A 56929-nucleotide genomic window follows, 5' to 3' on the forward strand; every position below is an offset into this window, starting at 1 on the left:
TGCCGATGTAGCCGGGGCTGACGGTGTTGACCGTCACGCCCTTGCCGGCCAGCTCCTGCGCCAGCGCCATGGTGAAGCCGTGCATGCCGGCCTTGGCGGCCGAGTAGTTGGTCTGGCCGGCCTGGCCTTTCTCGCCGTTGACGGAGCTGATCTGGACCACGCGGCCCCAGCCCTTTTCCACCATGTCGGGGATGACCTGCTTGGTGACGTTGAACATGCTGGTGAGGTTGGTGCTGATGACGGCGTCCCAGTCCTCGCGGGTCATTTTCAGGAACATGCGGTCGCGCGTGATGCCGGCGTTGTTGACCAGCACGTCGATGGGGCCGTGCTCGGCCTTGGCCTTGGCAAAGGCGTCCACGGTGGACTGCCAATCGGCCACGTTGCCCACGCTGGCGTAGAACGTGAAGCCCTGGGCCTTTTGCTCGTCCAGCCATTTCTGGTAGTCGCGCGTGGGGCCGCAGCCGGCAATCACCTTGAAGCCATCTTGATGCAGGCGGCGGCAGATGGCCGTGCCGATGCCGCCCATGCCGCCGGTGACGTAGGCTACTTTTTGCGTCATGCAATGCTCTCCTTGTGTTGTTGCGATGGTCGTTAATCTAGCCAAACAGGGGGCAGCTGCGCTATGCGCATAAACCCTTCATTGGCCGCGCGGGCTGCGGTTTTCAGGGTTTTTCCTGGGCAGGCGCGGGCAGCGCAAAGCGCTGCTGCAGCCATTGCTGCAGGCCCAGTTGCTCGGCCATGGCCTGCAGGCGCTCGCGCGCGCTGCGCTGGCGCTGGCCGCTCCAGCGGGCAATGATGAGTTCGTTTTTCATGCTGTGCTCCCAGCCGGTCAGCTCGGTGACGGTGACCTGATAGCCGCAGGCCTGCAGGTACAGGCAGCGCATGACGTTGGTGACGTGGCTGCCCAGCTCGCGCGTGTGCAGCGGGTGGCGCCAGAGCTCGGCCAGCGGGGTGCGCGCCAGCTGCAGGGCCTTGTTGCGGCGCAGGTGCGCGGCGACCTCGGCCTGGCAGCAGGGCACCAGCACCATGGCCTGGGCGCGCTTGGCCAGGCCGAAGGCGATGGCGTCGTCGGTGGCGGTGTCGCAGGCGTGCAGCGCGGTGACGATGTCCACGCGCGCGGGCAGGGCTGGGTGCTGCTGGGCATCGGCCACGGCCATGGGCAAAAAGTCCATGCGCGCAAAGCCCTGGCGCTGGGCCAGCGCCTGCGATTGCGCCACCAGGGCCGGGCGCCATTCCACGCCGATGACGCGCCCGCGCCCCAGCGGGCGCAGCACCAGGTCGTAGAGGATGAAGCCCAGGTAGGACTTGCCCGCGCCGTGGTCGACCAGCACGGGGCCGGCATCGGCCGTGGCATCGGCGCTTTTGGCGCTCTGGGCGCTCTGGGCGCTTTCGGCGCTGCGCTGGCGGTCGATGTCGTGGATCAGCGGCTCGATGAACTGCACCAGATGCAGCACCTGCTTGAGTTTGCGGCGCGAGTCCTGGTTCAGCCGGCCTTCGCGCGTGAGGATGTGCAGCGCCTGCAGCAGCTCGATGCTGGCGCCGGCGGGCAGGCCCAGCTCGGCCAGTGCGGCTTGCCCCTGGGCGTCGGCGTCTTGCCGCGCGCGTCGATCCTGCTGCGCTGGCTGGGCCGGGCGGCGGCGCGCGCCGGGCTGCCTGGGCGCGGGGCTGGGGGCGGGCTTGCTTGTCATGGCTGCTGTGGCCCGGCGGGGGGCGCGGGCTTGTCGGCACCATCGGCGCTGGGCGCTGCGGCATCGGCCGGGCCCAGGCTCAGCGCCTGCCAGCCGGCCAGGCCCAGGGCCTCAAGGGTGGCGATGTTGCGCTCGAAGATGGCGCTGGCATCGGGCACGGCCTGCACCGCCTGGGCGATGCTGTCCTCGCGCAGCAGGTGCAGCGTGGGGTAGGGCGCGCGGTTGGTGTAGTTGGCGATGTCCTCGGGCTCGGTGCCGGCGAACTGGTACTGCGGGTGAAAGTCGGCAATCTGCAGCACGCCCTCCAGCCCCAGGCGTTCGAGCAGGGCGTCGGCCTCGTCCAGAAAATCGTTGAAGTCCAGGAAGTCGCGCAGCATGTCCGGCACGATCAGCAAGCTGGTGTCGCGCTGCTCGGCGGGCAGGTCGGCCAGCGCCAGCAGCTCGCGCGCCAGATCCTTGAGCAGTTGCTGGGACGTCTGCGCGCGGCTGACGGCGTAGTGCACCAGGCCCTTGTGCTGCACGGCCTTGGCAAAGGGGCAGAGGTTCAGGCCGATGACGGCCACATCGACCCAGCGCCGCGTGGCATCGATCAAGGCCTGGTCGGGAGCGGGCTCGGGCGTGGGGTGTATTGCAGTCGGGTTGCTCATTCATTGCGCGGCCTTGGCGGCCGAGTCGGTCGTCGTGGGGGCTGCGGCGCGCGGCATGAGCCAGCGCAGGCTGAGGCGATACAGCGGCCGCTCGATCAGGCGGTAGTGGATCCAGGCGTAGACCAGGCAGGCCAGCAGCGCCAGCAGGTAGCTGGGCACATGGCGCCACAGGCCCAGCAGGCCGGGCACCAGCGGCATCAGGGTGTACATGCCGCGCAGCGCCAGCAGGTGGGTCAGGTACAGCGAGTACGAGGCATCGCCCAGCCGCGCCGCCAGCAGCGCCGGGCGGCTGCGCGGCTCGGGCAGGCACAGGGCCACGGCCAGAAAGCCGCAGGCCGGGATGCCAAACAGCATCACGCGCTCGGGATAGTGGAAGTAGCCGGCCATGCCCGAGCCGCGCATCAGGCTGCTGCCCTGGTACAGATAGGCCGCGACGCAGAACAGCAAGCTGGCGGCCAGCCACAGCTGCCAGGGCTGCTGCGGGTGGCGGCGCAGCCAGTCGCAGACCAGAAAGCCGGCGATGAACTCCAGCAAAAAGGGCGAGCAGGCAAACTCCACCAGCTGCGGCAGCCGGCCCAGGCCATCGGGGCTGTAGACGCCTTGCTGCGCAAAGGCCACGGTCAGCGTGGCGATGGCCAGCCCCAGCAGGAACAGGATGCGCAGCTGCGTGGCCCGCTGGCACAGCAGCAGCACGGCCACCAGCAGGTAGAAGTACAGCTCGTAGACCAGCGTCCAGACGATGGGCAGCAGCTGCGCATCCAGCGGCTGGGGCAACAGCAGGAAGGACTTGAGCAGGCTGATGTTCTTGCCTTCGTAGGCATTGGTGCCCAGGTACAGTGCCAGAAAGATCAGGAACACCGGCCACCAGCCGCTGTAGACGCGCGCAAAGCGCTTGACGGCAAAGCCCGCGGCGCTGTGCAGCCCGGGCTGCAGCTGGCGCGTGGTCTCGGCCATGATGGCGCCGCTGATGACGAAGAAGATGTCCACCCCGGCAAAGCCGATCTTGGCGATCTGGTGCAGCACCGGAATTTCCGGATAGACGATCTGCCAGACGATGGGCGGCGTGGCGTGGTGCAGCGTGACCAGCAAGGCGGCGACGAAGCGCAGGATCTGGATGTTCTGGATCATGGGTGGAGGGCCGGGGATGTGGATGATGTGGCGCGTGCTATGGGTACACCATCTGCACGCCGGCGCCGCCGTTGTGCACGCGCAGCGCGTGCAGGGCCTGCTCGCTGGGGAAGACGGCTTGCGCCTCGGGCAGCAGCAGCTCGGCGGCGGCGTGCTGGCCTTGCGCGCCGTGGCAGCGCAGGCGGATGCGCAGGCGCACGCCGCGCGGGCGCGGCGGCTCGTCGTCCTCGGCATGGCCTGTTTGGGGCTGCTCGGCGGGGCTGTTCTGCGGCGCGGGCTGGTGCGCCTGCAGCCAGGCCTGCAATTGCTGCAGCGGCTGCTGCGCGTTGCCCGCCTGCTGGGGCGCCTGCCAGTCCAGCTTCAGCCAGCGGCCAAAGGCGCAGCGGGCGCCGGCCAGGTCCAGCGCGTCCTGCACGCTCAGGCGCGGCTCGAAGCCGTTGCGCCCGGGCTGGTAGCGGGCGTTGAGCACCAGCAGCTCATCTTCGCGGATGTGCTGGCCGCAGCGGGCCATCAGCGCCTCGTCGGCCACGGCCTCGATGGCGCCGCTCTTGTCGTCCAGCGTGAAGATGGTGACCTTGCCGCGCGGGCCATTGGCGCTGCGCAGGCCGCTGACGATGCCGGCCACGCGCTGGGTCTCGCGGCTGTCCTCCAGCGCGGCCACGGGCGTGCGCACGAACTGGCGCACCTCGGCCTCGTATTCGTCGAACAGGTGGCCGGAGAGGAAAAAGCCCAGCGCGGTTTTCTCGTGCAGCAGCTGCTCGCGCACGCCCCAGGGCAGGGTGGCCTGCAGCGGCGGCTCCTGGCCGCTGGCGCCCACGGCGTCCTCGCCCAGCATGTCGAACAGCCCGCCCTGGTTGGCGTTGGCCAACTGCGTGGCGGCCCATTCGAAGGCCACGTCCAGCGAGGCCAGCAGCGCGGCGCGGTCGGCGTGGATGGTGTCGAAGGCGCCGGCCTTGATCAGCGCCTCGACCGTGCGCTTGTTGATCTTTTGCTTGTCCACGCGCAGGCAGAAGTCGAACAGGCTCTTGAAGGGCCCGCGCTCGCGGCCGCGCTCGCCCTCGCCGCGGCCTTCGCGCGCGGCGATGATGGCCTCGATGGCGGCCTGGCCCGTGCCCTTGACGGCGCCCAGGCCGTAGCGGATGCGCCGGTTGGAGACCGGCTCGAAACGGTAGGCGCCGTGGTTGACGTCCGGCGGCTCGAAGCGGATGCCGAATTTCTGCGCGTCCTCCAGCAAGACCTTGAGCTTGTCCGTGTCGTCCATCTCGATGGTCATGTTGGCGCAGAAGAACTCGGCCGTGTAATGCACCTTCAGCCAGGCTGTGTGGTAGGCCAGCAGCGAGTAGGCGGCAGCGTGCGATTTGTTGAAGCCGTAGCCGGCGAATTTCTCCATCAAGTCGAAGACTTCGTCGGCCTTGGCCTCGCTGATGCCGTTCTTGGCCGCGCCCTCGCGGAAGATCAGGCGGTGCTTGGCCATCTCCTCGGGCTTTTTCTTGCCCATGGCGCGGCGCAGCAAGTCGGCGCCGCCCAGGCTGTAGCCGCCCAGGATCTGCGCGGTCTGCATCACCTGCTCCTGATAGACCATGATGCCGTAGGTCTCGCTCAGCACCTTCTCCACCAGCGGGTGCGGGTACTCGACCTCCTCCTTGCCGTGCTTGCGCGCCACGAAGCTGGGGATCAGGTCCATCGGGCCGGGGCGGTACAGGGCGTTGAGGGCGATCAGATCTTCCAGGCGGCTGGGGCGCGCTTCCTTGAGCATGCCTTGCATGCCGCGGCTTTCGAACTGGAACACGGCCTCGGTTTTGCCTTCCTGAAACAGCTTGTAGGTGGCCTTGTCGTCCAGCGGCAGCTTTTCAAAGGCGAAGTCCTGCTGGCCGGGGTGGCGGGCGATGATGAACTGGCGCGCCAGTTCCAGGATGGTGAGCGTGGCCAGGCCCAGGAAGTCGAACTTGACCAGGCCGATGGCCTCCACGTCGTCCTTGTCGTACTGGCTCACGGCCGCATCGCTGCCGGGCTGCTGGTACAGCGGGCAGAAATCGGTGAGCTTGCCCGGCGCGATCAGCACGCCGCCGGCGTGCATGCCGATGTTGCGCGTCAGCCCTTCGAGCTTTTGCGCCATCTCGATCAGGGATTTGACCTCCTCCTCGTTCTCGATGCGCGCGGCCAGCAGCGGCTCGGCGGCGATGGCGTATTTCTCCTTGTCGGCCTCGCTGAGGTTTTCCGGCGGGTATTGCAGCGTGACGGGCTTGCCCGGCTTGTTGGGGATGAGCTTGCTGATGCCGTCGCAGAAGGTGTAGCTCATGTCCATCACCCGGCCCACGTCGCGGATGGCCGCGCGCGCGGCCATGGTGCCGAAGGTGGCGATCTGGCTGACGGCCTCGCGCCCGTACTTTTGCTTGACGTACTCGATCACGCGGTCGCGGTTGGTCTGGCAAAAGTCGATGTCGAAGTCGGGCATGGACACCCGCTCCGGGTTCAGAAAGCGCTCGAACAGCAGGTTGTATTGCAGCGGGTCCAGATCGGTGATGGACAACGCATAGGCCACCAGCGAGCCCGCGCCCGAGCCGCGCCCCGGCCCCACCGGGCAGCCGTTGGCCTTGGCCCACTGGATGAAGTCCGACACGATCAGGAAGTAGCCGGGAAAGCCCATTTTCAGGATCGTCTCCAGCTCGAACTCCAGCCGCTGCACGTAGCGAGGGCGCTCGGCCTCGCGCCGGGCGGCATCGGGGTACAGCAGCGCCAGGCGCTGCTCCAGCCCGGCATGCGATTGCTGGCGGAAGTAGCTCTCGATCGTCTGCCCCTCGGGGATGGGGAAGTCCGGCAGGCGCGGCTTGCCCAGCACCAGCGTCAGATTGCAGCGCTTGGCGATCTCCACCGTGTTGGCGATGGCGCTGGGGATGTCGGCAAACAGCGCCTGCATTTGCGCGGCGCTCTTGAAATACTGCTCGCGCGTGAAGCGCCGCGGGCGCTTGGCGTTGCCCAGCGTCTCGCCCTCGGCAATGCACACGCGCGCCTCGTGCGCCTCGAAATCCTCGGGCAGCAGGAACTGCACCGGGTGCGTGGCCACCACCGGCAGCCCCGCCTTGGCCGCCAGCTGCACGGCCTGGGCGATGTAGCGCTCGTCGTCCTTGCGCCCGGCGCGCTGCAGCTCCAGGTACAGGCGGCGCGGGAAAATCTCCGCCAGCGCCATGGCGCGCTCGAAGGCCTGCGCAAAGTCGCCGCGCAGCAGGCACTGGCCAATGGCGCCTTGCTGCGCGCCCGACAGCGCAATCAGCCCCTGGGCGTGCTGGCGCAGCTGCTGCAGGCTCACCTGCGCCAGGCCCCAGGCGCGGCTGTTGTCCGTCCAGGCCAGCGCCAGCAGCGCGTTCAGGCTCAGGTAACCCTGCCAGTCCTGCGCCAGCAGCAGCAGGCGGCTGCTCTGCTCGGCAGGGGTGCCCGGCGCCTCGACCAGCGCCACCTCGGCCCCGAGGATGGGCTTGAGCCCCTTGCCGCGCGCCTTGGTATAGAACTTGACGGCGCCAAACAGATTGTTCAGATCGCTGATGGCCAGCGCCGGCTGGCCATCGCTGGCCGCGCGCGCGACCACGTCGCCAATGCGGGTCGTGCCATCGACGACGGAAAACTCGGTGTGCAAACGCAGGTGGACAAACATGGGCGCGATTGTAGGAGTGGCCGCACGCCAGGCGCAGATTGCGCAGGCCACGGAAAACGGCTGCGCCCCTTGCATACAATGCGCGCCGTCACGCGCAACCGCCCCGGCAGGCCACGGCAACCAGGCCTGCCAGACGGAGCATCAGAAGATCGCCAGAAGAGCCGATTCGCGCGCGGCCCACGATGTGCATGAAACGCCCTGCAGGCCTGCCGGCCAGCCGCCGCCCTGGCGCTGGCCGCCGCGCCTTTGCAGCAGCTGCTTGCCAACCATTTTTGCCGCCAGCCCTGGGGCACGAAAGGAGACCATGGGCGCCGCCAACACCGCGCTGGAGCCCCAGCACATCCAAGCCCTGTACGCCCACCACCACGGCTGGCTGCAAGACTGGCTGCGCCGCCGCCTGGGCGACGCCTGCGACGCGGCCGACCTGGCGCAAGACACCTTCGTGCGCCTGCTCCTGCGCCCGCGCGCCGTGCCCGCCGCCCCCGGCGCCCCCGGCATATTGGGCAGCGCCCCGCAGGCGCGCGCCTACCTGCGCACCATCGCCCACGGCCTGTGCATCGACCTGTGGCGCCGCCGCGAGATCGAGCAGGCCTGGCTGCACACCCTGGCCGCCCAGCCCGAGGCGCTGGCCCCTTCCGCCGAAGAGCAGGCCGCCGTGCTGCAAGCCTTGTATGAAGTGGACCGCATGCTGCGCCAGCTGCCGCCCAAGGCCGCGCGCGCCTTCGTGCTGGCCACCGCCTGCGGCATGACGCACCAGGAAGTGGCGCGCGAGCTGGGCGTGTGCCCGCGCACGGTTGGCCACTACATTGCCCAGGCCATGCTGCACTGCATGCAGCTCGAAGCGCGCGCGCTGGCCCAGCCGGCCGATTGAGAGCCCGTCACGTGAGAGCCCGTCACGTGAGAACCTGTCACGTGAGAACCTGTCACGTGAGAACCTGTCACGCCGCCGCCCACAGCGCGGGCTTGTTCACCATCAGCCAGTACACCAGCACCATGGCGATGAAGGCCGGGTAGCCCAGCGCCTCCCACCAGCGGGCCAGGCGCGCGTAGCTGGCGGGCAGGGCGCTGCCGCTGGCGTGGGCGGCCTGGGCCATGCGCGCCATGCGCAGTTGCAGCCACAGCACGGGCAGCCAGCAGGCGCCGGCCAGCGCGTACAGCGCCAGCGAGGCGGCCAGCCACGGCGTGCTCAGCGGCCAGCCGGCCCAGTAGGCCAGCAGCACGCCGGTGACGGGCTGCACGATGACGGCGGGCGTGGTGAACCAGGTGTCGGCGCGCACCACCAGGCGGCTGACCACGGCCTGCGCGGCCACGTTGCCCGAGCGGTTGGCAAAGAACATGTAGAAGGCCGAGCCAAAGCCCGTGCCGACCATGAGCACGCTGCTGACGATGTGCAGCCATTTGACGATGAGGTAGCTGTTCATGGGGCGCTGCGGTAGAGGACGAAAAGAATGGCCAGGATGGGCAGGTTCTTGCTCAGCGGGCCGATGGGGTGCAGCCACAGCGCGGGCAGCAGCGCGGTGGCGGCCAGCGTCAGGCCCAGCACGGCCAGGGCCGTGAGGGCGTAGGTGGCGCGGGTGGGCCGCCAGGTCAGCGCCAGCGCCAGGGCGATGTCCAGCGCCACGCCGCCGCCGATGAGCGCGTGCGCCAGCGGCCCCGGCGGCACGCCACCGGCGCGCAGCAGCGCCAGGCTTTGGCCGTTCCACTCGATCAGGCTGGCGGCCACGGTGAGCCAGCACACGGCGATCAGGCTGGCGCGCAGCAGGCGCAGTGCGCCAGGGGCGTGGAGGCCATGCGGGGCGTGGCTGGTTGCGGGTGTGGCGGGTGTGTTTGGCATGTCAGCCTCCGGCGGATGCGGCCAGGCCCGCGACGAAGCGCGCCGGGGGCGTGGCCGGGCGGCCCAGCAGCGCGGGCAGGGTGTGGGCGTCGGCCACGTTGTCGCTGGCCAGCAGGGCCAGCGATTGGCTGCACCAGGGGGAAAAGGGCAGGGCATCGCCCAGGCGCGCGCTGGCTTGGGTCAGCCAATGGGGCAGGGGCCAGATGCGGGCGGGGCGGGCAGGCGCTTTGCCATCCAGCGCGCCCAGTTGCGTGCGCAGCAGGGCGATGTACTCGGCCAGCGTCATGGCCTGCGGGCCAGCCAGATCGGCCAGGCCGGTGAATGCGGCGGTGTTGTTGACGATGTTGTTGACGGTGTTGTTGGCGGTGAAGTCAGTGGTGGCGCTTGTGGCCGTGGCCGCGCCAGCGGGCGGCGGCAGCAGGCGCGCCACGGCATCGGCTAGGTCCCACACGGCCAGGGGCTGCACGCGCGCTTGCAGCACCGGGCGCGGCAGGGCCAGCCAGGGCAGGCGCGCCAGCACCATGAACAGGCGCGTGCTCTCGCCGCCCGCGCCAAACACCAGGCTGGGGCGCAGCACCGCGCCGTCGAGCTGGCCGGCCTCGGTCAGCGCCAGCAGGCGGGCGTCGGCGGCGCGCTTGGTGCGGGCGTAGGCGGTGGCGCCGTGGGCGATGCCCAGCGCGGAAATCTGCACCACGCGGCGCAGACCGTGGGCGGCGCAGGCGTCGAACAGGGCGCGCGGGGCGGCATCGTGCACCAGCGCCATGGGCCGCGCGCGGCTGTCGCGCAGCAGGCCCACGGCGTTGACCACGGCCTGCACACCATGCAGCAGCGGCGCCCAGTGCGCGGGCGTGCTGGCCTGGGTGAAATCCACGGCCGGGCTGCTGTGGCGGCTGGCGGCGCGCACCTGCCAGCCCGCGCGGCGCAGGGCCTGGGCGATGTGGCGGCCAATGAAGCCGCTGGCGCCGCACAGCAGCGCGGTGGGGGCGGCGGCGGTGGTGGGCATGGGGGATGCGGGGGCTGTCATGGCAAGGCTCCTTTCAAGGGCGTGGAAGGCGAACAGCCCTTACTTGGGGGATGGTTGACGGGGCGCGCCGCTTTCATCCAGGCGGCAAGCGCCCGCCGGGCCGCAGCGCTGGCTGGCATGGCGGGCGGCGTGGGCTTGCGCCTCCTGCAAGGGCTGGGCCGGCGTGCGCGCGAACAGCCAGCGCGCCAGCCAGCGGGGCAGGCGCTGGCGGTGGCGCGCCAGGTGCGGGTAGAGCGCGCGCGCCAGCCGGCCCAGCAGCGGATGGCGCAGGGCGCGCGCCACGCGCTGGCGGCCCACGGCGGCGTAGGCGGCCTCGAACGCGGGCACGCCCACCAGCACGCGGCCGTCGGCGGTCTGGGCGTGCATCAGGCGCATCAGCTCGGACTGGGTGCAGCCGGCGGGCGCGCCGTCAAAGCCGGGGGGCGAGCAGTCCACCAGCCGCAGGCGGCCGTGCGCGTCGCGCTGCAAGAGCGCGTGCATCTCCGCCGCGCACAGCGGGCAGGAGGCGTCGTAGTACAGCGTCAGGGGGTAGGTGGCGGGCATGGCGTCATCCTTGGTTTGAAAAGATGGATATTTCAGAAAAAAGTGAAATCAAGGCGCAAAAAAAGGGGTGCGGCGGCTTGCGTTGCTTTCGCGGCCTGTGCGTGGCTCCAGGTTTTCGGCCAGGTTTTCGGCCAGGTGCTTGAGGGCGCGCAGGCGTTGGCGCGATTGGCGTTGCACGTAGCGGCCCACCAGCGGCGTGAGCAGCCAGGCCACGGCCCGGTGCAGGCGCAAGTGGTAAGTGAAGTGCACGCGGCAGCGCTCTGGCCCCTCGGGCACGAAGCGCCAGCTGCCCGCCAGCGCGGCGAACAGCCAGGGCCCGCGCAGCAGGCGGAAGGCGGCCACGCGCGGGCGTTGAAAGTTCACGTAGGCCACGTCAAACGCCATGCCCAGCGGGGCCGGGCAGTGCGCCACGCGCGTGCCGTCGGCGGCGGTGGCGGGCTGGGCGTGCGGGGTCAGGCTGTCCCACAGCGGGCGCAGGGCGTAGTCCTGGCTCAGGTCAAAGCAGGTGGCGGCGCTGGCCGCGATGTCGATGTGGGTCTGAATGCGCATGGGGCTTTCCTGGTCGGTTGAAGGTTCAGCGCACCAGCTTTTGCACGCTGGCGCCGAGCTTGAGCACTTTTTCCAGCGTGCTGGGCGACAGGCGCAGCATCTCCTCGCTCCAGGCGCCCAGCGCCTGCATGAAGCGCAGGGTTTCGCGCAGGCGGTCTTGCGCGTCGGGCGGCTCGGCGGCGAAGTCCTCGCGCGCCACCAGCTCGGCCAGCAGGCGCGTGGTGGGGTCGAACTCGCGCTCCTTGCGCTCGCGCACGATGGTGCGAAACAGCGCCCAGACGTCGCTGGAGGTTTCAAAGTAATCGCGCCGGTCGCCCAGCACGTGGGTGACGCGGATCAGGTTCCAGTTTTGCAGCTCCTTGAGGCTGTTGCTCACGTTCGAGCGCGCCACGCCCAGGGTCTCGGCCAGCGCCTCGGCATGCAGCGGGCGGCCGTGGATGAACAGCAGCGCATGGATTTGCGCCACCGTGCGGTTGACGCCCCAGGCAGAGCCCATTTCGCCCCAGTGGACGACGAAGCGGCGTGCGATATCGGTCAGTTCCATGCGGTGGGACTGTATAGCAACTGAAATTTCTGTCAAGACAGAAATTGCTGTTTGGGTTTGAACCGGCGCTGAAAGCCCTGCGAGAATCCAGCGCGCCATGAAGCCCTACATCCCGCCCGGCCCCGATGTTGGCCCCCATCCCGACCTTGCCCCCGGCCCTGACGCCGGCACTGACGCCGGCACTGACCCCGGCCCGGCCATGCCGCCCAGCCCGCCCCCGCAGCAGGCCATGCAGCAGGCGGCCCAGTGGTTCGCGCTGCTGCAATCGGGCCAGGCCAGCGCGGCCGAGCGCGCGCGCTGGCAGGCCTGGCTGGATGGCGCGCCCGAGCACCGCGCCGCCTGGGGCTTTGTCGAGCGCGTCAGCCAGCGCTTTCAGCCCTTGCGGCACGAAGCGGCCTCGCGCCTGGCGGCCGACGCCCTGCAAACTGCCAGCGCCCGGCTGGCGCGGCGGCGCACCCTGCTGGGCGTGGCCGCCGTGGCTGGCACGGGCGGCCTGCTGGGCTGGGCCGTGTGGCGCCAGCAGCCCGGCGCGCTGGACGCCGTGCTGGCCTGGGCTGCCGACCACCGCAGCGCCACCGGCCAGCGGCGCGACATCCGCCTGGCCGATGGCAGCCAGATCTGGCTGGCCAGCGCCACCGCGCTGGACGAGGACGTGCGCGCCGACCTGCGCCGCCTGCGCCTGCGCAGCGGCGAAATCCTGGTGCAAACCGCCGCCGACGCGGCTGGCCGCCCCTTCGTCGTCGATACCGCCCATGGCCGCATGCGCGCGCTGGGCACCCGCTTCAACGTGCGCCTGGAAGATGGTGAAGGCGATGAAGGCAGCGAGGGCGGCAGTCGCACGCAGCTGGCCGTCTATGAAGGCGCAGTGCAGATCACCCTGGCCGAAAGCGGCCAGCAGGCCACGCTGCACGCCGGCCAGCAGGTGCGCTTCAGCGCCCGCCGCCTGCACGCCGCCGCCGCCGCCGACCCGGCGCGCCAGGCCTGGGCGCAAGGCGTGCTGCTGGCGCAGGGCATCCCCCTGGGCCAGGTCATCGCCGAGCTGGCCCGCTACCGGCGCGGCCACATCGCCATCGCCCCGGCCGCCGCCCGCCTGCAGGTGCTGGGCAGCTACCCGCTGGACGACGTGGACACCGCCCTGGCCATGCTCGAGCGCGCCCTGCCCATCCGCATCACGCAACCGCTGCCGTGGTGGACCAGCGTCGAGATGCGCTGAACATCGCCCCCAGCCAGCCCGATTGCCACTTTTTCCCGCCTCATCCGGTTTACGGGGTGAGCGCCTGCCCGGGCGCTTGCCACGGCGCCAGCCGCTGGCCCCCGCAACCCGAACACCCAAGGAAAAAGAGGACCACCATGCCTTGCCACCCCCGCTCCCGCCGCCGTCCCGCCACACATGCGCGGGCCTGTTTACAGACCATGCAGACCGCGCCCGGCCTGGCCCTGCGCCCGCTGGTGCTGGCCGCCCACATCGGCCTGGCCGGCGGCCTGGCCGCCGCCGCGCTGTGGGCCAGCCCGGCGCAGGCCCAGCCCCAATCCCAGCCGGGCAGCGCGGCTGCGGCCCCGCGCCATTACGCCATTGAGGCCGGGCCGCTGCATGTGGTGCTGATGCGCTTTCTGGCCGAATCGGGCGCGCTGCTCTCGGGCAGTGCCGAGCTGGCCCAGGGCCGCCAAAGCCCGGGCGTGCAAGGCCGCCACAGCCCGCAAAGCGGCCTGGTCGCGCTGCTGGCCGGCAGCGGCCTGCAAGCCGTGCAGCAGGCCGACGGCAGCTACGTGCTGCGCCCGGCCCCAGCCCAGCCAGCGGCGCAGGCGCGCAGGGCCACCCAAGCCCAGACCCTGCCCGCCGTCACCGTGCAGGCCGCGCCCGAGAGCGCCACCGGCCCCGTGCTGGGCTACGCCGCGCGCCGCAACGCCACGGCCACCAAGACGGATACGCCGCTCTTGGAGACGCCGCAGTCCGTCACCGTGATCGGTGCGCAGGAACTGGAGATGCGGCAGGCCGAAGATATGAACCAAGCCCTGAGCTACGCCGCCGGGGTGCACCGCAGCGAGGGCAGCGACCGCACTACGGACAGTTTCTTCATTCGCGGCTTCAGCGCCGGTGCGGACGCTGGCAGTCTGTTCATGGACGGCCTCAAGTACAAAGTGAATCCCTACAGCGGCCGCATGGAGCCGTATGGCATGGAGCGGCTGGAGCTGCTCAAGGGCGCATCCTCGGTGCTCTACGGCATGAGCGGCCCTGGCGGCGTGATCAATGCGGTAAGCAAACGCCCCAGCGCCGAGCCGCTGCGCGAGTTGCGCGCCGAGCTGGGCAACTTCCGCCGCAAGCAGGTCGCGGGCGACTTTGGCGGCAAGCTCACCGAGGACGGCGTGTGGACCTGGCGCTTGACCGGCCTGCTGCGCGACAGCGACACCTTTGTCGAGCACGTGCCGGACAAGCGCCGTTTCATTGCCCCGGCACTGAAATGGCAGCCCAGCGCGAACACCGCGCTGACCCTTCTGGCGCACTACCAGCACGACCGAACCGCTTATCTCTACGGTCTGCCCGCCGAAGGCACATTGCTGCCCAACCCCAATGGCCGCATCCCGCGCCAACGCTTGATTGGCGAGCCGGGCTTTGACCGCTACGCGCATGACCTGTACGCGCTGGGCTACCAGTTCGAGCACGCCTTCAGCCCCGCGCTGAAGCTGCGCCACAACCTGCGCTACTTCAAGGGCGACGGCCAATACGTGAATGTGGGCGACGACGGCTGGGCCGATGCCGCGCTGCGCCAGATTAACCGCTACGGCGTCGAGCGTTACGACCGCAACCAGTCGCTGACCAGCGACACCTCGCTGCAATACCAGTGGCGCAGCGGCGGCATGAAGCACACCAGCCTGATCGGGCTGGACAGCCTGCGCCAGCACGATGACTCGGAGCAGTACAACCTGCAAACCCAGCCGCTGGACGTGTTCACGCCCCGCTACGGCAGCGCCGTGGCCGAACGCGAAGCCAGCACCGGCTATTCACCCAATACCAGAACCCGCCGCGTGGGTCTGTACGCACAAAACCAGATGAAGTTTGGCCAACATTGGGTGGCTCTGTTGGGCGGGCGTTACGACCGCGTGCGCCACAGCGAATGGAACTTTTTCACCGGCGAGCGCAGCGCCGACAACGAGCGCACCAGCGCCTTCACTGGCCGCGCCGGGCTGGTCTATCTGGCGGGCAACGGCTGGGCACCCTTTGCCAGCTTCAGCCAGTCCTTCGAGCCGCAGGCGGGTACCGACCGCACCGGCGCGCGCTTCAAGCCCACGCGCGGCCAGCAGTGGGAGCTTGGCCTGCGCTATCAGCCCGAGGGCAGCCGTACCCTGCTCAGCGCATCGCTCTACCAGTTGACCAAGCGCAACAATCTGGTGGGCGACCCAGTGGACAGCAATTTCTCAGTGCAACTGGGCAAGGTACGCTCACGCGGGCTGGAGTTGGAGGCGCGCACCGCCATCGGCAAACACGTCAATCTGATTACTGCCTACGCCTACACCGACGCACGCACCATTGAAAGCAGCCCGCTTACGCCCGAGGAAGTAGGCAAGCGCAGCGGCGGCGTGCCGCGCCAGCAGTTCTCGCTGTGGGGCGATTACCATTTTGCCAGCCAAGGGCTGCCCGGTCTGCATATGGGCGCAGGTCTGCGCCACGTTGGCGGTACACGCGGCGTGTGGATGGACGCCAACGTGCCCGCCTACACCGTACTGGACGCAATGATTGGCTATGACCACGGCCTCTGGCGCTTTGCGCTGAACGTGAGCAACCTCACCGACAAGACTTACATCGCCAGTTGCACCTACGGGTGCTTCTACGGCGAGCCACGCAAGGTAACGGCCAGCCTGACTTGGCGCTGGTGAGCGCGAAGCAGCGCTTTTAGGGCGGATTCGGTATTCATGAAGACATTTCCTGCAAGCGCCGCTGGTTCTCGTCACACCCGCGAAGGCGGGTGTCCAGTTGTGACGCTGGGCGGCACTGCCATGTGCCAATCCCCCTCTCGTGCGCAAGTGTGGCGCTGGATGCCCGCCTTCGCGGGCATGACGAGAGCGACCTGCGAGATGGCGATGGCAGTCAGCGGCCAGGTCTTGGATTTGTCAACGTTCGAGCAGAACACGCTCTAAAGCCGCCGATGCGCCACCAGGCGCATCGCCCTTTGCACGGCCCAGTGCGGGCCCAACAGGAAAACGCCGCCGCGGCAGGGCACTGCCGCGGCGGCGTTTCTGTCTGCATGGGCCGGGCATGCAGGCTGCTGGGCCCAGTTTCAAGTTTGCTGCTGCAGATCACAAAGCGAGCCAGTGGGGCGCATCAAGGCCATGCGCCGCAGGCCGCAAGGACATTGCGCACAGCCCTTCAAGGCTGCAGCTGCCGCGCGAGCTGCGCAAAGCGCTGCAGGTCGCCAAGCAGCAGTTGGCGGAAGCTCTCGGGGTGGGCCTGCTCGGGGCTGCTGATGTGGTAGCCCAGCTCGTGCAGCTGGGCGCGCAGCGCCGGCGTTTGCAGGGCCTGGGCCAGCACGTCGTGCAGGCGGTAGGCCACGGCGTCGGGGGTGCCGGCGGGCGCCAGCAGGCCGTGCCATTGCTCCATGGCGTAGCCGGGCAGGCCTTGTTCGGCCACAGTGGGCACGCCAGGCAGCAGCGGCGAGCGCTGGGGCGAGGTGACGGCCAGCGCGCGCAGCCGGCCCGATTGCAGCAGCGGCATGGCGCTGGAGGCGGTGACGATGCCCAGCGGCACTTGCCGGCCCAGCACGTCGGCCAGGGCGGGGCCGCAGCCTTTGTAGGGCACTTGCTCCAGCCTGATGTGCGGCTGGCGGGCCTGCAGCATGGCGCCGGCCAGGTGCTGGGGCGTGCCGCTGCCGCAGGAGGCGAAGAACAGCGCCTGGCTGCGCGGCGCGCCCTGGGCGGCGCCTTGCACGTTCTGTGCGCCCTGTGCGCCCTGTGCGCTCTGCGCCCCCTGGGCGCTGGCGGCCAGCAGCGCCGGGAGATCCCGCATCGGCGCATCGCCGGGCACGACCAGCACCGAGGCGATGGTGCCGACGTTGATGATGGTGCGAAAGTCGCGCGCGGGCTCGAAGCCGGGCGTGCCCAGCACGGCCGGGTTGATGGCAAAGGTGCTGTTGGCCATCAGCAGCGTGTGGCCATCGGCGGCGGCGCGCGCCACGTGGGCCGCGCCGATGTTGCCGCTGGCGCCGGCGCGGTTGTCCACCAGCACGGGCTGGGCCAGGGCGCGCTCGAGCTCGGCGGCGAGCTTGCGCGCCAGCAGGTCGGTGCCGCCGCCTGCGGCAAAGGGCACGACGATGGTGATGGGCTTGCTGGGCCAGATTGCGCTGGCGGCGGGCTGCGCCTGCGCGGGCGTTGGCGTTGGCTGGGCGTGTGCGGCGCTGGCCGCGCCCAGGGCCAGGCCCAGCAGCAGGCGGCCAGGCAGGGCGCGCATGGCGCGGGCAAAACTTGTGCGCAGGCGGGGCAGGGCGAGGGCGGGCATGGCGGCGGCGATGGGTGGTTGGGGCGGTGCAGGCGGGGCCAGTTGGCGGGATTGGCTGGCGGGATCAGCCGGAGAGCGCATCCAGGCCGATGTCCAGCACCGGCGCGCTGTGCGTGATCCAGCCCACGGCGATCAGGTCCACGCCGGTGTCGGCGATCTGCGGCGCGGTCTCGGGCGTGACGCGGCCCGAGGCTTCGGTGATGGCGCGCCCGCGCGCCATCTGCACGGCCTGGCCCAGTGTGGGCAGGTCCATGTTGTCCAGCAGCACGATGGGCACTTGCAGCGCCAGCGCCTGCTCGAGCTGGGCCAGGGTGTCCACCTCCACCTCGATTTGCACCATGTGCCCGGCTGCGGCGCGGGCGCGCTGCACGGCCTGGGGCAGGCCGCCGGCGATGGCGATGTGGTTGTCCTTGATGAGGATGGCGTCGTCCAGCCCGAAGCGGTGGTTGCTGCCGCCGCCCACGCGCACGGCGTACTTTTGCAGCGCGCGCAGGCCCGGCAGGGTCTTGCGCGTGCAGGTCACGCGGGTGGTGGTGGCGGCGATGGCATCGGCGATGCGCGCCGTGGCGCTGGCCACGCCGCTGAGCAGGCCCAGCAGGTTCAGCGCGCTGCGCTCGGCGGTGAGCATGGCGCGCGCCGAGCCCTGCAGCCGCGCGATGCAGTCGCCAGGCTGCAGGCGCGCGCCATCGGCCAGCAGGGCCTCGAAGCGGATGCCGGGGTCGATCAGCTCGAAGGCCAGCTGCGCGCAGCCCAGCCCGGCAAGCACGCCGCTTTGCCGCGCGCGCAGCTCCAGCGTGGCCTGGGCGCTGGCGGGCACGATGGCGTCGCTGGTCAGATCGCCGCGCCGGCCCAGGTCTTCCAGCAACGTGGCGCGCACCAGTGGCTCCAGCATGATGCGCGGCAGCGGGGGGATGTCGGTCTCGGGCAGGGGGGCGGCAGGGTGCATGGCGGCAAGAGAAAAAGGTCAAGAAAGGTCTGCGCGGCAAGCGCCGCGCCGTGTGCCCGGCGGCCTGGGGTGGGCTCTGCTGCTGTTGCTGCTGCTGTGCGCCTGGCATTCGATCCCGATTTGCAGCGCACGCAGGGCCGCTGGGGGTGCGCTGACCTCCCCAAAGCCGCAGGCCGCGCGGGCGCGCCATTTTATTCTCTTTTTGAGCATAAATGGACCGCAAAAAGCCACGTGGCCGGGTGCGGGCGCAGTGGGTTTTTGCCGGTGTGGGTCAACACGCTGGCCGGGCACGGCCAGCCCCCGCCATCAAGGCCGGCGGGGGCGGTGTGGGGGGATGTGCGCGCCGATGTGGCGGGCGTGATCTAGCGGGCGATGTGCCGCGCCGTATGCCGCGCCGCTGTCTCGTCAGTGGCCCAGCACGGGCGCGAGCAGGCGGCGCAGTTCGTCCTCGGGCATGGCGCGGCGCTGGGCCATGTCTTGCAGTTGGTCCTGGCCGATCTTGCCCAGGGTGAAGTAGCTGCTCTCGGGGTGGGCGATGTAAAAGCCGCTGACGCTGGAGGCGGGCCACATGGCCAGGCTTTCGGTCAGGCGCATGCCGATTTCGTCGGTGCGCAGGGTCTCGAACAAGGCGGTCTTGGCGCTGTGGTCGGGGCAGGCGGGGTAGCCGGGCGCGGGGCGGATGCCCTGGTATTTCTCGGCGATCAGCTCCTCGTTGGAGAGCGCCTCCTGCGCGGCGTAGCCCCACAGGTCGGTGCGCACGCGCCAGTGCAGGTATTCGGCAAAGGCTTCGGCCAGGCGGTCGGCCAGGGCCTTGAGCATGATGGCCGAGTAGTCGTCCAGCGCGCGCTCGAATTCCTTTTCTTTTTTCTCGATGTCCAGCCCGGCGGTGACGGCGAACATGCCGGCGTAGTCGGCAATGCCGCTGCTTTTGGGCGCGACGAAGTCGGCCAGGCAGCGGCTGGGGCGCATGACGCCGCCCACGGCCTGCTTGGGCGCTTGCTGGCGCAGGCCCCACCAGGTCATCAGCGGCTGGGTGCGGGCCTCGTCGCGGTAGAAGACGATGTCGTCGCCCACGCTGTTGGCCGGGTACAGGCCCATGACGCCGCTGGCCTTGAGCCAGCGCCCGTCGATGATCTTGCGCAGCATGGCCTGGCCGTCGGCATAGACGCGCCGCGCCTCGACGCCGACGATTTCGTCGTCCAGGATGGCGGGGAAGGGGCCGGCCAGGTCCCAGGTCTGGAAGAACGGCCCCCAGTCGATGAAGCGCTCCAGCTCGCGCAAATCGATGTTGTGAAACACGCGCCGGCCCAGCGCACGTGGCGCGGCGGGGCGCCAGGCGCTCCAGTCGATGGGGGTGGCGTTGGCGCGCGCCTGCTCCAGCGGCCAGAGCGCGGCGGGCTTTTTGTTGGCGTGCAGTTGGCGCACGTGTTCGTAATCGGCCTGGGTTTCGGCGATGAAGGCGCTGGCGCTCTCGCCCAGCAGGTTTTGCGCAATGCCCACGCTGCGCGAGGCATCGGGCACGTAGACGACCGGGCCTTCGTAGTGCGGCGCGATCTTCACGGCGGTGTGCACGCGGCTGGTGGTGGCGCCGCCGATGAGCAGCGGGATGCCGCGCTCCTTGAACCAGTTGTCCTTTTGCATCTCCCCGGCCACGTACTGCATTTCCTCCAGGCTGGGGGTGATCAGGCCCGAGAGGCCGATGATGTCCGCGCCTTCTTCCTTGGCTTTGGCGAGGATTTCGTGGCAGGGCACCATCACGCCCATGTTGACCACTTCAAAGTTGTTGCACTCGAGCACGACGGAGACGATGTTCTTGCCAATGTCGTGCACGTCGCCCTTGACGGTGGCCATGACGATCTTGCCGTTGCTCTTGACCTGCGCGCCGCTGGCCTGGAGCTGGCGCTTTTCCTCCTCGATGTAGGGCACCAGGTGGGCCACGGCCTGCTTCATCACGCGCGCGGATTTGACCACCTGCGGCAAAAACATCTTGCCCTGGCCGAACAGGTCGCCCACGATGTTCATGCCGTCCATCAGCGGCCCTTCGATGACGTGCAGCGGCCGCCCGCCTTTGGCGCGAATGGCCTGCCAGGCCTCTTCCGTGTCCTGCACGATGAAGTCGGTGATGCCCTGCACTAGCGCATGCGCCAGGCGCTTTTCCACCGGCACGGGGTGTTCTGGCGTGCCGCGCCATTCGAGCTTTTTGCTCTCGTCCTTAGCCTGGCCCTTGGCGCTTTCGGCAATTTCCACCAGGCGCTCGCCCGCATCGGGGCGGCGGTTGAGGATCACGTCCTCCACGCGCTCGCGCAAGGTCGGCTCCAGGTCGTCATACACGCCAATCATGCCGGCGTTGACGATGCCCATGTCCATGCCCGCCGCAATGGCGTGGTAGAGGAACACGGTGTGGATGGCCTCGCGCACCGGGTCGTTGCCGCGGAAGCTGAAGGAGACGTTGCTCACCCCGCCCGAGACCTTCGCGCCCGGCAGGTTTTGCTTGATCCAGCGCGTGGCCTCGATGAACTCCACGGCGTAGTTGTCGTGCTCCTCGATGCCGGTGGCCACGGCGAAGATGTTGGGGTCGAAGATGATGTCCTCGGGCGGGAAGCCCACCTCATCGACCAGGATGCGATAGGCGCGCTCGCAGATCTCGATCTTGCGCGCAAAGGTGTCGGCCTGGCCCTTCTCGTCAAAGGCCATCACCACGGCCGCTGCGCCGTAGTGCTTGATGAGCGTGGCCTGGCGCTTGAACTCCTGCACCCCCTCCTTCATCGAGATGGAGTTGACCACGCCCTTGCCCTGGATGCAGCGCAGCCCGGCCTCGATCACCTCCCACTTGGAGGAATCGACCATGATGGGCACGCGCGCAATGTCCGGCTCGCTGGCAATCAGGTTCAGAAAGCGCACCATCGCCGTCTTGGAGTCCAGCATGGCCTCGTCCATGTTCACGTCGATGATTTGCGCGCCGTTGTCCACCTGCTGGCGCGCCACGGCCAGAGCTTCCTCGTACTGTCCGTTGAGAATCATGCGCGCAAAGGCCTTGGAGCCGGTGACGTTGGTGCGCTCGCCAATGTTGACGAACAGCGTGCCTTCGTCGATGGTCAAAGGCTCCAGCCCCGCCAGGCGCAGCGGCGGCAGGGCAGGGGGCGTGGCAGAAGATGCGGCAGGGGATGCAGCAGTCATGAAGGGCCTGTCAAAGTGGGGGGATGCGGGAAAGCCCGCAATTGTGCCAGCGCGCCGCCTGGCGGTTGGGCGCTGACTGGCTCAGCGCGCCTGCGCACCCTGAGGCGACTGGGCGGCTGCGGGCAGGCCGAAGATGCGGTCAAAGCACCAGGTGAAGACGAAGGTGTAGATGAGAAAGAACAGCATCAGGCCAAAGTCCATCACAAAGGCCTGCCACAGGCTCACGCCCAGCAGCCAGGCCAGCAGCGGCACCAGGAAGAAGATCAGTCCGCCCTCGAAGCCCAGGGCGTGGGCCAGGCGGCGCCGAATGCTGCGACCCTGGGTGGGCTGGCGCGCCTCCCAGCGCTCGAAGAAAGTATTGAAGATGTAGTTCCAGGTCACGGCAGTGACCGATGCTGCCACGGCCGCCAGCAGCGCGCGTTGCATGCCGCTGCTGCTCAGCAGCGCCAGCCCCCAGCTGGATACGGCAATGGCGATGGCCTCGTAGATCAGCACATAGACGATGCGGCGGCGTTTGCCCTGGAGTTTCATGGCGGCGGTTCGGTGGGGTCGGCAAAGCGCGAGACTGTAGCGCCATTGGCTGGGCTTTGCGCGCCGGTGGCATGGACAAGGCCTGACGCCGCGCTTATGCTGCCGGCCGTTGCGTTGACTATGTGTAGAGGTAAGGAGATCAATATGCCCCCTTCTGGCAAGAACAAGTCGGCAGCCAAGGATGCCGCGAAGAAAAAGGACAAGGACGCCAAAGGCCGCGCCAAGCGCGAGGCGAAACACGCTGCCAAGGCCGCCAAGGGCCAGGGCGCCAAGCCGGCGGCAGCGCCGTCGTCGCCACTGTCGCAGCAGCATGCGCTGCCCTCGTATCTGGATCCGGCCCACCTGGGCCCCTGGGGCATTTACCTGAAGCAAGTCGATCGCGTCACGCCCTACCTGGGCCATCTGGCCAAGTGGGTCGAGACGCTCAAGCACCCCAAGCGCTCGCTGATTGTGGACGTTCCCATCGAGCTCGATGATGGCTCGGTGGCGCATTTCGAGGGCTATCGCGTGCAGCACAACCTCTCGCGCGGGCCGGGCAAGGGCGGCGTGCGCTTTCACCAGGATGTGACCCTCTCCGAAGTCATGGCCTTGTCGGCCTGGATGTCGATCAAGAACGCGGCCGTGAATGTGCCCTATGGCGGTGCCAAGGGCGGCATCCGCATCGACCCGCGCCAGTATTCGCAGGCCGAGCTCGAGCGCGTGGCGCGCCGCTACACCAGCGAGATCGGCCTGATCATCGGCCCGAACAAGGACATCCCCGCGCCGGACGTGAACACCAATGAGCGCACCATGGCCTGGATGATGGACACCTACTCCATGAACATCGGCGCCACGGCCACGGGCGTGGTCACCGGCAAGCCGGTGGAGATTGGCGGCTCACTGGGGCGGCGTGAGGCCACCGGGCGCGGCGTGTTCACCGTTGGCGTCGAGGCGGCCCGGCTCATCGGCCTGGACATCGAAGGCGCGCGCGTGGCCGTGCAGGGCCTGGGCAACGTGGGCGGCACGGCTGCGCGTCTGTTTGCCGAGGCCGGCGCCAAGATCGTCGCCGTGCAGGACCACACAGGCTCGCTCTACCGCGCCAGCGGGCTGGATATGGAGGCCTTGCTGGCGCATGTGCGCGACAGCGGCGGCGTGGGCGGCTTCAAGAAGGCCGACAAGCTCAGCGGTGATGAATTCTGGGGCGTGGACTGCGACATCCTCATCCCGGCGGCGCTGGAAGGGCAAATCACCGAAGACAATGCGCCGCGCATCAAGGCGCGCATGGTGATCGAGGGCGCCAACGGCCCGACCACGCCCGGCGCCGATGACATCCTGGATGACAAGGGCGTGCTGGTGCTGCCCGACGTGATTGCCAACGCAGGCGGCGTGACGGTGAGCTACTTCGAGTGGGTGCAGGACTTCTCCAGCTTTTTCTGGACCGAGGACGAGATCAATCAGCGCCTGGTCAAGATCATGAAGGACGCCTTCCACGCCGTCTGGCAGGTGGCGCAGCAGCACCAGGTCAACCTGCGCACGGCCACCTTCATCGTGGCCTGCTCGCGCATCCTGCTCGCCCGCGAGCTGCGCGGCCTGTATCCTTGAGCGCCGCCCGCCGCCGTGCGGGCTTTGGCTTTGTTCGAGAACCTCTGCACTACCCGGCGCCAGCCGCTGGGGTGGTGCAGAGGTTTGCTTTGTTTTCTTGCCTTGTCGGTGTGCCATGCGGCCCTTGTTGCGCAAAACCCTGTTGCTGATCGTTCTGCTGCTGTCGCTGCTGCTGGCCTGGTGGCTGCAGCGCCCTGAGGGGCAGGCATTGCTGGCGCGCACGCTGGGCTGGCAGGCAGCGGGCAATACTGCGGCAGGGCAGGGGGAGCGGCCATCTGCAGGGCCTGCAGCGCCCTTGAAGCCTGGGCCGCAGGCCAATGCATCGGCCAGTGCCCCGGCCTTGATCGAGGTGGCCCAGGCCATTGGCCGGCCGCTGCGCGATGTGGCGCAGGCCACTGGCACACTGCGCGCGCGCCAGAGCAGTGCGCTGCGCCCGCAGGCCAGCGGTCGGGTACGCGCCATCCACTTCCGCGAAGGCCAGCCGGTGCGCAAGGGCCAGTTGCTGCTGCAGCTGGACGATCGGCTCGAGCGCGCCCATTGGCAGCAGGCCCAGGCCGAGCTGGAGCTGGCCCGCGCCAACCACGGCCGCAGCCGCGAGCTGGTGCAGCGCGGCTTCATCAGCCGCGCCGCGCTCGAAGAAAGCGCGGCCAAGCTGCAGATCGCCCAGGCGCGGCGTGATCTGGCCCAGGCCCAGCTCGAGCGTCTGCGCATTCAGGCGCCGTTCGACGCAGTGGCCGGCCTGGCCGATGTGCACGTGGGCGACTACGTGCGCGAAGGCGAGGTGGTGCTGCAGCTGCAGGATTTGGATGTACTGCTGGTGGACTTCCGCCTGCCTGAGCGCGTGGCCGCGCAACTGGCCGTGGGCCAGGCCGTGCAGCTGCGCTTTGACGCGCTGCCCGGCGTGCAGCGCCAGGCCACGGTACAGGCCATCGACCCGCTGGTCGATGCGCAAGAGCGTGCGCTGGCATTGCGCGCGCGCCTGCCCAACCCTGACCGGCAGTTGCGCCCGGGCATGTCGGCCCAGGTGGAGCTGGTGCTGCAAGAGCGCGCCCAGGCCGTGCTGGTGCCAGAGCAGGCTGTGCTGAGCAATGCCCAGGGGCCAGCGCTGATCCGGGTGCAGCCCTGGCAGGCCCAGGCGCCCACGCCGCAGGGCGATGGCCGCATGGGCTGGCCGCCGCAGACGGTGTTTCGCACCGAGCGCCTGCCGGTGCAACTGGGCCAGCGCCTGCCCGGCTGGGTGGAGGTGCGCGGTGAGGGCCTGGCAGTGGGCGATGTGGTGATGGTGGCCGGCCAGCACCGCGCCAACCGCTCGGGCCAGCGCGTGCGCATCCGCTGGGCCGAGCCTGAGCCGCCGCCGTTGCCCAATCACGCCAACCCCAGTCCCCATGCCGGCTCCAGCCCCGAGGCGGGCCAGGACACCGCGTCCGGTGCAACGCTCGGCGCAGCGCCCGCGCCTGGGCAGCCGCTGCGCCACAGTGCCATGCGGGGTGTGCCATGGGCCTGAGCGAGCTGTCGGTGCGCCGGCCGGTGCTGGCCACGGTGATGTCGCTGCTGCTGGTACTGGTGGGGCTGGTGAGCTTTTTCACGCTCACGGTGCGCGAATACCCGCGCACCGACGAGCCGGTGGTGACGGTGCGCGCCAGTTACAGCGGCGCTTCGGCAGCAGTGGTGGAGTCGCGCGTGGCCAAGCCGCTGGAGGACTCGATCGCAGGCATCGAAGGCGTGGACGTGATCAGCTCCATCAGCCGCGCCGGGCAAGCGCAGATTACCGTGCGCTTCGTGCTGGAGAAGGATCCGGACAGCGCCGCTGCCGAGGTGCGCGACCGCGTCGCGCGCGTGCGCGCCCGCCTGCCGGCGGAGATTGACGAGCCGGTCGTGGCCAAGGTCGAGGCCGATGCCACGCCGGTGATCTGGCTGGCCTTCAGCTCAGCGCAGCGCAGCCCGCTGGAGATCAACGAGCTGATGCTGCGCATTGCGCGCCCATTGCTGCAAACCGTGCCGGGCGTGGCCGACACGCCCATTTTTGGCGAGCGCCGTTACGCCATGCGCGTCGCGCTGCAGCCCGAGCGCATGGCCGCGCACGGGCTGACGGTTGAGGAGATCGAGAGCGCCATCCGCGCCAGCAATCTGGAGCTGCCCGCAGGGCGCATCGAATCGCACGAGCGAGAGCTGAACGTCGTCTCGCACACCGAGCTGGCCACGCCCAGCCAGTTTGCCGACATCGTGCTGCGCCATGGCGCGGGCCTGAAGCTGCGCCTGGGCGACGTGGCCCAGGTCGAGGAAGGGCCGGCCAGCCTGCGCAGCCGCGTGCGCTTCAATGGGCAAGAGGCCGTCTCCATGGGCATCGTGCGCCAGGCCACGGCCAATCCGCTGGAGGTGGCCGCAGGCATTCGCCAGGCGCTGCAGCGCCTGCGCGCCGAGCTGCCCGGCGATGTGCAGGTCACCATCGCCAACGACAACGCGGTGTTCATCGAGCGCTCCATCGCCAGCGTGTACGCCACCATCGCCGAGGCTGTGCTGCTGGTGGTGCTGGTCATCGTGCTCTTGCTGGGCTCGCTGCACGCGGCGCTGGTGCCCATCGTCACCATCCCCATCAGCCTGATCGGCACCTTTGCGCTGATGGCGCTGGCGGGCTTTTCGATCAATACGCTGACGCTGCTGGCCATGGTGCTGGCCATTGGCCTGGTGGTGGACGACGCCATCGTCATGCTGGAGAACATCCACCGCCACATTGAGGCCGGGCAGCGGCCCTTTGAGGCCGCCATCGCGGGCGCGCGCGAGATCGGCTTTGCCATCGTCGCCATGACGCTGACGCTGGCGGCCGTCTATGCGCCGCTGGCCTTTACGCCAGGGCGCACCGGGCGGCTGTTTGCCGAGTTCGCGCTCACGCTGGCCGGGGCCGTGCTGGTCTCGGGCTTTGTGGCGCTGACGCTCTCGCCCATGCTGTGCGCGCTGCTGTTGCGCCCCCATGCCCAGGCCGGGCGCTGGGCGCAGGCCGTGCAGCGGGCGCTGCGCGGGCTGGAACGCGGCTATGCAAGCGTGCTGGGCTGGACGGTGCGCACACGCGCCGAGGCGGCCGGGCAGGCTCCGGCCGCCGCGAAAGAGACAGCGCTCGCGCCGCCACCGGCTGCATCAACCTTGCTGGCTGCAGCGGCGCAGCGACCAGTCTGGGCCGGGCGCATGGCCGTGTTGCTGGCCATGCTCGGCTGCGGTCTGGCGCTGGCCTGGCTGTATCCGCGCCTGCCGGCCGAGCTGGCGCCAATGGAAGATCGCGGCACGCTGCAGGTGCGCATGAGCGCGCCCGATGGCGCTTCGCTGGACTACACCGACCGCTATGTGCGCGAGGCCGAGGCGCTGGTGCGGCGCCACCCGGAGTTCGATCGCGTTTTCGCCAGCGTCGGCAACCCCACGGTGCAAAACGGCACGCTGATCGTGCGCACTGTGGACTGGAGCGAGCGCGAGCGCGGCATCGAGGCGCTGGCCGCGCAGGTCGGGCAGGACATGCGCGAGGTGCCGGGCGTGTTCAGCTTTCTGAACACGCCGCCGCCGCTGGGCATGGGCTTTAGCAGCCGGCCGCTGCAGTATGTGATCCAGACCACCGGCAGCTACGAGCAACTGCACGAGATCGTGCAGCAGTTCATGCAGGCCATGCGCGAGCACCCGGCCATCGACAGCCCGGACGTGGATCTGCGCCTGAGTGCGCCGCAGCTGCGCATCGAGGTCGATCGCGAGCGCGCGGCCGATCTGGGCGTGCAGCCGGCCACGGTGGCGCGCACATTGGAGAGCCTGCTGGGCGGGCGCATCGTCACGCGTTACAAGAAAGGCGCCGAGCAGTACGACGTTTGGGTGCAGCTGGCGGCGCCGGCGCGCGCCACGCCAGAGCAAATCGGCCGCATTCAGGTGCGCAGCGCCCAGGGCGCGCTGGTGCCGCTGTCGGCGCTGCTGCGCAGCGATGAGGGCGCGGCGCCGCGTGAGCTCAACCACTTCGGCCAGCGCCGCTCAGCCACGCTGACTGCGCGCATCGCGCCCGGCCACACGCTGGGCCAGGCGCTGGACTTCATGGATGAGCTGGCCGCACGCACTTTGCCGGCTGGCCAGGGCTATGCCACGGCTTTGAGCGGCGCATCGCGCGAGTACCGCAGCGCCCAGGGCGCGCTGACGCTGGTTTTTGCGCTGGCGCTGCTGTTCATCTACCTGGTGCTGGCGGCACAGTTCGAAAGCTTCGTCGATCCGCTGGTCATCATGGTCTCGGTGCCCCTGTCCATGGTGGGCGCGCTGCTGGCCCTGTGGCTCAGCGGCGGCACGCTCAACGTCTATTCGCAGATCGGGCTGATCACGCTGGTCGGGCTGATCACCAAGCACGGCATCCTGATCGTTGAGTTTGCCAACCAGATGCGCCAGCAGGGCATGGCGCTGGCGCAGGCCACGCGCACTGCCGCCGTGCAGCGCCTGCGCCCCATCCTGATGACCACGGCCGCAATGGCGCTGGGCGCACTGCCGCTGGCCCTGGCCAGCGGCGCCGGGGCCGAAAGCCGGCGCCAGATTGGCTGGGTCATCGTTGGCGGCATGGGCCTGGGCACGCTGCTGACGCTGCTGCTGGTGCCCACGGTCTATTTGCTGCTGGCGCGCCGCCGGGTGCCGGGCGCGCGGGCATGAAAAAAAGCCACGCGGGCCTGGCGGCTGCGTGGCTTGGCTGTGCAGTGCGCCCTGGAGCGCTTTGAACAGTCTCTCAGATCACATTCACATGCGTTCGAAGATGGCGGCAATGCCCTGGCCGCCGCCGATGCACATCGTCACCAGCGCATAGCGGCCGTTGATGCGCTGCAGCTCGTGCAGGGCCTTGACGGTGATCAGCGCGCCGGTGGCGCCGATGGGGTGGCCCAGCGAGATGCCCGAGCCGTTGGGGTTGACCTTGGCCGGATCCAGTCCCAGATCGCGCGTGACGGCGCAGGCCTGGGCGGCAAAGGCTTCGTTGGCCTCGATCACGTCCAGATCATTGATGCTCAGGCCGGCTTTTTGCAGCGCCAGCTTGGAGGCGGGCACCGGGCCGATGCCCATGTACAGCGGCTCCACGCCAGCGTGCGCATACGCCACCAGGCGCGCCATGGGCTTGAGGCCCTTGCTCCGGGCGGCCTTGGCCTCCATCAGCACCACGGCGGCGGCGGCGTCGTTCAGGCCCGAGGCATTGCCGGCCGTGACGCTGCCGTTTTCCTTGACGAACACGGGCTTGAGCTTGCCGAAGTCCTCCAGCTTGGCGCCGGCGCGGAAGTGCTCGTCGGTGTCGAACACCACCTCGCCCTTGCGGGTCTTGATGCTCACGGGCACGATCTGGTCCTTGAAGTAGCCGCCGGCGGTGGCGCGCTCGGCTCTCTGGTGGCTCTCCAGCGCCAGCTGGTCCTGGTCCTCACGACTGATGCCCCACTTGGCGGCGATGTTCTCGGCCGTCACGCCCATGTGGACGGTGTTGAACGGGTCGTGCAGCGCGCCGACCATCATGTCCACCAGGCTCACGTCGCCCATGCGCGCGCCCCAGCGGGTGTTGAGGCTGGCGTAGGGTGCGCGGCTCATGCTCTCGGCGCCAGCGCCAATGGCCACGTCCGCATCGCCCAGCAAAATGCTCTGGCTGGCCGAGACGATGGCCTGCAGGCCCGAGCCGCACAGGCGGTTGACGTTGAAGGCCGGCGTCTCGATCGGGCAGCCGCCTTCGATGGCGGCCACGCGCGAGAGGTACATGTCGCGCGGCTCGGTATTGACGACGTGGCCGAACACCACATGGCCCACATCCTTGCCTTCGAGCTGCGCACGCTTGAGCGACTCCTTGAGCACCAGCGCGCCCAGCGCGGTGGGCGGCATGTCCTTGAGGCTGCCGCCATAGGTACCGATGGCAGTGCGCACGGCACTGACGACCACGACTTCACGACTCATTGTGTATTCCTTTGCTTGAGGTTGAAAAACAGCGCGGCCTTGCTCGGCGTGTGCCCCATGGGCGGCGCATGCGCAGGCCCGCATCGATCCGCTGCATGCGCATCGGCTCGGCCTGCGATGATGACACGAAAAGTCAGGACCACAGCGCGGGTTTTCATGCAGGCCGGCCTTGCAATAGGTGTTCGCAGGGGGCGCTCGCAGGGGGCGCTGCAGGGCGCCCGGGCAAAAAAAAGCCCGGCGCGGGGCCGGGCTGAAGGGATCCATGAAAATGGTTTCGAAAGGATCCAAGGAGACAACTTGCAGGTGGGCGCCCGGCCTGGGGCCAGGGCGCGCGCACCGGATGGATTACGAGCGGCGGCGCGCAGCAGCGGCCGACTTGGCGGCGTTGGTGGCGCTTTCGGTCACGGCGTTGAAGTTGGCCTGGGCCACGTCGGAGGCCTGCTTGACGGTTTTCTGCACCGATTCGAAGGCGTTGTTGGCTGCCGAGATGGCGCTGCGCACCACGGCCACAGAGGCTTCCGTGCCGACCGGGGCGTTCTTGGCGGCGCTTTCGACCAGGTTGTTCACGGCCTGCTGGGCTTCGGCAGTGCGCTCTTCCACCAGGCGGTTGATTTCCTGGCCGCTTTCCGAAGCGATTTCGTACAGCTGGCGGCTGTAGTTGGAGACTTTCTCTGCCAGGGGCTGGAAGATGCTCGACTGCAGAGCGGCCAGTTCCTGGGCGTCCTTGATGGACAGCACGGCCTGGCTGTGCTTGGCCGCATCGTTCAGGGCTTCGCGCGAGACCTTGACGTTCAGCTCGATGAGCTTTTCCACGCTTTCGAAGGCCTTGTTGGTCAGGCCGAACAGCTGCTCGATGTTGGCCTTGTGGGCAGCCAAGATTTGCTCAGGGGTCAGTGCCATTTTTCTCTCCCGATATGGATGTTGACGAGGGGTTGATGAGGATGGGTGCTGGCACGGACGCCGGGCGTTGGAATGCTTGTGGGTGGCCTCGGGCGTGGGCACGTGAGCGTTGGGCCACTGTGGGGCGCGGGCTCATTGTGCAATGCAGCATGGCCGCGATTATGCGGCTGCCGCACCGGGAGTTCAAGTGTTTTTGCTGCGGTGCAGCAAATTAATCGATACAAAATGTATCTGGGCTAATGAAGGGGGGCTGCGGGCCGCGCCGGCCCTGCAGCCGCCGCAGCCGCCGCTACAGCCGGCGCACGCGCGCCAGTGGTGGGTGGTTGCGCAGGTAGGTCACGACGCCGGCGGCAATGGCGTCGGCGATGCGCCCCTGGTGCTGGGGGGAGTTGAGCAGGCGCTCCTCGTCCGGGTTGCTGATGAAGCCGGTCTCGATCAGCACGCTGGGCGTGTCGGGCGAGCGCAGCACGGCGAAGTTGGCCTGCTCGACGCTGCGCTTGTGCATGTGGGCGAACTGGGCCAGCTGGGCGGCCATGTAGCGCCCGAGCACCAGGCTGTCGCGGATCTGCGCCGAGGTGCTCATGTCGGCCAGCATGCTTTGCACGTGGCGGTCGCGCGAGTGGATGTTCAGCCCGCCCACGGCGTCGGCCTTGTTTTCGTGCGCGGCCAGCATGCGCGCTGCGGTGCTGGTGGCGCCGCGCTGGCTGAGGGCGTAGACGCTGGAGCCGCGCGCGCGCCGGTTGAGTGCGGCGTCGGCGTGGATGCTGACGAACAGGTCGGCCTGCACGCGCCGCGCGCGCTCGACGCGCGAGGCCAGCGGCACGAAGAAGTCCCGGTCGCGCGTCATGTAGGCCTGCAGCGGCACGCCGTTGACGCGCAGCCGGTTGATGCGCTCGCGCACCTGCAGGGCAATGGCCAGCACGACGTGTTTTTCATAGCTGCGCGCCGGGCCGATGGCGCCCGGGTCTTCGCCGCCGTGGCCGGGGTCCAGCGCCACGATGTAGATGCGGTCGGTCTGCTGGCGCGTGGCCGGCGGGCTGGAGACGGGCGGCGGCGCGGGCGGGCGTGGCGCAGGCGCTGGGCTGGGCCGGGGCGCTGGCGGCGGCGCCGGGCGCGGCGCAGGCGTGGGGGCCGGGGCGGGCCTGGGGGCTGGCGCGGGCGGGCGCGTGCCATGCTGGCCAAACCACTCGTCCAGCGCATCTGGCCCGGGCGCTGGCTTTGGGGCCGGAGTAGGGATTGGCGTTGGCGCAGGCGTTGTCACAGGCGTTGGCGGGGCTTCGACGCTGGGCGCCTGCGCCAGGGTGCGCAGGCGCTCGTCGATGAGCTGGGCCATGGGGTCGACCCGCTGCAGCGGGTACAGATCGAAGACCAGCCGGTGCCGGTAGGGCGCAATGGGCTTGAGGGTGAACACCTCCGGGCGCACGCGCTGTTTGAGGTCGATGACCATGCGCACCACGGTGGGCGAGTGCTGGGCAATGCGGATGGCGGCGATGTTCGGGTCGTCGGACTTCACGCGCGTTTCCATGTTGCGCAGCTCTGGCCCCAGGCGCAGGTTCTTGATGTCCACGTACAGGCGCGGCGGGTTGGCGACCAGATCGTGCTGGGCCTCGAGCTTCTGATCCGACTCGATGGTCACGCGCGAATACTCGGGCGCGGGCCAGATGCGCAGCGCAACGATGCCTTTCTTGTTGCCCTTGGCGGCCGTTTGCGGGTAGTGCCGCTGGCTGATCTGGGCAAAGGCCATGTGTTCCACGCCCAGCGTGCACAGCAGGGCGCCGGCGCGCAGCAGGCTGCGGCGGTCCCAGCGCCGCGGCTGCGGGGCCGGGGCTGGTTGCGCCTGCGGCGCTGCCGGCATGGGGGCCGGGCTGGCAGCCAGGGGCAGGGCGTGATTGGGTGCGGGGGGGAGCGTGGCGGCGGCTTCGGCGCGGGCGGCGGTGGGCGCAGGCGGGGTCGGTGGGCTCATAGCGCGCATTGAAGCATATTTTTCGCCAATGCCTGGCCGGCTGGGCTGTAGGCCAGCAGCGCCAGCTGGCGCTGCTGCGGCTGCTGCGGCACGAATTGCAGATGCAGCGCCAAATCGGGCTGGGGCAGGCCGGCGCCGGCCTTTTGCGGCCACTCGATCAGCTTCAGCCCGGGGCCCTGCACGGTCTCCAGCAGCCCCGAGTCCAGCCATTCCTGCGGGGTTTCAAGGCGGTAGAGGTCAAAGTGGTGCACCTGGCCTGGGGGCTGGTCTAGGGCGTAGCTCTCCAGCAGCGCGTAAGTCGGGCTTTTGATGCGGCCGCGCACGCCCAGCGCGCGCAGCAGGTGGCGCACCCAGCTGGTCTTGCCCGCGCCCAGCGCGCCGTAGAGGTGGATGCTGGCCTGCGCCAGCGCCTGGCCCTGCGCGGCCAGGGCCTGCGCCAGGCGCTCGGTGGCGGCCTCGTCGGCCAGGGCGATGCTGGCCTGGGCCAGCGCGGCGGCGGTGGGCGGGTGCTCGGCGGCGGGCAGGGCGGCGGTGGCTGGGTGGTTGGCGGACATGGAAAGCGGGCTGACAGATGCGATCGGGCGGGCAATGACCGGGCGGGGCGCCCCCAGGCATTGCCTACAATTTTCCGCATGGCAGCAGAGCATGAACTTGTGCAGCAGATCCGCCAGTGGGCGCGGCAGCTTGGATTCTCGCAGATCGGTGTGGCCGGCATCGACCTCTCGGATGCCGAGCCCGGGCTGCTGGCCTGGCTGGCGCAGGGCTTTCATGGCGAGATGCACTATATGGAGCGCCACGGCCTCAAGCGCGCGCGGCCGGCGGAGTTGGTGCCCGGCACGCTGAGCATCGTCACTGCCCGCATGGACTACTTGCCGCCTGGCACGCCGCCGGGCTGGCAGGCGCTGGAGCTGGCGCGCCTGCAGCAGCCGGGGCAGGCCGTGGTGTCGCTGTATGCGCGCGGCCGCGATTACCACAAGGTGCTGCGCCAGCGCCTGCAAAAGCTGGCAGAGCGCATCGCCCAGGCCGTGGGGCCGCTGGGGCACCGGGTGTTCACCGATTCGGCGCCGGTGCTGGAGGCCGAGCTGGCCAGGCGCAGCGGCCTGGGCTGGCGCGGCAAGCACACGCTGCTGCTCTCGCGCCAGGCCGGCTCGATGTTCTTCCTGGGCGAGATCTTCCTGGATCTGGCCCTGCCGCCCACGCCGGCGACCAGCGCGCACTGCGGCGCCTGCCGCGCCTGCATGGACATCTGCCCGACCCAGGCCATCGTCGCCCCGGGCCAGGTCGATGCGCGGCGCTGCATCTCCTACCTGACGATTGAGCACCCCGGCCCCATCCCCGAGCCGCTGCGCCCGGCCATGGGCAACCGCCTGTACGGCTGCGACGACTGCCAGCTGGCCTGCCCGTGGAACAAGTTCGCCCAGCCCAGCGTGCTGGCCGACTTTGCCGCGCGCCCGGCGCTGCAGCAGGGCGATCTGCTGCATCTGCTGGGCTGGAGCGAGGCCGAGTTCCTGCAGCACACCGAGGGCAGCCCCATCCGCCGCATTGGCTACGCGCGCTGGCAGCGCAACCTGGCCGTGGTCAGCGGCAATGCGCTGCGCGCGGCGCAACTGCCCCAGGCCCTGGCGCGGCTGCTGTGCCAGCACCTGCAGCGCATGGCGCAGGATCCGGCCGGCGACGCCCTGGTGCGCGAGCACGCGGCCTGGGCGCTGGCGCAAGCAAGGCCGACAGCAGCGACTCGGCCTGACACAACCCCGGATAAGCAGGGCTGACAACCCCAGCCTTGCACCCATTGGGCTGCGCCGCGCTACCATCATGGCCTTTCCTGACGCCTGCGCGCAGGCCATCCAGACCAACGCTTTCAGCCGCCTTCAGCCGCTTTCAGCCAGCCGCTGGGCAACGCCCCATGAATGCCCCCATCGATGTTTCCTTTTTCCCGCGCCATGCCAAGCCATTGAGCGCCTACAAGCCCTATTGGGCCAAGCGCTTTGGCACCGCGCCTTTTTTGCCCATGAGCCGCGCCGAGATGGAGCAGCTGGGCTGGGACAGCTGCGACATCATCCTGGTGACGGGCGATGCCTACGTGGACCACCCCAGCTTCGGCATGGCCGTGATCGGCCGCGTGCTGGAGGCGCAGGGCTTTCGCGTGGGCATCATCGCCCAGCCCGACTGGCACAGCGCCGAGCCCTTCAAGGCGCTGGGCCGGCCCAACCTGTTCTGGGGCGTGACGGCGGGCAACATGGATTCGATGATCAACCGCTACACGGCCGATCGCAAAATCCGCAGCGACGACGCCTACACCCCCGGCAACGTGGGCGGCAAGCGGCCCGACCGCGCCGCCATCGTCTACAGCCAGCGCTGCCGCGAGGCGTACAAGGACGTGCCCATCATCCTGGGCGGCATCGAGGGCAGCCTGCGCCGCATCGCCCACTACGACTACTGGAGCGACAAGGTGCGCCGCTCCATCGTGGTGGACAGCAAGTGCGACCTGCTGCTGTACGGCAACGCCGAGCGCGCGCTGGTGGAAGTGGCGCACCGCCTGGCGCGGCGCGAGCCGGTGGTGCAGATCACCGACGTGCGCGGCACGGCCTTCGTGCGCCGCGCGCAGGACGAAGGCCAGCACTGGTGGGAGCTGGACTCCACCGATGTGGACAGCCCCGGCCCGGTGGAGCCGCGCATCAACCCCTACCTGACCGTGGGCGAGCAGGCGGCCCAGGCCGGCCAGGCGTGCCAGAGCGGCCAATATGCCCCAAGCGATGCCCTCAACGATGCCCAGCCAGGCCAGCCCGGCGAGGGGCAGGGCAGCGCCGGCCAGGCCGGCGGCGATCGGGCCGATGTGCGGCCCGTGCAATTCATGCCCAACCCGGCGCTGGCCGCGCGCAAGAACTCCCGCGCCCTGCCGCTGCGTGAGCGCACCGTGATCCGCCTGCCCAGCTACGAGCAGGTCAAGGCCGACCCGGTGCTCTACGCCCACGCCAACCGCGTGCTGCACCTGGAGACCAACCCCGGCAACGCCCGCGCGCTGGTGCAGCGCCACGGCGAGGGCGCGGCCGCGCGCGACGTGTGGCTCAACCCGCCGCCCATCCCGCTGACCACGGCCGAGATGGACCACGTCTTCGGCCTGCCCTACGCGCGCAGCCCGCATCCGCGCTATGCCGATGAACAAGGCAGCCACGATGGCGCGACCAAGATCCCGGCCTGGGAGATGATCCGCACCTCGGTGAACATCATGCGCGGCTGCTTTGGCGGCTGCACGTTTTGCTCCATCACCGAGCACGAGGGCCGCATCATCCAAAGCCGCTCGGAGGACTCCATCATTGGCGAGATCGAGCAGATCCGCGACAAGGTCCAGGGCTTTACCGGCATCATCTCCGACCTGGGCGGGCCCACGGCCAACATGTACCGCCTGGGCTGCCGCTCGCCCGAGATCGAGGCCGCCTGCCGCAAGCCCAGCTGCGTTTACCCCGGCATCTGCCCCAATCTGCACACCGACCACGGGCCGCTGATCCGCATCTACCGCCGCGCGCGCGGTCTCAAGGGCATCAAGAAAATCCTCATCGGCTCGGGCCTGCGCTACGACCTGGCCGTGCAATCGCCCGAATACGTCAAGGAGCTGGTGCAGCACCACGTGGGCGGCTACCTGAAGATCGCGCCCGAGCACACCGAGGCCGGCCCGCTGTCGAAGATGATGAAGCCCGGCATCGGCACCTACGACCGCTTCAAGCAGATGTTCGAGCGCTACAGCGCCGAGGCCGGCAAGAAGCAGTACCTCATCCCCTACTTCATCGCCGCGCACCCGGGCACCAGCGACGAGGACATGATGAACCTGGCGCTGTGGCTGAAGAAAAACGGCTTTCGCGCCGACCAGGTGCAGACCTTCTACCCCAGCCCCATGGCCACCGCCACGGCCATGTACCACTCCGGGCGCAACCCGCTCAAGCGCGTGCGCCGCTGGATGCAGGACAAGAGCCAGGAGCAGGTGGACATCGTGCGCGGCGAGAAGCGCCGCCGCCTGCACAAGGCCTTTTTGCGCTGGCACGACCCGAACAACTGGCCGCTGCTGCGCCAGGCCCTCAAGGACATGGGCCGCGCCGACCTGATCGGCAACGGCAAGCAGCACCTTATCCCCACCTGGCAGCCGCTGACCGACGGCAGCTACCAAAGCGCGCGGCGCAGCAACTCCACCCCCAGGCAAAAGCTGCAGCAGCGCCGCGCCGATGCCGGCGCGGGCAGCGCCAGGCCCGGCGGCCCCAAGCAGAAGGCCGCTGCCGGCCGCGCCCCCCAGCGCAAGCCCCAGGCGCAGCGCGGCAGTGCGCCCCGGCCCGGGCGGCTGCTGACCCAGCACACCGGCCTGCCGCCCCGGCCCGGCAAGTAACGGGGTAAGGCCAGGCTAGAGCGTGTTCTGCGCGAGCGTTGACAAATCCAAGACCTGGGCGCTGACGGGCATCTCAATCTCGCAGGCGGCTCTCGTCATGCCCGCGAAGGCGGGCATCCAGCGCCGCCCTTGCGCACGAGAGGAGGGGATTGGCCAACGGCAGCGCCGCCCCGTCAGCGTCGCCCCTGTCAGCGTCGCAACTGGACACCCGCCTTCGCGGGTGTGACGAGAGAAGGCGGCGCTTGCAGGAAATGTCTTCATCAGAATCGAAACCGCTCTATGCCAGGCCAGGCCGGGCGACGCGCGCCGTCGTCAGAAAAGCTGCTTGGAGCCACAAAAAAACGCCTGCCCGGTCAAGGGCAGGCGTTGCTGCGAGCTCAGCACAGTGGCGGCAGGCTTTCAAACCCCTCAGGCGCGCTGCTTGACGTAGCTGCCGGGGGCGGGCTCCAACACCTTGTAGGCGCTGCCCTTGCCCGGCTTCTTCGGCGCCGGGATTTGCTTGCCGGCGTGCTCGGCCAGCCATTGCGCCCAGTCCGGCCACCAGCTGCCGGGCTGTTGCTCGGCCGTCTCCAGCCACTGGCTCCAGTCCTTGGGGTATTGGCCGCTCTCGCTCTTCCAGTAGTTGCGCTTGCCGCGCGCCGGCGGGTTGATGACCCCGGCGATGTGGCCCGAGGCGCCCATGACGAAGCGCTTGGGCCCGGTGAAGACCTGGGTGCTGGCGTAGGCGCCGCGGATGGGCACGATGTGGTCCTCGCGCGAGCCGTAGATGTACATCGAGGCCTTGATCTTGCTCAGGTCGATGGCCTCGCCGCAGACCGTGGCCTGGCCGGGCTGCACCAGGCGGTTTTCCAGATAGGTGTTGCGCAGGTACCAGGCGTAGAACGGGCCGGGCAGGTTGGTGCCGTCGCTGTTCCAGTACAGCAGGTCAAAGGGCGGCGGGGTCTCGCCCTTGAGGTAGTTGCCCACCACGTAGTTCCACACCAGCTCGTTGGGGCGCAGAAAGCTGAAGGTGGTGGCCAGATCCTGGCCGCGCATCAGGCCGCGCTGGCCCATTTGCATTTCACGGAACTGCACGACGTTCTCGTCGATGAAGATGTCCAGGATGCCCGTTTCGCTGAAGTCCACCAGCGTGGTCAGCAGCGTGGCGCTGTGCACCGGGTGCTGGCCGCGCGCGGCCAGCACGGCCAGCGCCGTGGTCAGGATGGTGCCGCCGACGCAAAAGCCCAGCGCGTTGATGGTCTCGGCGCCGGTGATGTCCTGCACCGCCTGGATGGCGCGCATGGCCGCGTGCTCGATGTAGTCGTCCCAGGTCTTGGTGTCCATGCTCTGGTCGGGGTTGCGCCAGCTGACGACGAAGCAGCGGTGCCCCTGGGCAACGGCGTACTCGATGAAGGAGTTGCCCGGCTGCAAATCCAGGATGTAGTACTTGTTGATGCACGGCGGCACCAGCAGAAAAGGGCGCTCGTGCACCTTGGCGGTGGTGGGCGTGTATTCGATGAGCTGGAAGAACTCGTTCTGGAACACCACCGAGCCGGGGGTGATGGCGATGTTGCGGCCCACTTCGAACTGGGCCTCGTCGGTCATCGAGATGTGGCCGCGCTGGATGTCCTCCCACATGTTCATCAGGCCCTTGGAGATGCTCTCGCCCTTGCTGCTCAGGGCCTTGACCTGTGCGTCCGGGTTCAGCGCCATGAAGTTGGTTGGCGCGGCCGCGGCCAGCCATTGATCGACGGCGAACTGCAGGCGCGCGCGCGTCTTGGGGTCGGTCTCGGTGATCTCCACCAGCTTTTGCAGCGCGCTGGAATTGATCTGGTAGAGCGCGGCCGTCATGGCCGCCGGGCCATTTTCCAGCCAGGCCTGGCTGGAAAAGCGCCTGTCCGAGCGCAGCACCTCGCCCAGATCCTTGGTCTCGCTTTGGGCCAGCTGCGAGATCTGCGCCAGGTACTCCTGCTGCAGCGTCTGCAGTTTCTGAGGGGCGATGAACAGCCCGGTCAGCGGCGCGGCTGCAGCGGCCTGGCCGCCTGGCTGGGCCGGCATGAACGGGGCCAGAAAGCCCATGGGGTTGCCCAGCATGCCCATCATGGCCTCGGGCGTGAAGGGCGCTGCCTGGGGCGGGCCCTCTGGGCGCTCCTGTGCATCGGGCGTGGCTTGGGTCGCCTTGGCCGCCTTGCTGGTTTTGGCTGGCCGGGCGCCGCTGGCTGCGGCGGCCAGCGGCGCCTGCATGGCCTGCTGGGTCCATTGCATCCACTGGCCGAACGCGGCCTGCTGCAGCTGCTGCAGCTGCGCCCAGTAATCGGCCGGGCCTTGGCCGGGGGCAGCCTTGGGCTGGGCGTCGTGCTTGCTCATGGATGAAGTCTCCTTGTCGGTGGGTATGTTGAACATGCTGGGCAAAGGCCTTGCCAAGGCTTGTCGTCAAGTGTGCGGCAGCGGGCCCATCGGGCGCGATCATAGAGAGCGCGGCAGGGCGCATTCAAGTGGGAAAACCCCGGGCAACAGGCCCCTGAAGGCCGCTGCAGGCCGCGCCGGCAAGAAAATCCCGCAGCTTGCCCGCCAGGGGCAAAAACTGTGTCTATAATCTCGCTTCTTTGCTGATGGCGCATTAGCTCAGTTGGTTAGAGCGACGGAATCATAATCCGCAGGTCCGGGGTTCGAGTCCCTGATGCGCCACCAAATTCCAGGGCTTGTAGAGTTGATCTACAAGCCCTTTTGTTTTGGGCTGCGCTTTGCTTTGTGAAAAGCGCAGCCCTTGCCTGCACATCCCAAAGCGCCTGTTGAAGCATCTCGGTGCGAGCTGAACAAGTGAGCCCTCCATCGGTGACCCCCATCGCCTCGCGCGAGAACGCGCAGGTCAAGCTCTGGCGTCGGCTGGCGCAGCAGAGCAATGCCTATCGCAAGCACGGCCAGCTCTGGCTGGAAGGCGAGCACCTGTGCGCCATGGCGCAGCAGGCGCGCCTGCCGGTGCAGGCGCTGGTGCTCTCGCGCACACGCTGGGAGGGCGGCGAGCTGGCGCAATGGCTGCCGCCGCAGGGCGGCAGCGCGCCAAGCTGCGGCCAGGCGCGGGTCTTTGTGCTCGAAGACGGCCTGTTTGCCCACGTCAGCGGGCTGGAAAGCCCGGCCGGCCTGGCCTATGTCGCGGCCTGGCAGGCGCAGACCCGGCCCGTGCCGGGCCTGGCGGCGGTGGTGCTCGATCGCCTGCAGGACGCGGGCAACGTCGGCGCCATCCTGCGCTGCGCGGCGGCCTTCGGCTTTGGCCAGGTGCTGGCGTTGGAAGGCACGGTGGCGCTGCATTCGCCTAAGGTGCTGCGCTCCGGCATGGGCGCGCACTTCAGCCTGCACCTGCTCGAGCAGGCCACGCTGGAGCAGGTGCAGGCGCTGCAGCTGCCGCTGCTGCTGACCAGCTCGCACGCCGGCCAGTACCTGCACCAGGCCCGGCTGCCCTGGCCCTGCGCCTGGGTGCTGGGCCACGAAGGGCAGGGCGTGGCCCAGGCCCTGGCGCAGCTGCCGCACCAGCCGCTGCGCATCGCCCAGCCCGGCGGGCAGGAGTCGCTCAACGTTGCCGCGGCCGCGGCCATTTGCCTGCACGCCAGCGCCGTGAGCGCGCTGGGGCCTGGGCCGCAGGGCTCAGCCAGCACGCTGCAGGCGTGAGCTTTTGGGGCTGGGGGTGCCAGGGCGCGCCGCCTTGCCCGGCAGTGGCCGCGCGCTCATACGGCCAGACGGCCAGGCGGCTGGGCGGCAGGCAGGGTTTTCCTGATGCGAATTGCACAAAAAACAGGCTGCCGCGCCGGTTGCAACTGCTTGCATCTGACTACAATTGCTGCCCTATGAATACTTGGGAACTGGCCGCAGCACGCAGCACGCAGCACGCAGCACGCAGCACGCAGCACGCAGCACGCAGCACGCAGCACGCAGCACGCAGCACGCAGCATTGGATGCGTGTTTGGGCAAAGTTCCTTGCCTGCAGGCGAAAACTTCCTCGCCCGTCGTCGTTGTCATTGCCCGATTCCGGCCACGCCTGGCGCGTCGCCGGTTTTTTTGTGCATTTTTTCGGCGCTTTGCCGATTGCCCCAAGCCAGCGCACCTGGCGCTGGCTGAACGCCGTGGCCCGCCCGGCCCTTGCAGACACTGCCCCTCTACCTAAAGAGTGAGACCGCCCCATGCCTGAGCAGCACACCACCTCCTTTGCATCCGTTGCCGAGCGTCTGGCGCGACAGCGCCAGCACGGGCGCGCTGCCATGGCGGCGCTGGCCTTGGCCGCCGCCGCCGCACCTGCGCTGGCGACATGCCCCAGCAATGGCAAGCCAGGGCATTTTGAGCCTGTGCCCGAGAGCAACGGCGCCGAGGTCAGGGACACGGCCACCGGCCTGATCTGGAGGCGCTGCAGCGAGGGCCAGAGCTGGAGCGGCGCCTCCTGCGTCGGCACATTCAGCCGGATGACCTACGACGAGGCCATGGCCCATGCCGAAGGGCAGCCAGATGGGCGCTTGCCCAACCTGAAAGAGCTGCAGAGCCTGGTGAGGCGGGAGTGCGCAAACCCGGCCATTGACGCGGATGCCTTCCCGAATACGCCCGGCACCTGGTATTGGACGAGGACGCCCCATGCCGGCAGTTCTGCCGATGCCTGGATCGTTGGTTTCTATGAAGGCGGCTTTGCCGATTACTACTACCAAAACTTCCGCGGTGCGGTGCGCCTGGTGCGAACCGCGCGGTGATGCCTGTAGCCTGTGGGGCGGCCTGGCCGCCCTTGTTTTTTGTGGCCGGCGCTGCCGTGGTGTGCGGCCGGCGCACGGCGTGCGCCTTGCCGCCTTGCCTACAATGGCCGCCCGCATGCTGCCGCTTGCCAGGCGGCATTTTTTTGATCTTTTTCGCGCCGCACTGTGCTGGGGCGCTGCTCTTGTGTCTCTTTTCAAAGCTGCTTCCACGGTGTCCTTGCTGACGCTGGCCTCGCGCGTGACCGGGCTGGTGCGCGATCTGTTGATGGCTGCCGTCTTTGGCGCCAATGCCCTGACCGATGCCTTCAATGTGGCGTTTCGCATTCCCAATCTGTTCCGGCGTCTGTTTGCCGAAGGGGCCTTTAGCCAGGCCTTTGTGCCGGTGCTGGCGGCCACGCGGGCGCAGCAGGGCGATGCGGCCACGCAGCAGCTGATCGACCGGGTGGCCACGGCGCTGCTGTGGGTGCTGCTGCTGTTCAGCGCCCTGGGCGTGCTGGCCGCGCCGCTGCTGGTGTGGCTGCTGGCCAGCGGCCTGCAGCAGGACGGCAGCTTCGACGCTGCCGTGCGCATGACGCGCTGGATGTTCCCCTACATCGCCTGCATGTCGCTGGTGGCGCTCTCGGCGGGCATTCTCAATACCTGGAAGCGCTATGCGGTGCCGGCGGCCACGCCGGTGTTGCTCAATCTGTGCATGATCGCCGCCGCGCTGGGGCTGGCGCCGGCGTTCGCGCGCGCGGGCATCGAGCCGATCTATGCCATGGCCGCAGGCGTCATGGCCGGCGGGCTGCTGCAGCTGGGCATCCAGGTGCCGGCCTTGTTGCGCATGGGCCTGCTGCCGCGCCTGGCACTCAGCCCGGCGGGCATCGCCCAGGCCTGGCGCGACAGCGGCGTGCGCCGCATCCTGGCACTGATGGGCCCGGCGCTGCTTGGCGTGGGCGTGGCGCAGATTTCGCTGATGATCAACACGCAGATTGCCTCCTACCTGCAGGCCGGCAGCGTGACCTGGCTGTTCTATGCCGATCGCCTGATGGAGTTCCCCACGGCCTTGCTGGGCGTGGCGCTGGGCGTGGTGCTGACGCCGCGCCTGGCTGCGGCCCAGGCCGCCGGCGATGGCGCGCAGTACTCGGCCATGCTCGATTGGGGGCTGCGCATGGTGGTGGCGCTGGCGCTGCCCTGTGCCGTGGGCCTGCTGTGCTTTGCCACGCCGCTGGTGGCCAGCCTGTTTCACCACGGCGCGCTGCGCGATGGCGATGTGCGGCAGATTGCGCTGGCCCTGATGGGCTATGGCGCGGGCCTGCTGGGGCTGGTGGCCGTCAAAGTGCTGGCGCCGGGCTACTACGCCAGCCAGGACATGCGCACGCCAGTGAAGGTGGCGGTGGTGGTGCTGGTGTTGACGCAATGCCTCAACGCGCTGCTGGTGCCGCAGCTGGCCCACGCCGGGCTGGCGCTGTCGATTGGCATCGGGGCGCTGTGCAATGCCCTGTGGCTGCTGCTGGGCCTGCGCCGCCGCGGCGCCTACCGCCCCGCGCCGGGTTGGTGGCGTTTTGGCGGCCAGGTGCTGGCGGGCCTGATTGCGCTGGCGCTGTTCCTGCTGTGGGCGGCGCAGTCGCAGGATTGGCTGGCGCTGCGCGCCGCGCCGGGCTGGCGCATTCTGCAACTGGGCTGGATGCTGCTGGCGGCCGTGGGCGTGTACTTTGGTGTGCTGCTGGCCAGCCGCTTTGACTGGCGCGCGCTGCTGCGCGGGCCGCGCCAGTGGGATTGAACCTCGCACCCAATACTGCGCTCGGGTTTGGCGCAGCAGGCCAGGGGCTATTGCTACACTGACTGGCCCCTGGTTCGTCTTGCCTGCCTACGCCATGCCGCCCTTGAACCTGCTTCCCCCCACGCCGCTTGAGTACTTTGCCAGCCTGGTGCAGTCGGATCGGGATTTCCCGCTGCTGGAGGCCGCAGCCAGCCTGGCGCACGATGAGTACCCGGAGCTGGATTTGCAGCAGGTGCTCTCGGAGGTGGACCGCCTGCATGCGCGCCTGCGCCAGCGCCAGGCCGGGCGCGGCATCACGGCCGGCTCGGTGCTCGAGCGCATCCAGGGCCTGAACCGCTTCTTCTATGGCGAGCTGGGCTTTGCCGTCAATCGCAACGACTACTACGACCCGGAGAACAGCTACCTGCACCAGGTGCTGCAGACGCGCCGGGGCATCCCGATCTCGATCGGCGTGCTGTGGCTGGAGCTGGCGCGCGGCCTGGGGCTGGATGCGCATGGCGTGTCCTTTCCGGGGCACTTCATGCTCAAGGTGCTGCTGCCGCAGGGGCAGGTGATTCTCGATCCGCTCACGGGCCGGTCTTTCTCCAGCGAGGACTTGGCGCAGCAGCTGCAGGGCCAGCTGCCCAGGCTGGCGCTCTACAGCGACGAGACCTTGCCGCTGGGCCTGTTCCTGCAAAGCGCCACGCCGCGCGAGACGATTGCGCGCATGCTGCGCAACCTCAAGGAGATCTTCCGCGTCCAGGGCGATGCCCCGCGCGCGCTGGCCGTGCAGCAGCGCCTGGTGGTGGTGCTGCCGCAGGACTGGGGCGAGCTGCGCGACCGCGGCTGGGCCCACGATGCGCTGGGCCAGGCCCAGCCGGCCATGGCCGATTTGCAGGCCTACCTGGAGCACAACCCCCAGGCCCCCGACGCCCGGGAGGTCGGGCTGCGGCTGCAGCAGCTGCGCGCGCAGACTTGAGAGACTGTCTTCAAAACCCTCGCGCCTGGCTCATCCCCCAGAGTTGAGCGGCGCTGCCCACGCGACAGGCCTTGCGCCGATCGCGCTGCGTTCTGCGCGGCGCGGCCCTCAAAGCCCTCTACACTTGCGCATGCTGTGATTCAACCCTGGAAGGAGGCATGCATGCGCATTGGTGTACCCCTGGAGACGGCCGCGGGCGAGACCCGGGTGGCAGCCACGCCCGAGACGGTCAAGAAGCTCGTGGCGCAAGGCCACGAGGTGCTGGTGCAATCGGAGGCCGGCCTGGCTGCGGCGGCCACGGACGAGGCCTACCGCGCCGCAGGCGCGCAAATCGTCGATGCCGCTGCGGCCTTGGGGGCCGAGCTGGTGCTGAAGGTGCGCGCGCCCTCGGCGCAGGAGCTGCCGGCGCTGCAACCCGGCGCGGTGCTGGTGGGCATGCTCAACCCCTTCGATGCGCAGGGCCTGCAGGCGCTGGCCGATGCGCGGCTGACGGCCTTCGCGCTGGAGGCCGCGCCGCGCACCACGCGCGCGCAAAGCATGGACGTGCTGTCCTCGCAGGCCAACATCGCCGGCTACAAGGCGGTGATCATGGCCGCCGATGCCTATCCGCGCTTCTTCCCCATGCTGATGACGGCCGCTGGCACCGTCAAGGCCGCCAAGGTGGTGGTGCTGGGCGTGGGCGTGGCCGGGCTGCAGGCCATTGCCACGGCCAAGCGCCTGGGCGCCACGATCGAGGCCAGCGACGTGCGCCCCAGCGTGAAGGAGCAGGTCGAGTCGCTGGGCGCCAAGTTCATCGACGTGCCCTATGAAACCGACGAGGAGCGCGAGGCCGCCGAAGGCGTGGGCGGCTACGCCCGGCCCATGCCGGCGAGCTGGCTTGAGCGCCAGAAGGCCGAGGTGGCCAAGCGCGTGGCTGCGGCCGACGTGGTCATCACCACGGCCCTGATCCCCGGCCGCGCCGCGCCCACGCTGGTGACCGAGGACATGGTGCGCGCCATGAAGCCCGGCGCGGTGATCGTGGACATCGCCGCCGGCCGTGGCGAGGGCGGCGTGGGCGGCAACTGCCCGCTGACGCAGGCCGACGCCACCGTGGTGCGCCACGGCGTGACCATCATCGGCCAGACCAATCTGCCGGCGCTGGTGGCCGCTGACGCCTCGCAGCTGTATGCGCGCAACGTGCTGGACTTCCTCAAGCTCATCCTGCCCAAGGACGAGGGCCTGAAGATCGACACCGAGGACGACATCGTCGCCGCCTGCCTGATGGCGCGCGATGGCCAGCTGCTGCGGCGCTGAGGCCCACCGCCCCCGCTTTGCATGAACCCACCGAGTCAAGGAGAGAAGGCATGGATTTCGTATCCCCGATCGTGACCAATCTGATCATCTTCGTGCTGGCCATTTACGTGGGCTACCACGTGGTCTGGAACGTCACCCCCGCGCTGCACACGCCGCTGATGGCGGTGACCAACGCCATTTCCGCCATCGTCATCGTCGGCGCCATGCTGGCCGCCGCGCTCACCGAGGGCGGCTTTGCCAAGCTCATGGGCGTGCTGGCCGTGGCGCTGGCGGCGGTGAACGTCTTTGGCGGCTTTTTGGTCACGCGCCGCATGCTGGAGATGTTCAAGAAGAAGGAGCGCAAGCCCGCTGCCGAGGCCAACGCCAAGAAAGGGGGCGCGGCATGAATCTGGTCACCCTGCTGTATCTGCTGGCCAGCGTCTGCTTCATCCAGGCGCTCAAGGGCCTGTCGCACCCGACCACTTCGATCCGCGGCAACATCTTCGGCATGACCGGCATGCTCATTGCCGTGCTGACCACGGCCGGGCTGATCATCAAGCTCGGCGGCGCGGGCGGCCTGGGCTGGGTCATCCTGGGCCTGCTGGCCGGCGGCACGGCCGGCGCCATCATGGCCAAGCGCGTGGAGATGACCAAGATGCCCGAGCTGGTGGCCTTCATGCACAGCATGATCGGCCTGGCCGCCGTCTTTATCGCCGTGGCCGCCGTGGCCGAGCCCTGGGCTTTCGGCATCAGTGCCAAGGGGCTGCCCATCCCCGGCGGCAACCGCATCGAGCTGGCGCTGGGCGCCTTCATCGGCGCCATCACCTTCACCGGCTCGGTCATTGCTTTTGGCAAGCTCTCGGGCAAATACAAGTTCCGCCTGTTCCAGGGCAAGCCCGTGGTGTTTGCCGGCCAGCACTGGCTGAACCTGGCGCTGGGCCTGCTGGCGCTGATCTTCGTGCTGACCTTCTGGGGCGGCCAGGGCTGGTTCTCCATGACCATGGTGATCGCGCTGGGCTTTGCGCTGGGCGTGCTGCTCATCATCCCCATCGGCGGGGCGGACATGCCCGTGGTGGTGTCCATGCTCAACAGCTACTCGGGCTGGGCGGCCGCGGGCATTGGCTTTTCGCTCAACAACAGCATGCTCATCATCGCCGGCTCGCTGGTGGGCAGCTCTGGCGCCATCCTCAGCTACATCATGTGCAAGGCCATGAACCGCTCGTTCTTCAACGTCATCCTGGGCGGCTTTGGCGGCGATGCGGCCGCCGCTGCGGGCGGCGAGCAGGAGCAGCGCAGCGTCAAGAGCGGCAGCGCCGACGATGCGGCCTTCGTGCTGGGCAATGCCGACAGCGTGGTCATCGTGCCCGGCTACGGCCTGGCCGTGGCGCGCGCGCAGCATGCCGTCAAGGAGCTGGCGGCCAAGCTGACGGAAAAAGGCATCGACGTGAAATACGCCATCCACCCCGTGGCAGGCCGCATGCCCGGCCACATGAACGTGCTGCTGGCCGAGGCCGAGGTGCCCTACGACCAGGTCTTCGAGATGGAAGACATCAACGGCGAGTTCGGCCAGGTGGACGTGGCCATCGTGCTGGGCGCCAACGACGTGGTCAACCCCGTGGCGCTGCAAAAGGGCAGCCCGATCTACGGCATGCCCATTCTGGAGGCCTACAAGGCCAAGACCGTCATCGTCAACAAGCGCTCCATGGCCGCCGGCTACGCCGGGCTGGACAACGAGCTGTTCTACATGGACAAGACCATGATGGTTTTTGGTGACGCCAAGAAGGTGGTGGAAGACATCACCAAGGCCATTGAGTGATGCCCACGCATGCCCACGCGCGCGGGCCAGGCAACAAGGCTTGCCTGGCCCGCAGGCGTTTCATTGCTTGAGGATGTGCCCCGCGCCATGCTGACTTCACCTTTGCCCTCACTGTGCCGCACAGGTTGTGCGGCGGCCTTGGCCTTGGCCGTGCTGGCCGGTTGCACCTCCAAGCCCGATGTCGTCACCCCGCCGAGCCTGATGTACGCGCTGGCCGTCGCTTACCCCGCCAAGGCCCTGCGGCAGGGGCTGGAGGGCAAGGCCATCGTCGAGCTGCATTACGACGCGCAAGGCCAGGTGCTGCAGGCGCACATCCAGCAAAGCAGCGGCCATGCCGAGCTGGATGCCGCAGCCTTGGCAGCGGCTGGCAAGGCCCGCCTGCAACCGGGCACGCGCAATGGCAAGCCCGAGGCCGGCCGCGTCGGGCTGCCCGTGCAGTTCGAGATCCCCAAGCCCGCAGCGCCTGCGCCTGAAACCACGTCTGCGCCTGAACCTGCGGCCCATCCCTTTGCGACCCCAACCCAACGATCGAGCGCCCCATGAGCAAACAAGAATGGGCCCCCGGCCTGGAAATCCAAGGCATCGCGCCGCCGCTGGCGCTGCAAGACTTTCGCCTCATCGCCTTCGACATGGACTCCACGCTGGTGACCTCCGAATGCGTGGACGAAATTGCCGACGTGGTGGGCAAGAAGGCCGAAGTGGCCGCCATCACCGAGGCGGCCATGCAAGGCATCATCACCGACTACAAGGAAAGCCTGCGCCAGCGCGTGGCGCTGCTGCAGGGCGTGACGCTGGCGCAGCTGGAGCAGGTCTATGCCGAGCGCGTGGCCCTGACCCCCGGCGCAGAGCAGCTGGTGCAGGCCTGCCAGCGCGCCGGCCTCAAGACCATGCTGGTCTCCGGGGGCTTTACCTTCTTCACCGACCGCATCAAGCAGCGCCTGACGCTGGACTTTGCGCGCTCCAACCAACTGGAAGTGCAGGACGGCGTGCTCACCGGCCGCATGCTCGATCAATCCTGGGGCGACATCTGCGACGGCGAGGAAAAGCGCCGCGCCGTGCTGGACCTGGCCTCGCTGATGGGCATCTCGCCCGAGCAGGTCATCGCCGTGGGCGACGGCGCCAACGACATCCCGATGATGCAGGCCGTGGGCCTGTCGGTGGCCTTCCACGCCAAGCCGCGCGTGCGCGCCCAGGCCAAGGTCGCCATCAACCAGGGCGGGCTGGAGCGGCTGCTGGAAGTGTTCAAGGCTTGAGCCAGCGCCTTTCAAGGCGCAAGGCCCTGAAGGGCGTGGCCCTTATGCCTGGGTGTCGGTCGCGCCGTCACCGGCCGCGCTGCCATTGGCCGTGTCGCCACCGGCTGCGTTGCCACTGGCCGGGGGGCCGGCGGCGTCTTGCTGGTTGCGTGCGGCCAGGCGGCGCACGGCTTCGGCAAAGCCGCTGCGGCTGCGCATGCGTGCCATGGGCGGCAGGTTGGCCAGCAGTTGCCGACCATAGCCCTTGTGCACGATGCGCGGGTCGCACAGCACCAGGATGCCCTTGTCTGTCTCGGTGCGGATGAGCCGGCCGGCGCCTTGCTTGAGGGCGATGGCCGCCTCGGGGACGAACAGCCGGGTAAAGGCGTTTTCGCCCAGGGATTCGTAGCGCCGCGCCCGCGCCTGCACCAGCGGGTCGTGCGGCGGCGGGAAGGGCAGCTTGTCGATCACCACCAGCTGCAAGGCGTTGCCGGGCACGTCAAAGCCTTCCCAGAACGTGGCCGATGCCACCAGCACGCGGCCATGCTGCGTGGCGCTGGCGGGCTGGCGAAAGCGCTGCATCAGGCGCTGCTTGGATTCATCGCCCTGCACCAGCACTTCGATGCCGCTGCCGTCGCCCAGCTGCGCGCGCAGCGCATCGCCGATCAGGCGCAAGGCCTTGAGCGTGGTGGTCAGCACCAGGGTGCGCCCGCCCAGGGCCAGCGCGCCTTGCGCGGCCAGCTCGGCCACGGCCTGGCCATGGGCCTGCACGTTGGACGGCTCGGGCATGTCCGCGGGCACGTACAGCATGGATTGGCGGGCGAAGTCAAACGGGCTGGGCACTTGCAGAATGCGTGCGGCCTCCAGCCCGCAGGCCTGGGTGAAGTGGCTCAGGCTGGCATCGGCGCCCAGGGTGGCGGAGGTGAAGATCCAGGCGTGTGATGGCGCAGGCAGGGCGGGTGTGGCGGCGGCCAGATCGGCCTGCGGGGCATGGCCATCGGCGCTGGCGCTGGCATCGGGGCCGGCGTTGGCGATATTGGCGGTATTGGCGGCGTGGCAGGCCTGGCCGTCCGTGCCTGTGCCCAGGCGCCAGTGCGCGCGCATGTCCTCGGCAATGTCCAGCGGGCTTTCGACCATGCGGATGGTGACCTGCCCGATTTCCATCCAGCGCACGCGCCCCAGCCTGGCCGGGCCGGCAAACAGGCGCGCCTTTTGCCAGTGGGCATGGCAGCGCAGCTCCAGGCGGGCCAGCTCCGGCGCGGAGTCCTTGACGGTTTGCAGTGCCTGATGCAGGGCGTGCAAGGCGTCGGCCTGGGCTTGCAGGGCTGATTGCCAGGCCTGTGGGGCGATGCCTTCGGGCGCGCCCTCGTCCCAGTTCAGGCGCAGGTTGCTGGCCTCGCCCACGCAGCGCATCCATTGCTTGCAGGCCTCGTCCACCTCGAACACCAGCTGGGCCCAGTCGCCCAGGCCGCGCGCGAGCTTGTTGCAGGTGCGCAGGGTTTCGCGCGCGAAGTCCAGCAGCTGGGAGTTGCTCCACTGCTCGCCCAGGAAGTTGACGCCGGTTTCATTGAATTGGTGGGCTTCGTCGATCACCACGGCGCGCACGCTGGGCAGCAGCTCGACCATGCCGCTTTCGCGCACCTGCAGGTCGGCAAAGAACAGGTGGTGGTTGATGACCACCAGGTCTGCGGCCAGGGCCTGCTTGCGCGCCTTGTTGACGTAGCACTGCGCGAAGCTGGGGCATTGCGAGCCCAGGCAATTCTCGCGCGTGGAGGTCACCAGCGGCAGGTGCGGCGAGCGTTCGGTAAAGCCGGGCATCTCGCTCATGTCGCCCGATTGCGTGGTGTTGGCCCAGCGGCGCACGCGCGCCAGCCAGCGCAGCTGGCCTTCGCTGCCGGCGTCGAGCTCGGATTCGGCCAGCTCCAGCCGGTAGGGGCACAGATAGCTGCTGCGCCCTTTGAGCAGCGCGGCCTGCAGGGAGATGCCCAGGGCCTTGCGCAGAAAGGGCAGGTCGCGAAAGAAAATCTGATCCTGCAGGGCCTTGGTGGCGGTGGAGACGAGAATGCGCTCGCCGCTGAGCAGGGCAGGGATGAGGTAGGCAAAGGTCTTGCCCACGCCCGTGCCGGCTTCCACCACCAGCGCCCCGCCGTCGCTCAAGGTCTGGGCCACGGCGCGGGCCATGAGCAGCTGGCCTTCGCGCAGCTTGTAGCCCGGGTTGGCCTTGGCCAGCGCCCCCTCAGGCGCGAAAGTGGCATCGACGATTTCAGGCAGATTCATGGGCTGGGCAGGCGGCAAGAGGGCGATTGTCGCCAAATTTCCCGGCAAGTTGCGCGCGCGATGGCCCGAACTCGCCAAAACCGGCCCCGAAACAGCATAGAATACGCGCCGCCGTTGAGGCGCTGGCCATCGCATCGCAGTGCTGGCCGGTTGGTATCGGGGTGTAGCTTAGCCTGGTAGAGCGCTACGTTCGGGACGTAGAGGCCGGAGGTTCGAATCCTCTCACCCCGACCAGTTTCCACACGAAAATCGCATGTCTGCGGCCCTTGCGGGCGCGGCGTTTGAGCAAAGCCCAGCAGCATCTGCCTGGGCTTTTTTGTTGTCTGTCGTCGGGGGATGGGGCCTGCCTGCGGCACGCCGTCACGCCCACGCGGGGCTAGGCGTGGCCGGCGCGCAGGGCTATTGCCGGGCCGTGCGCCAGTTGCGCGGCGCGGTGTGGGGGCTGCTGCTGCGCCAGGGGTTGATGTCCAGGCCGCCGCGCCGGGTATAGCGCGCATAGACGCTCAGCTGCGTGGGCTGGCAGCGCTGCCAGATGTCCAGGAAGATGCGCTCGACGCAGTTTTCGTGAAAGCCCGTGTGGTTGCGGAAGCTGACGATGTATTGCAGCAGCGCGGCCTGGTCGATGGGGGTGCCGCTGTAGCGGATTTGCACGCTGGCCCAGTCGGGCTGCCCGGTCACGGGGCAGTTGCTTTTGAGCAGGCGGCTGCACAGGGTTTCGCTGACCGGGGGCTCGCCCTGCGCGCTGCGCAGCAGGTCTGGCTGCGGCGTGTAATGCTGGCATTCGACGTCGAGGCGGTCGAGGTCGATGCCCTCGAGCTCGGCCAGCTGCTCGGCGCCGAAATCGGCGGCCTCGACCAGCTGCACGCCGATGCTGGCCTGTTGCCCGCTGCCGCGCCAGGCGGCTTCGGAGAGGTCATCGAGCAGGCACTGGCGCAGCGCGGCGCTGTCGGCAAAGCGGTGGTTGTTCAGGCTGTTGAGGTAGAGCTTGAGGGACTTGCTTTCGATGATGTTGGGCGTCTCGCACGGGAACACCAGGTGGGCGATGGCCACCTGGGGCTTGCCGCGCGGGTTGAGCCAGCTCAGCTCGAAGGCGCTCCAGATGTCGGCGCCGATGAAGGGCAGGCGCCTGGCCGCGCCAAGGCCCAGTTCCGTGCGCTGCGCCGCGCGCGGGATGGGGTAGAGCAGCGTGCGGTCGTAGCGGCTGGGGTAGTCAACCTCGCGCCCCAGCGGCAGGGCGCTGGGGCAAGGTGTGCAGCTGGGCGCTGGCATGGTCATTGCGCAGTGCCCGCCTCAGGCCAGGGTGCGCACCCAGCCGCGGGTGTCGGGCAGCTTGCCGCGCTGCAGGCCCAGCAGCTGCTCGCGCAGCGCGCTGGTGACGGGGCCGCTTTCCCCATTGCCGATACTGAAGCTGCCGCCCTCGAACTGCACTTGGCCGATGGAGGCCACCACGGCGGCCGTGCCGCAGGCAAAGACTTCCGTGACATTGCCGCTTTCGACATCGGCGCGCCACTCGTCGAAGGCGTATTTGCGCTCTTGCACGTCGATGCCCTGGCTGCGGGCCAGCTCGATCAGCGAGGCGCGCGTGATGCCCGGCAAGATGGTTCCCAGCGGGGTGGTGAACAGGCTGCCGTCCTTGCGCACGAAGAAGATGTTCATGCCGCCCAGCTCTTCGATCCAGCGGTGCTCGGCGGCATCGAGAAACACCACCTGCTCACAGCCGTTTTGCTGCGCCTGGGCCTGGGCGATGAGGCTGGCGGCGTAATTGCCGCCGCACTTGGCCGCGCCCGTGCCGCCCTCGGCCGCGCGCGTGTACTGCTGCGAGACCCAGACCTTGACGGGCTTGGGGCCGTTTTTGAAATAGTCGCCCACGGGCGAGGCGATGGTGCAGAAGGTGAACTGGTGCGCCGGGCGCACGCCCAGAAACGGCTCGCTGGCGAACATGAAGGGGCGCAGGTAGAGGCTGCCGTTGCCGCCGGGGATCCAGTCCTTGTCGATGCGCACCAGGGCTTCGACGGCTTCGAGGAACATGGCCTCGGGCAGCTCGGGCATGGCCATGCGCGCTGCCGAGGCGTTGAAGCGCCGGGCGTTTTCATCCGGGCGGAACAAGGTGATGCGATCGCCCTCGCCACGGTAGGCCTTCATGCCCTCGAAGATTTCCTGGCCGTAATGCAGCACGGCGGCGGCCGGGTCGATGGAGAAGGGGGCGCGCTTGCGGATGCGCGCATCGTGCCAGCCGCGATCCTTGCTCCACTCGATCGTGGCCATGTGGTCGGTAAACGCGGTGCCAAAGCTGCCTTGGGCCAGGATGGCCTGGCGCTCTGCAGCGGGGGTTGGGGTGTCGCTGGGCAAGACCTCGAACGTCAACGCATGGGACATGGAAAAAACTCCTGACAGAGGGTGAAAGAGCGGGCCCGCCCGGCGCAGGGCGGGCGGGCCAGGAAAACTGCGGCGGCGGCGCCTGTGGGCGCAAATTGCTTGTGAGACAGACTTTGGGCGCTGTCCAAGAACGCACGCAGGCCGTGCGGCAAAGGGGGCGGAGGACGGGCGCCGAGCAAACAGCTGCACATGATAGTCGCAGCGCAGGCCTTGCGCCGCCTGAGCGGGGGCGGGAGGGCAGGCGGCAGCGGGCCGTGGCGAGCGGCCGGGATGGGCCGCTCGCCAAGCGCCGAGAATGCGCTGAGGAGGCAGGATTTTTTGCAGGCCCTGCCGAATCGGCTACAATGCGCGGCTTTCCCGGAGAGATGGATGAGTGGTTTAAGTCGCACGCCTGGAAAGCGTGTGTGGGTTAATAGCCCACCGCGGGTTCGAATCCCGCTCTCTCCGCCACGTGGCCTGGCCCCGGCCGTTCATTGTTTCGGCAAGCGTTGATTGATTGACTGCCTGCCCGCATCGGAATTGCCAAGCCTGTGCTCATCGACGATCTGAATTGCCCATGTATCAAACCCTTGTAATTCGCTGCGAGTTACAAGGGTTTTCTCGTTCTGCGGTTCTGCGGGGCGGCAGCTCGGGCGCGGGCTTTGATGGCCGCAGCCCAATGCAGGACTTTTCCGGCCCGATCCTGGCTGGCGCCGTGATTTTTCACTAACCCCTGCGCCCGGGGCAATCCCCGGGCAATTGCTTGGCATTGCTATGGCCTCTTCCAATTTGCATTCCAACTCGTCCGAACAGCCGTTGCCGCCGGGGGCGCTGGCCGGCGCGGCTTGCGCGGCGGAGGCAGGGGTTGGCAGTGAGGCCGAATACCCGGGCAACTTGTTTGTTGTTGCAGCGCCCAGCGGGGCGGGAAAATCCAGCCTGGTCAAGGCCTTGCTGGAGCTGGATACGCGGGTGTTTCCCACGGTGTCGCACACCACGCGCGCGCCGCGCGGGCAGGAAAAGCACGGGCGGGAGTATTTTTTCATCCCCGCCCATGAGTTCGATGCCATGGTCGCGGCCGATGCCTTCATCGAGTGGGCCAACGTCCATGGCAACCGCTATGGCACGGCCAAAAAGGCTGTTGAAGACCGCATTCAGCAAGGCGCCGATGTGGTGTTGGAAATCGATTTTCAGGGCGCCATGCAAATCCGCAATGTCTTTGCCAACGCGGTGCTGATTTTCATTCTTCCGCCCAGCCTGGAGGAATTGCGCTCCCGCCTGGAGCGGCGCGGCGAGGATCGGCCTGATGTGATCGAGCTGCGCATGCGCAATGCCAGTGTGGAGATGGCCCAGGCCGGCAGTTTCGATTATGTGATCATCAACGATGTGTTCGAGCGCGCGCTGTTTGACCTGAAAAGCATCGTGCATGCACAGCGTTTGCGCTACAGCGCGCAGCGGCGCGCCCAGGCGCAGGTGTTTCACGCCCTGGGGATACAGGCCTGATCGGGCAAATTGTTTTATTCTTTCTTCTAGGCAGGCAGTGCGCAGTGGAGTGGGCGTTGCCGCATGCGGAAGATTCTTTGAAGTGAGGTTCTCATGGCTCGTATTACTGTGGAAGACAGCTTGGCGCAAATCCCCAATCGGTTCCAGCTGGTGCTGGCAGCGACGTATCGCGCCCGCATGATCAACCAAGGCCACACCCCCAAGGTGGAAAGCAGCAACAAGGCGGCGGTGACGGCCTTGCGTGAAATTGCCGACGGCAAAACCGGCATCGAAATGCTGCGCCGAGTCCCCACCTGATGCCGGCCCTGGCTTGCCGTGCCGTGCAACAGCGATGCCCGCCCCTGTGGCGGGCTCTTGCGTTTTGCCAGGGGGGGCGCTGCAAGTATGGCGATGCCGCAACGTTCAGGGCTGGCATGGTGGGCGCAGTGCAGGGCAGGGGGCGCTATTGCCGCGTTCATGCGTTAAGATCGTAAAAAATGCTTGAAAACGTGGCAACGCATGGCGCGTTTCCTGCTGCCCTGCGTTGCCCGCGTGCGATGGCTGCTGCGGGCAGTTGGCGTGCCGCCCCTGCCGGCCCCAAGCCTTGCTCGGTGTCCACTTCTTCCAGACATGTACGATGAAAACGGCAGACCAGGTAGATTCTGCGGGCCAGGCGCCTGCGATGTCGGCGGAGCATGAGGCCCTGGTGGCCCAGACGTTTGCTGCGTTTGCCAGCACTGTCGAGTACCTGAGCGAGCAAGACCGCGCCCGCGTGGCCGATGCCTTTGCCTTTGCCAAGAAAGCGCATACGGGCCAGTACCGCAACAGCGGCGAGCCCTATATCACACACCCGATTGCCGTGGCCGTCCTGTGCGCGCAGTGGCGTCTGGATGCCCCGGCCTTGATGGCGGCGCTGCTGCACGATGCCATGGAGGATTGCGGCATCACCAAGCAGGACATCGTGCAGGCCTTTGGCGCCGATGTGGCCGAGCTGGTCGATGGCCTGACCAAGCTGGAAAAGCTGGAGTTTCTCTCGCGCGAGGAGAATCAGGCGCAGTCGTTTCGCAAGATGCTGCTGGCCATGGCCAAGGATGTGCGCGTCATCCTGATCAAGCTGGCCGATCGCACGCACAACATGCGCACCCTGTCGCTGGCGCCGCGCAGCAAGTGGGCGCGCATCGCACGGGAGACGCTGGAAATCTACGCCCCCATCGCCAGCCGGCTGGGCGTGAATGCCGCTTGCCGGGAGCTGCAGGAGTTGGCCTTTGCCCATTTGTACCCCTGGCGCTGCCAGACCCTGACCAAGGCGGTGGAGAAAGTCCAGCGCCGCCGCCAAGGCATGGCGCAGAAGATCCGCAGCGAGCTGGAGGCCGCTTTTGCCCAGCGCGGCATCCCCGTGCGGCTGCTGGAGCAGCAGCAGGAGCTCTACCAGATCTATCTGCAAATGACCCGCAAGGGCATGAGCTTTGCCAAGGTGAACGACATCTTCGGCGTGCAGGTGCTGCTGGAGGACGTGAACGCCTGCTATGCAGGCCTGGGCGTGCTGCACCAGACCTACCGCCCTGTGCCCGGCCATTTCCGCGACTACATTGCCAACGCCCAGCCCAATGGCTACCAGTCCTTGCACACCACCTTGCAAGGCCCTTCCGGGGTGCAGGTGCAGGCCCAGGTGCGCACCGAAACCATGCACCTGGTGGCCGAGGCCGGCATTGCGGCGCATTGGCTGTACCAATCCCAGGGGCTTGACGGGCTGCTGGCCGACCAGCTCAATGGCCGCTGGCTGGCCTCGATGCTGGAGATCGAGAACTCCTCGGCCGATGCGACGGACTTTCTCAACGACGTCAAGGTGGACTTGCATCCGGCCTCGGTCTACGTCTTCACGCCCAAGAACCAGGTGGTGACCCTGCCCGTGGGCGCCACGGTGGTGGATTTTGCCTACGCCATCCACAGCCGTGTGGGCGATCACATCGCCGCGGCACAGGTCAATGGGGCGGCGGTGTCGCCGCATACGGTGCTGAAAAACGGCGATACGGTGCAGATCATCACCTCCGAACAGGCCCGCCCCCAGCTGGGCTGGATCGAATTCGTCAAGACCGGGCGGGCCCGATCGCGCATCCGCAGCTACTTCAAGCATGTGGATCAGCAAGAAGGGCTGGCCCTGGGGCAGCGGCTGTTCAATCGGGCTCTGCGCGTGGCCGGCTATGCGGCGCTGCCTGCGCCGGAGACCGAGCAGGCGCAGGCCATTTGGCGGCAGCTGGGGGTTTTGTACCAGGGCAAGTCGCGCGAGCAGCTGCTGCTGGAAATCGCGCACGGCCGCCTGATCGCCGGCGAGTTGGTGGCGCAGATTGGCCGCTTTCTGCAGGAGGTGGGGTTGCGCCCGGACGCGCTGGTCATGTCCAAGGAGCGAATGGTGGCGCAGCAGGCCGCGCCGGTCGTGCTGGCCGTTGGCGGTGCCGATGGCGCGCCGGCGCGCTATGCGGTTTGCTGTCGCCCGCTGCCGGGCGACGCCATCGCCGGGCAGCTGGTCAGCGGCCGCGGCCTGGAGGTGCATCGCCTGGAGTGCCCCGTGGGGCAGCGCCG

The 56929-nt window shown here is 68.6% G+C and carries 45 protein-coding genes and 3 tRNA genes (2 of these 48 cut by a window edge); 24 read left to right on the top strand and 24 right to left on the bottom strand.

Annotated features, from left to right (window positions below; all coding sequences use genetic code 11):
• The 5 genes from phbB to dnaE form a co-directional block, all read right to left on the bottom strand.
• Positions 1–559, bottom strand: the 5' portion of a protein-coding gene (gene phbB / locus CK625_RS00260; protein WP_095538295.1) for an acetoacetyl-CoA reductase. 179 nt of this gene lie to the left of the window's left edge; the window shows 559 of its 738 coding nt (coding positions 1–559); the start codon lies at positions 557–559; its stop codon lies beyond the left edge, outside the window.
• Between the two features lie 103 nt (positions 560–662).
• Positions 663–1688: a class I SAM-dependent methyltransferase gene (locus tag CK625_RS00265; protein WP_095538296.1), complete on the bottom strand. Its 1026-nt coding sequence runs from the start codon at positions 1686–1688 to the stop codon at positions 663–665.
• Positions 1685–2335 carry a DUF1415 domain-containing protein gene (locus CK625_RS00270; protein ID WP_095538297.1) on the bottom strand — a complete coding sequence of 217 codons (651 nt, stop codon included), beginning with the start codon at positions 2333–2335 and terminating at the stop codon, positions 1685–1687. Before CK625_RS00270 ends, CK625_RS00265 begins: the two co-directional genes overlap by 4 nt.
• Positions 2336–3463 carry an acyltransferase family protein gene (locus CK625_RS00275; protein WP_095538298.1) on the bottom strand — a complete coding sequence of 376 codons (1128 nt, stop codon included), beginning with the start codon at positions 3461–3463 and terminating at the stop codon, positions 2336–2338.
• A gap of 37 nt (positions 3464–3500) precedes the next feature.
• Positions 3501–7112, bottom strand: a complete 3612-nt coding sequence (dnaE, locus tag CK625_RS00280) for a DNA polymerase III subunit alpha (protein WP_095538299.1) — start codon at positions 7110–7112, stop codon at positions 3501–3503.
• A gap of 304 nt (positions 7113–7416) precedes the next feature.
• Here dnaE and CK625_RS00285 point away from each other — a divergent pair, with 304 nt between their 5' ends.
• A complete protein-coding gene (locus CK625_RS00285) occupies positions 7417–7983 on the top strand; it encodes a sigma-70 family RNA polymerase sigma factor (protein ID WP_095538300.1) in 567 nt (188 codons plus the stop codon).
• Positions 7984–8050: 67 nt separating this feature from the next.
• On the opposite strand, the gene CK625_RS00290 is transcribed toward CK625_RS00285, so the two are convergent.
• The 6 genes from CK625_RS00290 to CK625_RS00315 are packed head-to-tail and all read right to left on the bottom strand — an operon-like array spanning position 8051 to position 11606.
• The gene (locus CK625_RS00290) at positions 8051–8533 is read right to left on the bottom strand and encodes a DUF2269 family protein (protein WP_095538301.1); all 483 of its coding nucleotides are present in this window, start codon (positions 8531–8533) and stop codon (positions 8051–8053) included.
• Entirely contained in the window at positions 8530–8946 is a 417-nt protein-coding gene (locus CK625_RS00295) for a DoxX-like family protein (RefSeq protein WP_095538302.1), read from the bottom strand. Before CK625_RS00295 ends, CK625_RS00290 begins: the two co-directional genes overlap by 4 nt.
• Before the next feature lies 1 nt (position 8947).
• Positions 8948–9970, bottom strand: coding sequence for an NAD-dependent epimerase/dehydratase family protein (locus CK625_RS00300; protein WP_238945426.1), 1023 nt, complete (start codon positions 9968–9970; stop codon positions 8948–8950).
• A 39-nt stretch (positions 9971–10009) separates the two neighbouring features.
• Positions 10010–10513, bottom strand: a complete 504-nt coding sequence (locus CK625_RS00305; protein WP_095538304.1) for a thiol-disulfide oxidoreductase DCC family protein — start codon at positions 10511–10513, stop codon at positions 10010–10012.
• A gap of 48 nt (positions 10514–10561) precedes the next feature.
• Positions 10562–11062: a type II toxin-antitoxin system RatA family toxin gene (locus tag CK625_RS00310; RefSeq protein WP_095538305.1), complete on the bottom strand. Its 501-nt coding sequence runs from the start codon at positions 11060–11062 to the stop codon at positions 10562–10564.
• Between the two features lie 25 nt (positions 11063–11087).
• Positions 11088–11606 carry a GbsR/MarR family transcriptional regulator gene (locus tag CK625_RS00315; protein WP_095538306.1) on the bottom strand — a complete coding sequence of 173 codons (519 nt, stop codon included), beginning with the start codon at positions 11604–11606 and terminating at the stop codon, positions 11088–11090.
• 97 nt (positions 11607–11703) lie between these two features.
• On the opposite strand from CK625_RS00315, the gene CK625_RS00320 reads away from it, so the two are divergent.
• Both CK625_RS00320 and CK625_RS00325 read left to right on the top strand, forming a co-directional pair.
• On the top strand, positions 11704–12819 hold the full coding sequence (locus tag CK625_RS00320) for a FecR domain-containing protein (protein WP_238945427.1): 1116 nt from the start codon (positions 11704–11706) through the stop codon (positions 12817–12819).
• A gap of 200 nt (positions 12820–13019) precedes the next feature.
• Positions 13020–15479: a TonB-dependent siderophore receptor gene (locus CK625_RS00325; RefSeq protein ID WP_095538307.1), complete on the top strand. Its 2460-nt coding sequence runs from the start codon at positions 13020–13022 to the stop codon at positions 15477–15479.
• A gap of 490 nt (positions 15480–15969) precedes the next feature.
• Here CK625_RS00325 and CK625_RS00330 read toward each other — a convergent pair whose 3' ends face one another.
• The 4 genes from CK625_RS00330 to CK625_RS00345 all read right to left on the bottom strand — a co-directional run bounded on the left by CK625_RS00330 (position 15970) and on the right by CK625_RS00345 (position 21748).
• Positions 15970–17046, bottom strand: coding sequence for a tripartite tricarboxylate transporter substrate-binding protein (locus CK625_RS00330; RefSeq protein ID WP_095538308.1), 1077 nt, complete (start codon positions 17044–17046; stop codon positions 15970–15972).
• 112 nt (positions 17047–17158) lie between these two features.
• Positions 17159–18040, bottom strand: coding sequence for a carboxylating nicotinate-nucleotide diphosphorylase (gene nadC / locus CK625_RS00335; RefSeq protein ID WP_095538309.1), 882 nt, complete (start codon positions 18038–18040; stop codon positions 17159–17161).
• 405 nt (positions 18041–18445) lie between these two features.
• On the bottom strand, positions 18446–21217 hold the full coding sequence (gene metH / locus CK625_RS00340) for a methionine synthase (protein WP_095538310.1): 2772 nt from the start codon (positions 21215–21217) through the stop codon (positions 18446–18448).
• An 81-nt stretch (positions 21218–21298) separates the two neighbouring features.
• A complete protein-coding gene (locus CK625_RS00345; protein WP_095538311.1) occupies positions 21299–21748 on the bottom strand; it encodes a PACE efflux transporter in 450 nt (149 codons plus the stop codon).
• A gap of 144 nt (positions 21749–21892) precedes the next feature.
• Between CK625_RS00345 and CK625_RS00350 the strand changes: the two genes are divergently transcribed.
• The 3 genes from CK625_RS00350 (at position 21893) to CK625_RS00360 (ending at position 27985) form a co-directional block, all read left to right on the top strand.
• Positions 21893–23329 carry a Glu/Leu/Phe/Val family dehydrogenase gene (locus tag CK625_RS00350; protein ID WP_095538312.1) on the top strand — a complete coding sequence of 479 codons (1437 nt, stop codon included), beginning with the start codon at positions 21893–21895 and terminating at the stop codon, positions 23327–23329.
• Between the two features lie 115 nt (positions 23330–23444).
• The gene (locus tag CK625_RS00355) at positions 23445–24833 is read left to right on the top strand and encodes an efflux RND transporter periplasmic adaptor subunit (protein ID WP_095538313.1); all 1389 of its coding nucleotides are present in this window, start codon (positions 23445–23447) and stop codon (positions 24831–24833) included.
• Positions 24824–27985 (top strand): efflux RND transporter permease subunit, encoded by a 3162-nt coding sequence (locus CK625_RS00360; protein ID WP_095538314.1) that lies wholly within the window; start codon positions 24824–24826, stop codon positions 27983–27985. Before CK625_RS00355 ends, CK625_RS00360 begins: the two co-directional genes overlap by 10 nt.
• 84 nt (positions 27986–28069) lie before the next feature.
• On the opposite strand, the gene bktB is transcribed toward CK625_RS00360, so the two are convergent.
• From bktB to tsaE, 5 genes are all read right to left on the bottom strand, one after another.
• Positions 28070–29254, bottom strand: coding sequence for a beta-ketothiolase BktB (gene bktB / locus CK625_RS00365; protein WP_095538315.1), 1185 nt, complete (start codon positions 29252–29254; stop codon positions 28070–28072).
• Positions 29251–29412, bottom strand: a complete 162-nt coding sequence (locus tag CK625_RS13820; protein WP_172425036.1) for a hypothetical protein — start codon at positions 29410–29412, stop codon at positions 29251–29253. The genes bktB and CK625_RS13820 overlap by 4 nt, the downstream gene beginning before the upstream one ends.
• A 187-nt stretch (positions 29413–29599) precedes the next feature.
• Entirely contained in the window at positions 29600–30154 is a 555-nt protein-coding gene (locus CK625_RS00370; RefSeq protein WP_095538316.1) for a phasin family protein, read from the bottom strand.
• Positions 30155–30443: 289 nt separating this feature from the next.
• Positions 30444–32009 carry an N-acetylmuramoyl-L-alanine amidase gene (locus CK625_RS00375; RefSeq protein WP_095538978.1) on the bottom strand — a complete coding sequence of 522 codons (1566 nt, stop codon included), beginning with the start codon at positions 32007–32009 and terminating at the stop codon, positions 30444–30446.
• Between the two features lie 104 nt (positions 32010–32113).
• On the bottom strand, positions 32114–32671 hold the full coding sequence (tsaE, locus tag CK625_RS00380) for a tRNA (adenosine(37)-N6)-threonylcarbamoyltransferase complex ATPase subunit type 1 TsaE (RefSeq protein ID WP_095538317.1): 558 nt from the start codon (positions 32669–32671) through the stop codon (positions 32114–32116).
• A 78-nt stretch (positions 32672–32749) separates the two neighbouring features.
• Here tsaE and queG point away from each other — a divergent pair, with 78 nt between their 5' ends.
• The gene (gene queG / locus CK625_RS00385; protein ID WP_172425037.1) at positions 32750–33886 is read left to right on the top strand and encodes a tRNA epoxyqueuosine(34) reductase QueG; all 1137 of its coding nucleotides are present in this window, start codon (positions 32750–32752) and stop codon (positions 33884–33886) included.
• Positions 33887–34020: 134 nt separating this feature from the next.
• Positions 34021–36489: a YgiQ family radical SAM protein gene (locus CK625_RS00390; protein WP_095538318.1), complete on the top strand. Its 2469-nt coding sequence runs from the start codon at positions 34021–34023 to the stop codon at positions 36487–36489.
• 408 nt (positions 36490–36897) lie between these two features.
• Here CK625_RS00390 and CK625_RS00395 read toward each other — a convergent pair whose 3' ends face one another.
• Positions 36898–38835: a PHA/PHB synthase family protein gene (locus CK625_RS00395; RefSeq protein WP_429001282.1), complete on the bottom strand. Its 1938-nt coding sequence runs from the start codon at positions 38833–38835 to the stop codon at positions 36898–36900.
• 247 nt (positions 38836–39082) lie between these two features.
• Here CK625_RS00395 and CK625_RS00400 point away from each other — a divergent pair.
• The 11 genes from CK625_RS00400 to serB all read left to right on the top strand — a co-directional run bounded on the left by CK625_RS00400 (position 39083) and on the right by serB (position 48259).
• Positions 39083–39159, top strand: a tRNA-Met gene (locus tag CK625_RS00400).
• Between the two features lie 144 nt (positions 39160–39303).
• Positions 39304–40134, top strand: coding sequence for a TrmH family RNA methyltransferase (locus CK625_RS00405; RefSeq protein ID WP_238945429.1), 831 nt, complete (start codon positions 39304–39306; stop codon positions 40132–40134).
• A 176-nt stretch (positions 40135–40310) separates the two neighbouring features.
• Positions 40311–40634 carry a hypothetical protein gene (locus CK625_RS13825; RefSeq protein WP_172425038.1) on the top strand — a complete coding sequence of 108 codons (324 nt, stop codon included), beginning with the start codon at positions 40311–40313 and terminating at the stop codon, positions 40632–40634.
• 9 nt (positions 40635–40643) lie between these two features.
• Positions 40644–41198, top strand: a complete 555-nt coding sequence (locus CK625_RS00415) for a DUF1566 domain-containing protein (RefSeq protein ID WP_095538321.1) — start codon at positions 40644–40646, stop codon at positions 41196–41198.
• 184 nt (positions 41199–41382) lie between these two features.
• Positions 41383–42960 (top strand): murein biosynthesis integral membrane protein MurJ, encoded by a 1578-nt coding sequence (gene murJ / locus CK625_RS00420; RefSeq protein WP_095538981.1) that lies wholly within the window; start codon positions 41383–41385, stop codon positions 42958–42960.
• 94 nt (positions 42961–43054) lie between these two features.
• Positions 43055–43918, top strand: a complete 864-nt coding sequence (locus CK625_RS00425; protein WP_095538982.1) for a SirB1 family protein — start codon at positions 43055–43057, stop codon at positions 43916–43918.
• Between the two features lie 162 nt (positions 43919–44080).
• The gene (locus CK625_RS00430) at positions 44081–45211 is read left to right on the top strand and encodes a Re/Si-specific NAD(P)(+) transhydrogenase subunit alpha (RefSeq protein WP_095538322.1); all 1131 of its coding nucleotides are present in this window, start codon (positions 44081–44083) and stop codon (positions 45209–45211) included.
• Between the two features lie 50 nt (positions 45212–45261).
• The gene (locus CK625_RS00435) at positions 45262–45597 is read left to right on the top strand and encodes an NAD(P) transhydrogenase subunit alpha (RefSeq protein WP_095538323.1); all 336 of its coding nucleotides are present in this window, start codon (positions 45262–45264) and stop codon (positions 45595–45597) included.
• Positions 45594–47006, top strand: coding sequence for an NAD(P)(+) transhydrogenase (Re/Si-specific) subunit beta (locus CK625_RS00440; protein ID WP_095538324.1), 1413 nt, complete (start codon positions 45594–45596; stop codon positions 47004–47006). Before CK625_RS00435 ends, CK625_RS00440 begins: the two co-directional genes overlap by 4 nt.
• A gap of 87 nt (positions 47007–47093) precedes the next feature.
• Positions 47094–47549 carry a TonB family protein gene (locus CK625_RS00445; protein ID WP_172425039.1) on the top strand — a complete coding sequence of 152 codons (456 nt, stop codon included), beginning with the start codon at positions 47094–47096 and terminating at the stop codon, positions 47547–47549.
• Positions 47546–48259 carry a phosphoserine phosphatase SerB gene (serB, locus tag CK625_RS00450; RefSeq protein WP_095538326.1) on the top strand — a complete coding sequence of 238 codons (714 nt, stop codon included), beginning with the start codon at positions 47546–47548 and terminating at the stop codon, positions 48257–48259. Before CK625_RS00445 ends, serB begins: the two co-directional genes overlap by 4 nt.
• Positions 48260–48301: 42 nt before the next feature.
• Here the strand turns inward: serB and CK625_RS00455 are convergent, their stop codons facing one another.
• A complete protein-coding gene (locus CK625_RS00455; protein ID WP_095538327.1) occupies positions 48302–50515 on the bottom strand; it encodes an ATP-dependent DNA helicase in 2214 nt (737 codons plus the stop codon).
• 157 nt (positions 50516–50672) lie between these two features.
• Between CK625_RS00455 and CK625_RS00460 the strand changes: the two genes are divergently transcribed.
• Positions 50673–50749, top strand: a tRNA-Pro gene (locus CK625_RS00460).
• 165 nt (positions 50750–50914) lie between these two features.
• Here the strand turns inward: CK625_RS00460 and queF are convergent.
• On the bottom strand, positions 50915–51784 hold the full coding sequence (queF, locus tag CK625_RS00465; RefSeq protein WP_095538983.1) for an NADPH-dependent 7-cyano-7-deazaguanine reductase QueF: 870 nt from the start codon (positions 51782–51784) through the stop codon (positions 50915–50917).
• A 21-nt stretch (positions 51785–51805) separates the two neighbouring features.
• On the bottom strand, positions 51806–52891 hold the full coding sequence (locus CK625_RS00470) for a branched-chain amino acid aminotransferase (RefSeq protein WP_095538328.1): 1086 nt from the start codon (positions 52889–52891) through the stop codon (positions 51806–51808).
• A 359-nt stretch (positions 52892–53250) separates the two neighbouring features.
• Between CK625_RS00470 and CK625_RS00475 the strand changes: the two genes are divergently transcribed.
• The 4 genes from CK625_RS00475 to CK625_RS00490 form a co-directional block, all read left to right on the top strand.
• Positions 53251–53341, top strand: a tRNA-Ser gene (locus CK625_RS00475).
• A 303-nt stretch (positions 53342–53644) separates the two neighbouring features.
• Complete coding sequence (gmk, locus tag CK625_RS00480) at positions 53645–54370, top strand: guanylate kinase (RefSeq protein WP_095538329.1); 726 nt, start codon at positions 53645–53647, stop codon at positions 54368–54370.
• A gap of 93 nt (positions 54371–54463) precedes the next feature.
• Complete coding sequence (gene rpoZ / locus CK625_RS00485; protein WP_095538330.1) at positions 54464–54667, top strand: DNA-directed RNA polymerase subunit omega; 204 nt, start codon at positions 54464–54466, stop codon at positions 54665–54667.
• Between the two features lie 364 nt (positions 54668–55031).
• Positions 55032–56929, top strand: partial view of a RelA/SpoT family protein gene (locus tag CK625_RS00490; protein WP_095538984.1) — the 5' portion only. The gene runs 304 nt beyond the window's last position; 1898 of the gene's 2202 nt are visible here — the first part of the coding sequence; the start codon lies at positions 55032–55034; the stop codon falls past the right edge of the window.

It is taken from the genome of Vandammella animalimorsus (genome assembly GCF_002285265.1).
GTDB lineage: Bacteria > Pseudomonadota > Gammaproteobacteria > Burkholderiales > Burkholderiaceae_C > Lampropedia.

Coding starts and splice junctions, on each gene's coding strand:
- CK625_RS00265 (WP_095538296.1), bottom strand. CDS start 1,688: ATGACAAGCAAGCCCGCCCCCAGCCCCGCGCCCAGGCAGCCCGGCGCG.
- CK625_RS00270 (WP_095538297.1), bottom strand. CDS start 2,335: ATGAGCAACCCGACTGCAATACACCCCACGCCCGAGCCCGCTCCCGAC.
- CK625_RS00275 (WP_095538298.1), bottom strand. CDS start 3,463: ATGATCCAGAACATCCAGATCCTGCGCTTCGTCGCCGCCTTGCTGGTC.
- dnaE (WP_095538299.1), bottom strand. CDS start 7,112: ATGTTTGTCCACCTGCGTTTGCACACCGAGTTTTCCGTCGTCGATGGC.
- CK625_RS00285 (WP_095538300.1), top strand. CDS start 7,417: ATGGGCGCCGCCAACACCGCGCTGGAGCCCCAGCACATCCAAGCCCTG.
- CK625_RS00290 (WP_095538301.1), bottom strand. CDS start 8,533: ATGAACAGCTACCTCATCGTCAAATGGCTGCACATCGTCAGCAGCGTG.
- CK625_RS00295 (WP_095538302.1), bottom strand. CDS start 8,946: ATGCCAAACACACCCGCCACACCCGCAACCAGCCACGCCCCGCATGGC.
- CK625_RS00300 (WP_238945426.1), bottom strand. CDS start 9,970: ATGACAGCCCCCGCATCCCCCATGCCCACCACCGCCGCCGCCCCCACC.
- CK625_RS00305 (WP_095538304.1), bottom strand. CDS start 10,513: ATGCCCGCCACCTACCCCCTGACGCTGTACTACGACGCCTCCTGCCCG.
- CK625_RS00310 (WP_095538305.1), bottom strand. CDS start 11,062: ATGCGCATTCAGACCCACATCGACATCGCGGCCAGCGCCGCCACCTGC.
- CK625_RS00315 (WP_095538306.1), bottom strand. CDS start 11,606: ATGGAACTGACCGATATCGCACGCCGCTTCGTCGTCCACTGGGGCGAA.
- CK625_RS00320 (WP_238945427.1), top strand. CDS start 11,704: ATGAAGCCCTACATCCCGCCCGGCCCCGATGTTGGCCCCCATCCCGAC.
- CK625_RS00325 (WP_095538307.1), top strand. CDS start 13,020: ATGCAGACCGCGCCCGGCCTGGCCCTGCGCCCGCTGGTGCTGGCCGCC.
- CK625_RS00330 (WP_095538308.1), bottom strand. CDS start 17,046: ATGCGCGCCCTGCCTGGCCGCCTGCTGCTGGGCCTGGCCCTGGGCGCG.
- nadC (WP_095538309.1), bottom strand. CDS start 18,040: ATGCACCCTGCCGCCCCCCTGCCCGAGACCGACATCCCCCCGCTGCCG.
- metH (WP_095538310.1), bottom strand. CDS start 21,217: ATGACTGCTGCATCCCCTGCCGCATCTTCTGCCACGCCCCCTGCCCTG.
- CK625_RS00345 (WP_095538311.1), bottom strand. CDS start 21,748: ATGAAACTCCAGGGCAAACGCCGCCGCATCGTCTATGTGCTGATCTAC.
- CK625_RS00350 (WP_095538312.1), top strand. CDS start 21,893: ATGCCCCCTTCTGGCAAGAACAAGTCGGCAGCCAAGGATGCCGCGAAG.
- CK625_RS00355 (WP_095538313.1), top strand. CDS start 23,445: ATGCGGCCCTTGTTGCGCAAAACCCTGTTGCTGATCGTTCTGCTGCTG.
- CK625_RS00360 (WP_095538314.1), top strand. CDS start 24,824: ATGGGCCTGAGCGAGCTGTCGGTGCGCCGGCCGGTGCTGGCCACGGTG.
- bktB (WP_095538315.1), bottom strand. CDS start 29,254: ATGAGTCGTGAAGTCGTGGTCGTCAGTGCCGTGCGCACTGCCATCGGT.
- CK625_RS13820 (WP_172425036.1), bottom strand. CDS start 29,412: ATGAAAACCCGCGCTGTGGTCCTGACTTTTCGTGTCATCATCGCAGGC.
- CK625_RS00370 (WP_095538316.1), bottom strand. CDS start 30,154: ATGGCACTGACCCCTGAGCAAATCTTGGCTGCCCACAAGGCCAACATC.
- CK625_RS00375 (WP_095538978.1), bottom strand. CDS start 32,009: ATGCCGGCAGCGCCGCAGGCGCAACCAGCCCCGGCCCCGCAGCCGCGG.
- tsaE (WP_095538317.1), bottom strand. CDS start 32,671: ATGTCCGCCAACCACCCAGCCACCGCCGCCCTGCCCGCCGCCGAGCAC.
- queG (WP_172425037.1), top strand. CDS start 32,750: ATGGCAGCAGAGCATGAACTTGTGCAGCAGATCCGCCAGTGGGCGCGG.
- CK625_RS00390 (WP_095538318.1), top strand. CDS start 34,021: ATGAATGCCCCCATCGATGTTTCCTTTTTCCCGCGCCATGCCAAGCCA.
- CK625_RS00395 (WP_429001282.1), bottom strand. CDS start 38,835: ATGAGCAAGCACGACGCCCAGCCCAAGGCTGCCCCCGGCCAAGGCCCG.
- CK625_RS13825 (WP_172425038.1), top strand. CDS start 40,311: ATGAATACTTGGGAACTGGCCGCAGCACGCAGCACGCAGCACGCAGCA.
- CK625_RS00415 (WP_095538321.1), top strand. CDS start 40,644: ATGCCTGAGCAGCACACCACCTCCTTTGCATCCGTTGCCGAGCGTCTG.
- CK625_RS00425 (WP_095538982.1), top strand. CDS start 43,055: ATGCCGCCCTTGAACCTGCTTCCCCCCACGCCGCTTGAGTACTTTGCC.
- CK625_RS00430 (WP_095538322.1), top strand. CDS start 44,081: ATGCGCATTGGTGTACCCCTGGAGACGGCCGCGGGCGAGACCCGGGTG.
- CK625_RS00435 (WP_095538323.1), top strand. CDS start 45,262: ATGGATTTCGTATCCCCGATCGTGACCAATCTGATCATCTTCGTGCTG.
- CK625_RS00440 (WP_095538324.1), top strand. CDS start 45,594: ATGAATCTGGTCACCCTGCTGTATCTGCTGGCCAGCGTCTGCTTCATC.
- CK625_RS00445 (WP_172425039.1), top strand. CDS start 47,094: ATGCTGACTTCACCTTTGCCCTCACTGTGCCGCACAGGTTGTGCGGCG.
- serB (WP_095538326.1), top strand. CDS start 47,546: ATGAGCAAACAAGAATGGGCCCCCGGCCTGGAAATCCAAGGCATCGCG.
- CK625_RS00455 (WP_095538327.1), bottom strand. CDS start 50,515: ATGAATCTGCCTGAAATCGTCGATGCCACTTTCGCGCCTGAGGGGGCG.
- queF (WP_095538983.1), bottom strand. CDS start 51,784: ATGCCAGCGCCCAGCTGCACACCTTGCCCCAGCGCCCTGCCGCTGGGG.
- CK625_RS00470 (WP_095538328.1), bottom strand. CDS start 52,891: ATGTCCCATGCGTTGACGTTCGAGGTCTTGCCCAGCGACACCCCAACC.
- gmk (WP_095538329.1), top strand. CDS start 53,645: ATGGCCTCTTCCAATTTGCATTCCAACTCGTCCGAACAGCCGTTGCCG.
- rpoZ (WP_095538330.1), top strand. CDS start 54,464: ATGGCTCGTATTACTGTGGAAGACAGCTTGGCGCAAATCCCCAATCGG.